Origin of the sequence: Paenibacillus sp. JJ-100, assembly GCF_948329825.1 — a bacterium.
GTDB lineage: Bacteria > Bacillota > Bacilli > Paenibacillales > Paenibacillaceae > Paenibacillus.
The window spans coordinates 1-57,671 of record NZ_CAOJCM010000011.1 but is presented as its reverse complement, the minus strand read 5'-3'; the positions used below and the strand labels follow the sequence as shown (position 1 = coordinate 57,671).

At 47.4% G+C, this 57,671-nt stretch carries 48 protein-coding genes, 1 riboswitch and 1 other annotated feature; of the genes, 34 read left to right on the top strand and 14 right to left on the bottom strand.

Annotation, left to right across the window (positions count from 1 at the left end; all coding sequences use genetic code 11):
• The first annotated feature begins 78 nt into the window (after window positions 1-78).
• Complete coding sequence (gene thiC, locus PQG66_RS23665) at window positions 79-1,899, top strand: phosphomethylpyrimidine synthase ThiC (protein WP_272040299.1); 1,821 nt, start codon at window positions 79-81, stop codon at window positions 1,897-1,899.
• Window positions 1,900-2,240: 341 nt separating this feature from the next.
• Here the strand turns inward: thiC and PQG66_RS23660 are convergent, their stop codons facing one another.
• The 5 genes from PQG66_RS23660 to PQG66_RS23640 all read right to left on the bottom strand — a co-directional run bounded on the left by PQG66_RS23660 (window position 2,241) and on the right by PQG66_RS23640 (window position 6,056).
• Window positions 2,241-2,684, bottom strand: a complete 444-nt coding sequence (locus tag PQG66_RS23660; RefSeq protein ID WP_272040298.1) for a hypothetical protein — start codon at window positions 2,682-2,684, stop codon at window positions 2,241-2,243.
• Between the two features lie 48 nt (window positions 2,685-2,732).
• Window positions 2,733-3,410: a hypothetical protein gene (locus PQG66_RS23655; RefSeq protein ID WP_272040297.1), complete on the bottom strand. Its 678-nt coding sequence runs from the start codon at window positions 3,408-3,410 to the stop codon at window positions 2,733-2,735.
• 137 nt (window positions 3,411-3,547) lie between these two features.
• Window positions 3,548-3,715, bottom strand: coding sequence for a hypothetical protein (locus PQG66_RS23650; RefSeq protein WP_272040296.1), 168 nt, complete (start codon window positions 3,713-3,715; stop codon window positions 3,548-3,550).
• Window positions 3,716-4,246: 531 nt separating this feature from the next.
• Entirely contained in the window at window positions 4,247-5,029 is a 783-nt protein-coding gene (locus tag PQG66_RS23645; RefSeq protein ID WP_272040295.1) for a zinc ribbon domain-containing protein, read from the bottom strand.
• A 76-nt stretch (window positions 5,030-5,105) separates the two neighbouring features.
• Window positions 5,106-6,056 (bottom strand): helix-turn-helix transcriptional regulator, encoded by a 951-nt coding sequence (locus PQG66_RS23640; RefSeq protein WP_272040294.1) that lies wholly within the window; start codon window positions 6,054-6,056, stop codon window positions 5,106-5,108.
• Between the two features lie 162 nt (window positions 6,057-6,218).
• On the opposite strand from PQG66_RS23640, the gene PQG66_RS23635 reads away from it, so the two are divergent.
• From PQG66_RS23635 to PQG66_RS23610, 6 genes are all read left to right on the top strand, one after another.
• Complete coding sequence (locus PQG66_RS23635; RefSeq protein ID WP_272040293.1) at window positions 6,219-6,917, top strand: response regulator transcription factor; 699 nt, start codon at window positions 6,219-6,221, stop codon at window positions 6,915-6,917.
• A complete protein-coding gene (locus PQG66_RS23630; RefSeq protein ID WP_272040292.1) occupies window positions 6,910-8,016 on the top strand; it encodes a HAMP domain-containing sensor histidine kinase in 1,107 nt (368 codons plus the stop codon). The genes PQG66_RS23635 and PQG66_RS23630 overlap by 8 nt, the downstream gene beginning before the upstream one ends.
• A gap of 79 nt (window positions 8,017-8,095) precedes the next feature.
• A complete protein-coding gene (locus PQG66_RS23625; RefSeq protein WP_272040290.1) occupies window positions 8,096-8,968 on the top strand; it encodes a M15 family metallopeptidase in 873 nt (290 codons plus the stop codon).
• A 65-nt stretch (window positions 8,969-9,033) separates the two neighbouring features.
• Window positions 9,034-9,675: a VanZ family protein gene (locus PQG66_RS23620; RefSeq protein ID WP_272040289.1), complete on the top strand. Its 642-nt coding sequence runs from the start codon at window positions 9,034-9,036 to the stop codon at window positions 9,673-9,675.
• A 50-nt stretch (window positions 9,676-9,725) separates the two neighbouring features.
• On the top strand, window positions 9,726-10,133 hold the full coding sequence (locus tag PQG66_RS23615) for a hypothetical protein (protein WP_272040288.1): 408 nt from the start codon (window positions 9,726-9,728) through the stop codon (window positions 10,131-10,133).
• Between the two features lie 89 nt (window positions 10,134-10,222).
• Window positions 10,223-10,537 carry a hypothetical protein gene (locus PQG66_RS23610; protein WP_272040287.1) on the top strand — a complete coding sequence of 105 codons (315 nt, stop codon included), beginning with the start codon at window positions 10,223-10,225 and terminating at the stop codon, window positions 10,535-10,537.
• A 202-nt stretch (window positions 10,538-10,739) separates the two neighbouring features.
• Here the strand turns inward: PQG66_RS23610 and acnA are convergent, their stop codons facing one another.
• Entirely contained in the window at window positions 10,740-13,454 is a 2,715-nt protein-coding gene (acnA, locus tag PQG66_RS23605) for an aconitate hydratase AcnA (RefSeq protein ID WP_272040286.1), read from the bottom strand.
• 367 nt (window positions 13,455-13,821) lie between these two features.
• On the opposite strand from acnA, the gene PQG66_RS23600 reads away from it, so the two are divergent.
• From PQG66_RS23600 to PQG66_RS23535, 14 genes are all read left to right on the top strand, one after another.
• Window positions 13,822-14,820, top strand: coding sequence for an amidase domain-containing protein (locus PQG66_RS23600; RefSeq protein ID WP_442955164.1), 999 nt, complete (start codon window positions 13,822-13,824; stop codon window positions 14,818-14,820).
• A gap of 142 nt (window positions 14,821-14,962) precedes the next feature.
• A complete protein-coding gene (locus PQG66_RS23595) occupies window positions 14,963-16,063 on the top strand; it encodes a D-alanine--D-alanine ligase (RefSeq protein WP_272040284.1) in 1,101 nt (366 codons plus the stop codon).
• Between the two features lie 63 nt (window positions 16,064-16,126).
• Window positions 16,127-16,450 (top strand): hypothetical protein, encoded by a 324-nt coding sequence (locus PQG66_RS23590; protein WP_110899160.1) that lies wholly within the window; start codon window positions 16,127-16,129, stop codon window positions 16,448-16,450.
• A 146-nt stretch (window positions 16,451-16,596) separates the two neighbouring features.
• The gene (gene uvsE, locus PQG66_RS23585) at window positions 16,597-17,598 is read left to right on the top strand and encodes a UV DNA damage repair endonuclease UvsE (protein WP_272040283.1); all 1,002 of its coding nucleotides are present in this window, start codon (window positions 16,597-16,599) and stop codon (window positions 17,596-17,598) included.
• Window positions 17,599-17,706: 108 nt separating this feature from the next.
• Window positions 17,707-18,570, top strand: coding sequence for an inositol monophosphatase family protein (locus PQG66_RS23580; RefSeq protein ID WP_272040282.1), 864 nt, complete (start codon window positions 17,707-17,709; stop codon window positions 18,568-18,570).
• Between the two features lie 33 nt (window positions 18,571-18,603).
• Complete coding sequence (locus PQG66_RS23575; protein WP_272040281.1) at window positions 18,604-18,921, top strand: hypothetical protein; 318 nt, start codon at window positions 18,604-18,606, stop codon at window positions 18,919-18,921.
• 271 nt (window positions 18,922-19,192) lie between these two features.
• A complete protein-coding gene (locus tag PQG66_RS23570; protein WP_272040280.1) occupies window positions 19,193-20,518 on the top strand; it encodes a stalk domain-containing protein in 1,326 nt (441 codons plus the stop codon).
• A gap of 243 nt (window positions 20,519-20,761) precedes the next feature.
• A complete protein-coding gene (locus PQG66_RS23565) occupies window positions 20,762-22,549 on the top strand; it encodes a cache domain-containing sensor histidine kinase (protein ID WP_272040279.1) in 1,788 nt (595 codons plus the stop codon).
• The gene (locus PQG66_RS23560; protein ID WP_272040278.1) at window positions 22,524-24,077 is read left to right on the top strand and encodes a response regulator transcription factor; all 1,554 of its coding nucleotides are present in this window, start codon (window positions 22,524-22,526) and stop codon (window positions 24,075-24,077) included. The genes PQG66_RS23565 and PQG66_RS23560 overlap by 26 nt, the downstream gene beginning before the upstream one ends.
• 247 nt (window positions 24,078-24,324) lie before the next feature.
• A complete protein-coding gene (locus PQG66_RS23555) occupies window positions 24,325-25,614 on the top strand; it encodes an ABC transporter substrate-binding protein (protein ID WP_272040277.1) in 1,290 nt (429 codons plus the stop codon).
• A gap of 140 nt (window positions 25,615-25,754) precedes the next feature.
• Complete coding sequence (locus PQG66_RS23550; RefSeq protein WP_272040276.1) at window positions 25,755-26,657, top strand: carbohydrate ABC transporter permease; 903 nt, start codon at window positions 25,755-25,757, stop codon at window positions 26,655-26,657.
• 2 nt (window positions 26,658-26,659) lie between these two features.
• Window positions 26,660-27,499 (top strand): carbohydrate ABC transporter permease, encoded by an 840-nt coding sequence (locus PQG66_RS23545; protein ID WP_272040336.1) that lies wholly within the window; start codon window positions 26,660-26,662, stop codon window positions 27,497-27,499.
• Between the two features lie 158 nt (window positions 27,500-27,657).
• Window positions 27,658-28,842: a rhamnogalacturonan acetylesterase gene (locus PQG66_RS23540; protein WP_272040335.1), complete on the top strand. Its 1,185-nt coding sequence runs from the start codon at window positions 27,658-27,660 to the stop codon at window positions 28,840-28,842.
• 314 nt (window positions 28,843-29,156) lie between these two features.
• Window positions 29,157-29,552, top strand: coding sequence for a sensory rhodopsin transducer (locus PQG66_RS23535; RefSeq protein ID WP_272040275.1), 396 nt, complete (start codon window positions 29,157-29,159; stop codon window positions 29,550-29,552).
• A 120-nt stretch (window positions 29,553-29,672) separates the two neighbouring features.
• Here the strand turns inward: PQG66_RS23535 and PQG66_RS23530 are convergent, their stop codons facing one another.
• From PQG66_RS23530 to PQG66_RS23510, 5 genes are all read right to left on the bottom strand, one after another.
• Window positions 29,673-30,827: a Ger(x)C family spore germination protein gene (locus tag PQG66_RS23530; protein ID WP_272040274.1), complete on the bottom strand. Its 1,155-nt coding sequence runs from the start codon at window positions 30,825-30,827 to the stop codon at window positions 29,673-29,675.
• On the bottom strand, window positions 30,827-32,296 hold the full coding sequence (locus PQG66_RS23525) for a spore germination protein (protein ID WP_272040273.1): 1,470 nt from the start codon (window positions 32,294-32,296) through the stop codon (window positions 30,827-30,829). Before PQG66_RS23525 ends, PQG66_RS23530 begins: the two co-directional genes overlap by 1 nt.
• Window positions 32,277-33,386, bottom strand: coding sequence for a GerAB/ArcD/ProY family transporter (locus tag PQG66_RS23520; RefSeq protein WP_272040272.1), 1,110 nt, complete (start codon window positions 33,384-33,386; stop codon window positions 32,277-32,279). The genes PQG66_RS23525 and PQG66_RS23520 overlap by 20 nt, the downstream gene beginning before the upstream one ends.
• A gap of 148 nt (window positions 33,387-33,534) precedes the next feature.
• Window positions 33,535-34,530 carry a tryptophan--tRNA ligase gene (trpS, locus tag PQG66_RS23515; protein WP_272040271.1) on the bottom strand — a complete coding sequence of 332 codons (996 nt, stop codon included), beginning with the start codon at window positions 34,528-34,530 and terminating at the stop codon, window positions 33,535-33,537.
• A 219-nt stretch (window positions 34,531-34,749) separates the two neighbouring features.
• Window positions 34,750-35,101: a binding site (T-box leader), on the bottom strand.
• A 27-nt stretch (window positions 35,102-35,128) separates the two neighbouring features.
• Window positions 35,129-36,064, bottom strand: a complete 936-nt coding sequence (locus PQG66_RS23510) for a DMT family transporter (protein WP_272040269.1) — start codon at window positions 36,062-36,064, stop codon at window positions 35,129-35,131.
• Between the two features lie 184 nt (window positions 36,065-36,248).
• Here PQG66_RS23510 and PQG66_RS23505 point away from each other — a divergent pair, with 184 nt between their 5' ends.
• Window positions 36,249-37,631 carry an aminotransferase-like domain-containing protein gene (locus PQG66_RS23505; RefSeq protein ID WP_272040268.1) on the top strand — a complete coding sequence of 461 codons (1,383 nt, stop codon included), beginning with the start codon at window positions 36,249-36,251 and terminating at the stop codon, window positions 37,629-37,631.
• A 153-nt stretch (window positions 37,632-37,784) separates the two neighbouring features.
• On the opposite strand, the gene PQG66_RS23500 is transcribed toward PQG66_RS23505, so the two are convergent.
• A complete protein-coding gene (locus PQG66_RS23500) occupies window positions 37,785-39,101 on the bottom strand; it encodes a glutamate-1-semialdehyde 2,1-aminomutase (RefSeq protein ID WP_272040267.1) in 1,317 nt (438 codons plus the stop codon).
• Between the two features lie 156 nt (window positions 39,102-39,257).
• Window positions 39,258-40,298: an LCP family protein gene (locus PQG66_RS23495; RefSeq protein ID WP_272040266.1), complete on the bottom strand. Its 1,041-nt coding sequence runs from the start codon at window positions 40,296-40,298 to the stop codon at window positions 39,258-39,260.
• A 216-nt stretch (window positions 40,299-40,514) separates the two neighbouring features.
• Here PQG66_RS23495 and PQG66_RS23490 point away from each other — a divergent pair, with 216 nt between their 5' ends.
• The 4 genes from PQG66_RS23490 (at window position 40,515) to bcp (ending at window position 43,691) form a co-directional block, all read left to right on the top strand.
• A complete protein-coding gene (locus PQG66_RS23490) occupies window positions 40,515-41,561 on the top strand; it encodes an ABC transporter ATP-binding protein (protein ID WP_272040265.1) in 1,047 nt (348 codons plus the stop codon).
• Window positions 41,562-42,356, top strand: coding sequence for an ABC transporter permease (locus PQG66_RS23485; RefSeq protein WP_272040264.1), 795 nt, complete (start codon window positions 41,562-41,564; stop codon window positions 42,354-42,356).
• A gap of 4 nt (window positions 42,357-42,360) precedes the next feature.
• Window positions 42,361-43,146, top strand: a complete 786-nt coding sequence (locus tag PQG66_RS23480) for an ABC transporter permease (protein ID WP_272040263.1) — start codon at window positions 42,361-42,363, stop codon at window positions 43,144-43,146.
• An 80-nt stretch (window positions 43,147-43,226) separates the two neighbouring features.
• Entirely contained in the window at window positions 43,227-43,691 is a 465-nt protein-coding gene (gene bcp, locus PQG66_RS23475; RefSeq protein WP_272040262.1) for a thioredoxin-dependent thiol peroxidase, read from the top strand.
• A 199-nt stretch (window positions 43,692-43,890) separates the two neighbouring features.
• Here bcp and PQG66_RS23470 read toward each other — a convergent pair whose 3' ends face one another.
• Window positions 43,891-44,547: a DedA family protein gene (locus tag PQG66_RS23470; RefSeq protein WP_272040261.1), complete on the bottom strand. Its 657-nt coding sequence runs from the start codon at window positions 44,545-44,547 to the stop codon at window positions 43,891-43,893.
• Window positions 44,548-44,800: 253 nt separating this feature from the next.
• Here PQG66_RS23470 and PQG66_RS23465 point away from each other — a divergent pair, with 253 nt between their 5' ends.
• The 8 genes from PQG66_RS23465 to PQG66_RS23430 all read left to right on the top strand — a co-directional run bounded on the left by PQG66_RS23465 (window position 44,801) and on the right by PQG66_RS23430 (window position 56,672).
• Complete coding sequence (locus PQG66_RS23465) at window positions 44,801-46,105, top strand: polysaccharide deacetylase (RefSeq protein ID WP_272040260.1); 1,305 nt, start codon at window positions 44,801-44,803, stop codon at window positions 46,103-46,105.
• 102 nt (window positions 46,106-46,207) lie between these two features.
• A complete protein-coding gene (locus PQG66_RS23460) occupies window positions 46,208-47,200 on the top strand; it encodes an AAA family ATPase (RefSeq protein ID WP_272040259.1) in 993 nt (330 codons plus the stop codon).
• On the top strand, window positions 47,197-48,582 hold the full coding sequence (locus PQG66_RS23455) for a DUF58 domain-containing protein (protein ID WP_272040258.1): 1,386 nt from the start codon (window positions 47,197-47,199) through the stop codon (window positions 48,580-48,582). Before PQG66_RS23460 ends, PQG66_RS23455 begins: the two co-directional genes overlap by 4 nt.
• Window positions 48,569-50,977 (top strand): DUF4129 domain-containing transglutaminase family protein, encoded by a 2,409-nt coding sequence (locus PQG66_RS23450; RefSeq protein WP_272040257.1) that lies wholly within the window; start codon window positions 48,569-48,571, stop codon window positions 50,975-50,977. The genes PQG66_RS23455 and PQG66_RS23450 overlap by 14 nt, the downstream gene beginning before the upstream one ends.
• A gap of 292 nt (window positions 50,978-51,269) precedes the next feature.
• Window positions 51,270-52,808 (top strand): glutamine-hydrolyzing GMP synthase, encoded by a 1,539-nt coding sequence (guaA, locus tag PQG66_RS23445; RefSeq protein WP_272040256.1) that lies wholly within the window; start codon window positions 51,270-51,272, stop codon window positions 52,806-52,808.
• A gap of 457 nt (window positions 52,809-53,265) precedes the next feature.
• Window positions 53,266-53,532 (top strand): CD3324 family protein, encoded by a 267-nt coding sequence (locus PQG66_RS23440; protein WP_272040255.1) that lies wholly within the window; start codon window positions 53,266-53,268, stop codon window positions 53,530-53,532.
• Window positions 53,533-53,689: 157 nt separating this feature from the next.
• Window positions 53,690-54,772, top strand: a complete 1,083-nt coding sequence (locus tag PQG66_RS23435) for a nucleotidyltransferase domain-containing protein (protein WP_272040254.1) — start codon at window positions 53,690-53,692, stop codon at window positions 54,770-54,772.
• A gap of 249 nt (window positions 54,773-55,021) precedes the next feature.
• A riboswitch (purine riboswitch) is annotated at window positions 55,022-55,121 on the top strand.
• Between the two features lie 174 nt (window positions 55,122-55,295).
• Window positions 55,296-56,672, top strand: coding sequence for an NCS2 family permease (locus PQG66_RS23430; RefSeq protein WP_272040253.1), 1,377 nt, complete (start codon window positions 55,296-55,298; stop codon window positions 56,670-56,672).
• The last annotated feature ends 999 nt before the right edge of the window (window positions 56,673-57,671 follow it).

The following is a 57,671-nucleotide window of genomic DNA, read 5'->3' as shown; positions in this document are numbered from 1 at the left end:
GTGGGTAGCGGATACGACGCTGACACGTTCATGGAAGACATGAGACAAACGAAGATCTAAGAGGAGGAGACAGGAGACATGAGTACAGGTAACCAAACGGGGAAGCAGATCGGAATAGAGGAAACGGGGCGCGATGGTCATCCGGTGGAAAAGAAAACCGGAGCGGCTGGAGGGGTGCAACCCTTCCCGGGCAGCCGCAAAGTCTACATTCAGGGCTCACGACCGGACATTGCTGTCCCGGAGCGTGAAATTGCCCTTCATGACACGAATACTCCCCAAGGGGTGGAGCATAATGAGCCGCTGCGTGTCTACGATACGAGCGGTCCGATGACAGATCCCGAATTCCAGATGGATATTCGGAAGGGGCTGCCTGCGCTCCGAAATCACTGGATCATGGAGCGCGGGGACGTAGAAGCATATGAAGGCCGCGCTGTTAAGCCGGAGGATAACGGTTTGAAGCCTGGCGGACGAAGAGCAGGGGCAGAGGAGTACCCGGGATTCCGCGGGCAACCACTGCGTGCTAAGGCCGGACGCTGCGTCACGCAGATGCATTATGCGCGGCAGGGCATCATTACGCCAGAGATGGAGTACGCCGCTATTCGTGAAGGCGTAGAGCCCGAATTTGTACGGCAGGAACTGGCAAGTGGCCGGGCGATTCTGCCTTCCAACATCAATCACCCGGAGAGTGAGCCGATGTTGATTGGTCGTCATTTTCACGTGAAGATTAATGCCAATATTGGCAATTCCGCTGTCACTTCCTCCATTGAGGAGGAGGTAGAGAAGATGACGTGGGCTGTGCGCTGGGGATCGGATACGGTGATGGATCTCTCCACAGGCAAAGACATTCATACCACCCGGGAATGGATCATACGCAACTCTCCAGTACCGATTGGCACGGTGCCGCTCTATCAGGCGCTGGAGAAGGTGAATGGAGAAGCTGAGGCGCTAACGTGGGAACTGTACCGTGATACGTTGATTGAGCAGGCGGAGCAGGGTGTGGACTATTTTACCATTCATGCGGGTGTACTATTGCGATATATTCCCATGACTGCGAAGCGGATGACGGGTATCGTATCCCGGGGCGGATCGATTATGGCGGCGTGGTGCCTGGCACATCATCAGGAGAACTTTTTGTACACTCATTTTGAAGAAATCTGTGAGATTATGAAAAGGTATGACGTGGCGTTCTCCCTCGGGGATGGACTGCGTCCAGGCAGCATCTACGATGCCAATGATGAGGCACAGATGGCGGAGCTGGCTACACTTGGCGAATTAACGCAGATTGCATGGAAACATGATGTACAGGTCATGATCGAAGGGCCGGGACATGTGCCGATGCATAAGATCAAAGAGAATGTGGATCTGCAGATGGAAATCTGCCAAGAAGCACCGTTTTATACTCTCGGGCCGCTGACCACGGACATTGCGCCGGGATACGATCATATTACGTCTGCCATTGGAGCGGCGATGATTGGCTGGTTTGGCACATCCATGCTCTGTTACGTTACACCGAAGGAGCATTTGGGGCTTCCAAATAAGGACGATGTGCGTGAAGGGGTTATCGCTTATAAAATAGCCGCTCATGCGGCTGATTTAGCCAAAGGTCACCCACGCGCGCAACGCAGAGATGATGCGCTGTCGAAGGCACGCTTCGAGTTCCGCTGGCGGGATCAGTTTAACTTGTCCCTGGATCCGGAACGGGCGCTGTCCTACCACGATGAGACGCTGCCCGCAGAAGGGGCAAAGGAGGCGCATTTCTGCTCCATGTGCGGGCCGAAGTTCTGCAGCATGCGCATCACGCAGGACATCCGTGCCTTTGCCGCAGATCGTGGCTTGAGCGACGATGAAGCGGTCGCTGCCGGTATGCAGGCAAAAGCCGAGGAGTATCGGGCGCGGTAATGCTAATCAATTTTGTTCCATATACGATTAAGATACCTGCAATTACAAACAATATGCCATCGGACAGTCTCAGATTACCTGCATGTAGAAGAGCGGAGCATCCCATGCCTAATAAAACAAGTTAAGCATATATAACAATTTCATGGTATTAATCACATCTTATTTTTATATGATGTGAAACAAAAAGAGAACGTAGGTACGTTCTCTTTTCTTATATCTATACTATTAAATAAATCAGCCTACGCCTGCTGTTCTGCATCTCTTTGCGTTTAAGATTGTTATTCCTCATAGGGGTACTTTAATGGGTACTCCAATGGATAATTCAATGGATACTCCTACATTTACTCATAATATCCTTCGGTGTAGATGGCTACCGTGGAGAAGCAGAGGTGTTTCATTTCATCCTGCTGATTTTCGGTCGACATCTCCAGAAACCAAGGCTCATTCATCTCCTCTCGGGTCATAGCTACGGGACGCCACAGGATCAAGCCAATCTGATCGAACTGATAACTGAAACCTAGCTCAGGGTCTTCGCGATCATATGGTGCAATTGCATCCAACTGTGGAATTAGAACGTCAGCCTCCGTGCCCAGCAGATCAAGCTCACCCAGCACACATTTACATTCATCACTTTCATAGAATTCAATAAAAATAGCTTTCCCTTGAGTGTCATACTCCACCTTCGGATCAAAGGCGAAAGCTTCTGTCTGTTCAACTTCCTTCTGTGTCATGCCTAACCGGATATCCCCGATCGATTGGCCTGGTTCTACAGCGAGATTTATCATGATAGTGTTCCCTCCGGAATAAAAGTGTACAAGCATATAGCAGGACTTCTATACTTTCTTCGTAATGCCGATCTCCCGCTCCAAACTCGCGCCTAATCGTGATAGGGGGGTATAGATGGTCGTGCCTGCATTAACGGATGCCTGCTCAGCGGCGGGAGCCATGGAGAGCTGAGCGGCGACAAGAGAGGTATCCTTGCGCTCTAGAGCAAGTTGCTGCAATGTCTCCTTTAATGCCGCAAGGTAGCCTTCCTGGTCACCTCGCATGATCATGTCAAATAGACCTGGCAGCAGTATAGATTCGAGCTCAGGTTTTTCCTGTCCTGCCATGTGTCGATCGAGATGCGCATGATATCGTGCCATCGTCGGTTCTACCGTAGCGGGGTTGGTAAAGGCGAGCAAATACCGCCCAGGATGCGTGAGCATCATGGCGAGCAGAGAATCATCAATACCCGTTACCGGAATCGGCAACGGGTGCATGTGTTGTTCCAGTACAGCTGCGAACAAGGTGCATGTCACAAGAATAGCGTCAGCGTGACAGCGACTCATCCATTGCAGTGTCTGATCGACTTTCTCCCGAACAAGGTCGTTGTTAAAATCCTCATCATGCTTAAGCCGATCAAGACCGGGATCAACGTAGTGGATCAATTCGATATTATAAGAAGTCAGTGCCTGCTCGATCAGGCTGATATTGGAGTGATGCGCGTGAAAACAGGCAATAGTGCTCATAGGCAGTCCCCTTTATCTAAAGCTGGGTAGAAGGCGTGAGCCAATCAAACATTGAGCGCGATATACTAAAAACGACCACGTTTGAATGTTCACCCTGTACCCCGTAGTATAGGGAGCTGCTACAGAGATGTAAAGCATTATCTCATGTTCATCGATACGTTCTTTTTCGCCATTTTCTGCTGTAAAATTTCATGAAAGGATGGTCCTTGAGTGTTCTCATTTTCCTTTTTCGGAGCGGCCGTCACCGTGTTGCGCGGGTATTGGTGGTGATACGGGAGCATATGCTGAATAGGCATGCGGATCATTCTGGTTCCTCCTTACATGCATGATAGACATGCATCTTAATATAATATGTATTTCATTCAGTTAAGCTGTGTCGGTTATATGAATAGAAAGTCGAGCTGAAATTCGTATATTCGCATATAGGTACATATGACTTGTTCCGTGAAATTTCTGTTATGGAGCCTTTAATTCATTTCGACTTTAGTGATTTTACCCAGTATTTTGGAGATGTAAACGGTTTTAGAGGAAATCAGGAGTAAAGGACCTGATATTAAAATGGACCTATGGGAGTATCGGAACAGTTGTTATGCGAATGGTCCTAATTTTAAGGAAGTCAATGGTACCTGACTCTAAGGCATATGACCAAGTGACTAGGTATGATTAATGCTAACTAACTTGGTACTATGGTCGGGGTAGGTAGTTCAGAATAAGTCGAAAAAGCTGCCAATGTCTTTTGGCAGCTACACATTTCCTTTATTCAACTCCCCGCTTCTAGAGGGCAATCCGTTGGTGTTATCTCCGTTCACAACATCACTTCTAGACGGTATATAACGTTATCTTTGCCCTTTTACCGCAATATACACATCTACCTGTGTATGCTGCGGATTCAGACTGCGTTCATCGTAGTACTCAAAATCTCCTGTAAATGTGCGGTCACTCTGCTGATTCCATGCCCACACGGCTCCCCACACTTCGCTGACGACCTCAACCATTGGGCCTGTTCTCGAAGTAAACACAGCATAGGTAGCAGGAGGGAGCTGAACCTCATCGAATCCTGCGGGCAACGTTTCATTCTCACCAACTTCATGTCCAATCAGGATGGTATATTCACCAGCGATGCCATCTACATAATCTGTGTAACAACCATAACGTGGAGCTTCAGGAGCCGGAAGAGATTCGGAGGCAAAATAACGGCCCCACAACGCGCCGATGCAGCCTTGGCCGCTCATCTCGATTGCGTTGGTCGTACGTGCTGACACTCCTGCAAGACGTTTTCCGGGCAGGGTTACATAGCGGACAGGCTCGCTGGGCGGAATACTTTTTTCTGGATTGGCCTTCGTGGTTGGTGACATTCCTGCCTGCTGCCAGCGTTTCAGATGAGGCAACTGATTGCGTAGCATCGAGCGTGCTGATTCCTCATCCATGCCTTCCTCCCTGAGAATGGTGGTGCACATCTCAACCATGCCTTCAAGTGACATGTGTGGCTGCTCAAACTTGCCATCCTTGTAACAATAAATGCAGTAATTGCGAGTGGTGCTGCCATCCATCTCTGTACCGAATTGATCTGTACTAGTGAGTGGCATCCCACAGCTTTGGCATACGGTAACGTTCATCATTCATTCCTCCTCGAGTATATACAACTTCAAACTCAATATAGTTGAAGTATACGGGGAGGAACTGGACAGCTGTCTGTCAGGTTTGAGTGGCGGTTTTATACTTTTGTACAATTTGCTCAGCCATCTGACATACTTTATCTCGGATATGGAAAGGTTCTAACACCTCTACGTCTGCGCCAAAGCCGAGAATGAAACCATATAGCCAGTTGTCTTCGGGGAAAGCAACCTGGCTAATATAATACCCGTTCCCGTCAGGTAGCACGTTTTCAATACCAAACCATTCTTCGGCAAGATGACGAGCACGCGCGTGGAATTTTAGTGTCATGCTGATCTGATTGTCGGGACGGCTCCAATCCTGCTGCCACGGTCTGTCCTGAAGATCGATAGATTTTCGTTCAAAATGCTGTGCAGCAAGCGTGACATCTTTCATACGTACCAGCTTGAACATCCGGAATTCGTTTCGTTCATGGCAAAAGGCATACAGATACCACACGTGCTTTTTCAGGACAAGTGTATGGGGATCAACCGTGCGATAGCTCTGTGCACCTTCAGCATTGCAATAGGCAAAACGAATACATTGAAGCTGATCGATTCCCTGATCAATAACGTTTAACTTTTGTTGAAGCGCTTCGGGGTGTGTCCACGTGGAATAGTCAACAATGAATCGATGTGTGCTGGCTTGAAAATCTTCATTTTTGGCTTCTGGCACGATACTGCTGAGCTTCTCTACCAATAACTCACGCGCAGTATTCGTATGAGTGGTTGAGATGCTGCGTAGTGCCGTAACGATGGAAGCGAGATCCTTGTCGGTTAACAAGTTGCGGTCCAGCCGGTAACCTTCTGCCAGCCCGATGCCACCGCTTGCGCCCTGATATGTCACCACCGGAATTCCAGCTTGGCCTAAGGTGTCGATGTCTCGATAGATTGTACGTATGGATACTTCAAAGATGTCGGCCAGGTCTTTGGCCTGTAACCGCCTGCGATTAATTAGCAGTACCACAATGGATAACAAACGCTCCAGTTTCATAGCTCCAGTTTCCTTTCATTTCATTTATGGGTCTATATAAATGGGATATTTCTTTTACACTTGAACGGAGAGGGCAGTTGCTTTCAATTGTTTATCTGGGTGTTATCTGTTAGATTCATAGATATTATATGCCCAGCATCCCATATAGGAGTGAAATAAGCAATGAAGCGAATTACGATTCTGATTGCGGACGATGAAATAGAGATCGCGGATTTGGTTGCTTTACATTTACAAAAAGAAGGCTATCATACCGTTAAGGCATCTGACGGACAGTCAGCACTGCAGGCTGTTCAGACACACGCCATCGATCTGGCGGTTCTGGACATTATGATGCCGGGTATGGACGGGTATGAGGTGACCCGTAAAATCCGAGAACAGCATCATTTTCCAATCATTTTCCTGAGTGCGAAAACATCGGACATGGATAAAATCACAGGGCTCGTGATGGGAGCCGATGACTATATGACCAAGCCATTTAATCCGATGGAGCTTGTGGCTCGCGTTAACTCTCAACTACGGCGTGCTTTGCAGTTCAGCCAGTCCACAGCTACAGCGCAACGCTCGGTTTTGGAAAAAGGCGGACTTGTTATTGTCCCCGACCAGCACAGCGTAACGCTCTACGGTAAACCGTTGGAGTTAACACCGAAGGAATTTGACATTTTAGTGCTACTTGCCAGCAATCCAAAACAGGTATTCAGCGCAGAAAGCATTTTTGAAAAGGTATGGGGCGAGGCATATTTTGAAAGCGGCAATACCGTCATGGTACATATTCGCACGCTGCGCAAGAAACTCGGAGAAGATGTGAATAAGAACAAATTCATCAAAACCATCTGGGGTGTGGGGTACACGTTCAATGACTAAACGGAGAAGTTTTCGCACAACAATGATTATGCTACTTGGTCTGAGTATGCTGGCTTCTGGCGTCGTCACGTTTATCGTGTATAAGCTGTTACAGATGTACTATGCAGGGGTGAGGCGGGAAGACCCGCTGGCAGAGTATCGTAATATCATGAGAAGTATTGGTGATTTGTATGTCTTTATGCTGCTCTTCATCCCGCTTGCGATTTTATTTTTCTACTTGTTTACCAGACGTTACGTTACGTATTTCAAAGAGATTTCCGCAGGCATTAATCACTTGGCTAACGGAGATTTCGATCATCAGGTACAGATTGTGGCCAAAGACGAATTGGGTACGATTGCGGAAAGTGTTAATATGGCGAGCCAGAAGCTGCGAGAAGCGGTGAAACGAGGGGATTTTGCCGAAAACAGCAAAGACCAGCTCATCGTAAACCTTGCGCATGATCTGCGGACACCGCTGACCTCTGTACTGGGATATCTGGATTTGCTGATGAAGGATGAGCAGTTGACAGAAGATCAGGCGCGGCATTTCTTAGCGATTGCGTTCACTAAGTCCCAGCGGCTTGAGAAGTTGATTGATGATCTGTTTGAGATTACACGAATGAACTATGGCATGTTACCTGTACGCAAAACAAAGCTGGACCTCAGCGAGCTGTTGAAGCAAATGAATGAGGAACTTTATCCTGTTTTTGAAAAAAATAATCTGGTGACCCGTTTATATATTGATAACGATCTTACCGTATCAGGAGATGGGGAGCTGTTTGCGCGTGTGTTCGAGAATCTGCTAATCAATGCTGCTCGGCATGGCAAGGATGGTATGTACGTAGACATCAAAGGATTTCACGATAGAGATCAGGTTGTCATTCAGGTGACGAACTATGGGGGATATATTCATCCCGATGATCTGCCGCACATCTTTGACATGTATTACACCGGAGATCGGGCACGGACCGTGCAAGAAGGCGGTACGGGTCTTGGACTGTTTATCGCACGTAATATCGTGGAGCAGCATGAAGGTATAATATCGGCTGAAAGTGATGTGGTACATACGATGTTTGTGGTTCGTCTGCCTGTTTTCAAGCAGCTTTCTCATGAAACTTAAGAAAAATTTAAACATTGCCCTGCGTTTTCTTTAAATTGTTTTGTCTATCCTTGAATCATGAGAGGGAGGAGGAACAATCATGAAAAAGTGGGGCTTTTTGATATGTATCATTTTGATTGGATATATCGTAACGCAATCAACGGCAGCTTTGCAGCAGAAAGAAGAGTTGCCGATTGTTATGTTGGACACCGATGATAAATACATGGGGTACCGAGAAGCTACGACACAAGAAATGGAACAGCAAATACATAAAGGCAGTCTGGTCTTAGTTAATTCCGAGCATCCGATACATCCGGAAGGCGTTCGCTCCGATATTGTATATGTAGCTGATGAGGAAGACCTGCTTCTAGGTTATGGACTACTGGATCACAAATTGATGTTATCCCGTGAGGTGGCAGAGAGATTCCAAGAGATGGTTGAAGCAGCGGGTGAAGAGGGAGTGCGCTATTTCCTGATGAGCAGCGGGTACAGAGATTTTGAGAAACAGGATGAGCTGTATCGGCAAAAGGGTTCAGACTACGCGTTGCCTGCGGGCTACAGTGAGCACAATCTGGGGTTGTCCCTGGATATAGGTTCAAGTCTAGCCCCAATGAGTGAGGCTCCTGAGGGAGCCTGGCTGGAGAAAAACGCATGGAAATACGGTTTTATTTTGCGATATCCCAAAGATAAAGTGAACGTGACAGGCATCCAGTATGAACCCTGGCATTTCAGATATGTGGGCATGCCGCATAGTGCGGTGATGCACAAGAATCAGATGGTTTTGGAAGAGTATCTGGAGATGTTAAGAGAAAAGAGAGACGTTAGCGTTGATCTGAACGGCATTACATATGATATCCATTATTATGACGTCTCGAAGAAGGATACGAAGATTTATCTGCCAGAGAATGATGCCTATGACATCTCGGGTGATAATATGCAAGGCGTTATTGTTACAGTTGAAAAATCAACTTGATCATGCGCATTATGCTACTGAAATATTGAATTCCTAGTACGGCCTGATGGAAGGGGAGAGACAGCATGAGACAGAACAAGCCGAACGAGCAGTATAGGCAACAGGGGCAAAAACATGATCAAAAAATCAAACTTTATGATGCATACCAACGTCATGAGAATGACAGTCAGCATGGCAATGAGATAAAACCCAAGCTGCTTCGCATCGTCTGGATTGCCCTATTCGTGATTTATCTTTATTTGCTGACCAAACTGATTTTATTTAAAGGAGGACCCGTGGATGCAGGACTGGTATGGGACAGACTCATGGCGCTCCTGCGTCAGCCGGATCTGATCCATACACGAACTGTAAATCTGACGCCATTTCAGGAGATCAAACGAGACTGGCACAGTCTCTCCGTGCATCACCGGCCAGGAACAGCAACTCACTTGGTGGGCAATATCCTTGCATTTGTACCGTTTGGTGTATGGATGACGGGTTTCGTACGCCATTTTTTTTTCACCGGGATACATGTACTGTTTCTATCCTTTCTACTTAGTCTGGGTTATGAAGTGACGCAGCTTCTGACGGGTATGGGTATCTTTGATGTGGATGATCTCATGCTGAATACACTTGGCGGAATGGTCGGTTATTTGGTGTACACGGTGTTGTTGGTTATGAACAAGCTGTTTACAGGAGGGAAATCCAGAGTGACTGCAAATAACTAGGCAATTGTGCCAATACTTATATGTTCACTATAATCGGAGGAGGGCTCGAATTGATCTTATTAGCTAGAGAACTTGCCGGAAGAATGAGAGCGCTGCTCGCTATCGAAAGTGAGATCGCAGACGCAACACATAGACAAGAAGAGGAACAGGCCATACGAGAGTTGGAAGAGAAAAGATCCAAACAGATTCGCAGCTTCACGCGCGATGAATTACTGGTCATCCAAACGGTAATGAATGTTGGCCGATGTGAAAGAGGTTATCGTTATTATGCCAACTCAGAGCGTTCAGATTATTATGAGATCATTCACCTGCCCGTAGAGCTGGATGAGCATGAACTGATGCAGAAATATTCTTATTATCTAGTACATAGAACGGAAAGGGAGCTTGCAGATGGCATTGAGTATTATACGGCTGTTTCTGAACAACTGAAGGAAGGCATGGCTATTTTGAAACTCTAATCTCTTATTCAATCTCGGAAATGCTCGCAGATTCTTTTAAAGAATGAGTTTGCAACTAATGCACGATCAGGCTTTAGGAGGTAAATCGGATGATTATGAAAATTTCGTATTACACACCAGACGGTTTCTATTATTATGTCCCTGACGAGTATGCAGGGGAGATCGAAGCGTGGAGAATCGAATTTTCTGATTTTCTGCAAAACATTGAAGGAAAACATCCATTCACTCAATATATGGAATCGATTAATTTCGATGATGAACTGGAATATGGGGTGTTTATTCGCAGTTACGGCGGGGATGACTTTATGGATTGGATCAATGTGGAAAAATTAAAATACAGAGGAATCTATCGAATACCTGAACCGCCGGATGATTCAGAAGTGGGAATTAAGATTGATTTTTGATGCATATACTTACGACGTCGATTCACATAAGCAGAGGCCGAATTCCAAGAAGAAACTCATATCACTTCCCAACAACCAACCCAATCCCAAAACACATAAACGTTAACCTCTAACAAACAGATAAAAGCCCCGCTTCATTGTGCACACTGCACATGAAGCGGGGCTTTGCTCATTTATTTTATCTCATGAAAGATAAAGTGTATTAAGCTTTTTTCATCATTTGGCGCAGAACCGTTTGCAGGATACCACCGTTGTGGTAGTAATCCACGTCCACCATGCTGTCCAGACGTGCAATTACAGGGAAGTCGAACTTCGTGCCGTCTTCGCGAGTAACCGTAACCGTCAGTTCTTGACCTGGTTTCACGTCATTGCTCAGGCCTGTGATGTCATATGTCTCACGTCCGTTCAGGCCTAGGCTGGACCAGCCGTGACCTTCCTGGAATTGCAATGGCATAACGCCCATGCCCACCAAGTTACTACGGTGAATACGCTCGAAGCTTTCTGCGATAACAGCTTTGACGCCGAGCAAGAATGTTCCTTTGGCTGCCCAGTCACGGGAGCTTCCTGTACCGTATTCTTTACCTGCGATAACGATCAGGTTCTGTCCTTCAGCCTGATACTTCATGGAAGCATCGTAGATGGACATTTCTTCGTCTGTTGGCAAGTACTTCGTAATACCGCCCTCCGTGCCTGGAGCTACCTGGTTACGAATACGGATGTTCGCGAACGTACCACGCATCATCACTTCATGGTTACCACGGCGTGAACCGTAGGAGTTGAAGTCTTTGCGCTCTACGCCATGCTCTTTCAGGTACAATCCAGCCGGACTGGACGGAGCAATGTTACCTGCTGGAGAGATGTGGTCCGTTGTTACGGAGTCACCCAGCAATGCCATTACACGTGCAGCTCGGATATCGGAGATATCATTCAGCTTGTCACCAAGCTCCTGGAAGAATGGCGGATTCTGGATGTAAGTGGAGTTCGGATCCCACTCGTACAGCTCGCCTTCCGGTACAGCGATCTGGTTCCAACGCTCATTAGCTGTAAAGACATTCTCGTATTTGCTACGGAACATCTCAGCATTCAAGGAGCTTGCGATTGCATCCTTGATCTCTTCGGAGCTAGGCCAGATGTCTTTCAGGAATACAGGGTTGTTATTTTGATCGTGTCCGATTGGATCGGTTTCGAAGTCAATATCCACAGTACCTGCCAGTGCGTAAGCAACAACCAGCGGTGGAGAAGCCAAGTAGTTCGCTTTCACTTGTGCGTGTACACGGCCTTCGAAGTTACGGTTACCGGACAATACAGCTGCTACCGTCATATCGTTGGCAGCAATTGCTTCGCTCACTTCATCTGGCAGTGGACCGGAGTTACCGATACAAGTCGCACAGCCGTAACCGGCAACGTTGAATCCGAGTTGGTCCAGATACGGGATCAGCCCTGCTTTTTCCAGATACTCTGTAACGACGAGGGAACCTGGAGTCAAGCTGCTTTTCACATATCCTGGTTTCGTCAGGCCGAATTCAACTGCTTTTTTCGCCAGCAAACCAGCTCCGACCATAACGCTCGGGTTGGATGTATTCGTACAACTTGTGATCGCCGCGATCACAACAGCGCCTGCTTTCAGCTCACTTTTCGAACCGTCAGGGTGCGTTACAGGTACTTTTTGTTCGATCTTCTCATCGCTCAGTCCATATCCGCCTTTGTCGACAGGAGTACGGATGATGCTGTTGAAGCTTTCTTTCATTTGTGTCAGCTCGATACGGTCTTGTGGACGTTTAGGTCCTGCAAGGCTTGGTACAACGGAGCCGAGATCAAGCTCAATAACATCCGTGAATTCAGGATCAACAGTGTCTGCTGTGCGGAACATGCCTTGAGCTTTGTAATAAGCTTCAACCAAGTTCACTTGCTCATCGGAACGTCCGGTGCTGCGCAGGTAGTTCAACGTTTCGCTGTCTACCGGGAAGAAACCGATCGTTGCGCCGTATTCCGGTGCCATGTTGGCAACTGTTGCACGGTCAGCGAGGCCGATGTTGGCAAGGCCAGGTCCGTAGAACTCAACGAATTTGCCGACAACGCCTTTTTTACGAAGCATTTGCGTAACGGTAAGCGCGAGGTCTGTTGCTGTTGCGCCTTCGCTCAGGCTGCCTGTCAGTTTGAAACCGATAACGTCCGGTGTAACAAAATAAAGCGGTTGACCCAGCATTCCTGCTTCAGCCTCGATACCACCTACACCCCAGCCGACAACGCCAAGACCGTTGATCATCGTGGTGTGGGAGTCTGTACCTACGAGGGAATCCGGGAATACAACCGTTTCGCCATCAACCGTTTTGGTTGCAGCCACGGAAGCAAGGTACTCCAGGTTAACTTGGTGAACGATCCCTGTGGATGGTGGAACAGCACGGAAGTTATTGAACGCTGTTTGTGCCCAGCGCAAGAAGCGGTAACGCTCTTCGTTACGCTCGAATTCAACCTTGATGTTGTAATCCAGTGCATCATTGGTTCCGAAAGCATCGACCATTACGGAGTGGTCAATAACGAGGTCAACGGGCACGAGCGGGTTGATCTGTTTCGGATCTCCGCCTGCTTTTTTCACGGTGTCACGCATGGCTGCAAGGTCAACAACAACCGGTACACCCGTGAAATCCTGCAATACGATCCGTGCAGGGATGAACGGAATTTCCTTATTATTATCACGGCCTTCTGCCCAGCCGGTCAGTTGTTTTACGTGTTCTTCCGTGATGGCACGTCCGTCGAACTGACGAATGGCTGCTTCGAGCAGCACTTTAATGGAGAAGGGAAGCTTGGAAAGGTCGCCGTGGCCGCCTTCCTGAAGAGCATCGAGACTGTAGTAGCGGTAGGACTTGCCTCCAACCTCAAGCGTACGAGCGGCGGAGAAATGGTTCTTGGCTGACATACATGTACCTCCTTAAAATGTGTCGGTGAGATGAAGGGAACGTTCATTTCTAATGTAGAACAGGCCTTCATCGTTCCTTATTCATGTTCATTGGTTTCATCAGGTGAAACATAATTTCATAATCATAACTTTAGTACTAAGTATACCGTTTTCACCTCCGTACGTAAAGGGCTTTTTGCCTGTGCAAACAAGCATTATGAAGGATGAAGGCGTTTTCCTGCGACTGGTGTGAACAAGCATGATTTTGATATTTCCGGACAGTTTAATTTCATTGGTTCATCCGGGCGGTGTACATACTGCGGATATTTCTTCATATAAATAGTAGGAGGTGATCCAGACTGAACTCATGTCAAAGGGGGACACAAGCTTGGAACGCGAATGGAAGAGTGCTTTGTATACGTACGTCAACCAGTATAATCGCTGTGAGATCGATTACCGTCCACAGACCAGTGAACGAATCGTGTCCGATCCCGAATTTGTGGTGGAGCGGGGAGAGCGTATGGCAAGACTGGATGAATGGTATCGCAGGCGGCGCGCCGTGCCTCTTCGCAGCGAGACCAGCGCCAAGCTTGTGCGCACACTCATTGATGCACCAGAAGAAGCCGTGGTAGAAGTGCAGCTCTACAGCAAGCTATTCTATGAGAAGAGCGGTATCACACACCGCGAGGATCGAATAGAACGGGAAAGATTAACCTTTTTACGGGAAAATGGACGATGGAGCATCGTGCGTGTGGAACGAGAAGTGCCCGAACGTCGCCCGGCCGGGGAAGGACGTCCGTATCAGCAAGCGGATTTTGTTCAGGTGATGAACCGGCCGCTCTTGAACCGGGAAGTATTGGGACAGGGCAGAAGTGCCAGAAGACAAACCTACCGTCGGGATCTGGCTGTTGCTTACGCTGATCGGTGGTGGAATACGGGTAATCCGGCATTTGAAGAATTTGACGTGGACTGCACGAATTACGTGTCCCAATGTCTCTTTGCAGGGGGAGCACCCATCCACTATACTGGAAGAAGAGAAGCAGGCTGGTGGTATAAAGGATATGTGAACGGCTCGGAAATGTGGAGTTATAGCTGGGCTGTGTCGAATAGTTTGGCAAGGTATCTGTCCGGCAGCAGTTGGGGACTGACAGCTACCGAGGTCGATCGCCCCGAGCAGCTTATGCTTGGCGACGTTATTTTCTATGACTGGGATGGCGATGGCAGGTTCCAGCACAGCACGGTGGTTACCGCTTTTGATGCCGGGGGCATGCCGCTTGTGAACGCACATACTGTGAGCAGCCGCCACCGTTTTTGGGACTACCGGGATTCGTATGCCTGGACGGAGCGGACAGTGTATCTATTTTTTCATATTGCTGATGAGTTTTAGTTGAAGTGAAGATTTCCGGGATGCGGTGACGCAGACAGCCCGTTCCGTGTAAAATAAGAACAGAGACCGGAAGCAGCAAGGCTAAGAGCCTGAACAGGCTGCGCAGACAGCATCAGGTTACAGATATAATCGGAGGTTACACATGAGTATGGATAAAATAAAAGTAGGCGTCGTATACGGCGGAAAATCGGGCGAGCACGAAGTGTCGCTGCAAACGGCGTTTGCTGTAACAAATGCTTTTAATTATGAGAAGTATGAACTGGTTCCTTTTTATATCTCCAAACAGGGGACATGGAAAAAAGGAGCGGTGATGCATGCACCATTTGCAAGGATCGAAGATTTGAAACTGGAAGGATCAGCGGGCGGCACACAGGACGCGCTCAACGCACTATTTGCACGTTTGTACGGTGGGGCGGAAGCACTCGACATTATGTTCCCGTTGCTCCACGGTACGTTTGGTGAAGACGGCACGATTCAGGGCATGTTTGAGATGGCGGATATGCCGTATGTTGGTGCAGGTGTGCTGGCTTCGGCAGGTGGCATGGACAAAGTAGTCATGAAAAAGCTGTTCGCCCAAGCGGGGATTGACCAGTGTGCCTTCACATATTTTAATGCGACACAATGGAAACAGGCTGAACACGAAATGATTGTGCAGGTCGAAGACGAGCTGGGTTACCCATGTTTCATCAAACCGGCGAACCTGGGGTCCAGTGTGGGCATTTCCAAAGCGCGTAACCGCGATGAATTGAAAACGGCAATTGAGTCGGCACTCCAGTATGACACCAAAGTTGTAATTGAAGAATTTGTGGAAGCACGTGAGGTTGAGGTCAGCGTTCTCGGGAATGATGAACCGATGGCATCCGTTCCAGGTGAGATTGTATCCTCCGGTGAATATTACGATTATGCAGCCAAGTACATCGACGGTCAGTCCCAGATGTTGATTCCTGCACCACTGGACCCTGAGGCAGCAGATCGCATTCGTGAAGCGGCTCTGCAGGCGTTCCGTGCTATTGAGGGTAACGGCATCTCGCGCGCAGATTTCTTCATCCGCAAATCAGATGGAGCACTGCTGATCAACGAAGTGAATACGATGCCAGGGTTTACCCCGTACAGCATGTACCCTCTTTTGTGGCGTGAGACAGGTGTATCGTATGCTGAATTGCTGGACCGCATGATCGAACTGGGGCTGGAACGGTATAACCGCAAGCAGGCGCTGAATTACGAGAACGGCGTTCAGGCGTAGTCGCCTGAAACGACCCGAATATCCAAGCAAAAGTCCAATATCAGCAAATCAGGAGGAATGTGCATGGGATTTCAGACAGAGTTTAATTCCGTATGTAAATTCAAAAGCGAGCAGGAACTCTTCGAACTTCTGGAATATGGCCGCGGTAAAATGGTCAAACAAGGCTTTCGGGTGTTCCCAACCGGGCAAAAGGTGATTGCATACACCCCGGACAATGTAGCCGTGGCGATTGTAAAAATCGTCGCTTCCATTGCCGAGATCAATTTTCAGAACCAGGAAGTGACGGAAGTGGAGATGCAGCTCATTCGCAAGTTGACGGAGGAAGAATCTCGGATTCAGACGGCGCTTGCTGATGAGATGTTCTTTGGGGAGCAAGCTCAGGAATAGAGTGTACCCATAGCAACGGATTTGGCAAACTTACGATTATGCTCCCTTGTTTAGGGTAAAACTTGGTTATATACCGGTGTCGGCTGATCTTCGCGGCTGTCTACAGCCGTGCAGTATGTCCACCCTGAACAGAGAGGAAGAAAGCGATGCTTGTACGTTTCGGTTACGTGGCGATGTCGGTGCTGGTGGAGAATGCTTCACCTTCCAAGACGATGACAATGGCCAGTTTTAATAAAATTGGAGACAGGGAAGCGGCGATTCGCAAGCTGGAACGCATTGCAGCCGAGAACCTGCATAATACCTTACGTTTGCTTCGGCATAACAAAGGAAGTCATATTCATGTATATCGCTTTTCTTCCAAATTAATTCCACTTGCAACCCATGAAGACTTGAGTGATTGGGACCCATTTCCGGCGCTGAAGTCGGAATTTCAAGCGATTGGCGACTTTGTGAAGGACAATCAGATGCGCGTATCCTTTCATCCGGATCATTTTACCGTCCTGAGTACACCGCGCGAAGAGGTACTGCGCAACTCGATGAAGGATCTTCGGCACCATGTGCGTATGCTGGATGCCATGGGATTGAATGCTACAGCCAAGAACAATATTCATATTGGCGGTGCTTACGGGGACAAGCCTTCGGCAGCGCGGCGCTTTGAAGAAAACTTTTTGAAGCTGGACCCTGATATCCAGAAGCGACTGACACTTGAAAATGATGATAAAACCTTCACTTCACCTGAAACATTGGCAGTATGTCAGAACCTCGGGTTGCCGATGGTACTGGATATCCATCACCAGTGGGTGAATAATGAAGGTGAGAAGCCATGGGAGCTGTGGCCAGATATTTCAAAGACCTGGCAGTCACCGCTTGCACAGGCCGATGCATCACCAGACCAGCCGTTACCGCCTAAGATTCATGTATCTAGCCCTAAAAGTGAGAAAGACCCTCGTGGTCATGCTGATGGAGTTGAAGTGGAACCATTGCTCGATTTCCTGCGTCATATTGCAGCAGATACTCCGGCGCTTGATGTGATGATTGAAGCAAAACGCAAGGATGAGGCGCTGGTGCACTTGATGCAGAAACTGGCATTCTATCAGAATGAGGGTGTCGAGTGGGTGGACGAATCCACGGTGCGCATCCATCCGTAGAGCCAAAAGAGGCTTGGGCAGCAAGAAACTTTACGAATGCTCGGACGTATACTTCTAACAAGTATTTTAACTTTTTTGTAGATTGATATAGAAAGTAGAGTGAACGCTTTGAGTGAAAAGGAAAAGGTACCTTATGTCGTGACAAGCAAAAGCTATACTGCCGTTGCCATTAATGCGGCGTCCAAGGCTGGCGAGTGGATTAAGAGCCGTCTTGGTACAGTAAGTGAACTGGGAACCAAATATTCTCCTCAAGATCTGGTGACGGAAGTGGATAAAGGGGCGGAGCAGATGATCCGTCGTTTGATTCTAACCCATTTTCCAGACCACGCTATTCTGGGTGAAGAAGGAGTCGAGCCGGGGCCAGAAGCTTCCGCGAGAGCGCTGAAAGAAGCGGCGGAGGAAGAGTACCTCTGGATTGTTGATCCGGTGGATGGCACGACGAATTTCGTTCACGGGTTCCCATTCTATTCCGTATCGATTGCGCTGGCTCATAAGGGCGAAGTCATTGTTGGGGTTATCTATGACCCTTCCCGAGACGAATTATTTGTTGCGGAAAAAGGGAAAGGGGCCTACGTTCACGGAAATCGGATGACGGTATCGGGTGAAGAAACACTTGGGCAGAGCCTCGTGGCGGTAGGCTTCCCGGCAGATACAACGTTTGCGCTGCCCCTGAATATGGCTGCTGTTCAGGCTCTTGCTCCGCAGGTACGTAATCTGCGTGCCGGTGGTTCCGCTGCGATACATCTAGCTTATGTAGCAGCAGGACGTTTGAGTGCTTATACGGAAGTGGGCCTCAAGCCTTGGGATATCGCTGCAGGTGCGCTATTGGTTGCGGAATCTGGCGGGAAGGTAACGGATACGATTGGAACGCCGTATACGCTAGCGGTGAATCATATCGTTGCCAGCAATGGCAAGATTCATGGTGCATTGACAGATGTGTTGAAGGAAGCCAAAGCTACTGGACTGGAGTAAGCAAATACGATTTCATTGAAGGAGCGAATAACGATGGATGAATCCAAAGAACTGGAACGACGGCTTAGCGATATGCTGACGGAAGGAGACATGGAAGCGTCCGGCGATGCTGAGGAACGCGAACGTCAGCTCATTCCTCCTAAATACGAAGTACGCATTCAGACAGAACGAGATCCGATTGTGGAGGAAACATTAAAGTATCGAATGATGGCTCGTGAGCTGGATGATCGATATGATCGGTATCTGGATCGCACTGCCGGGCAAGGAACCAAGGTAGATGACGAGTCAATGCCAGATCAGCGTTCAATACAAGATCGAGTGAAGGACCACAACACAGACGAGCAATCTTAAACGGATGGGTTACATCGGACTCACATCATTCACCTCGTTCACCTCAGTCACAGCAAGTACATCATGAATAGAGATGAATCGTATAAATAACAGACTCTTCCACAGACTTCTCGATGAAGGGAGGTCTGTTATTTTGCGTTCATTTTTAGGAAAGAGGACAAGGCCATAATGAAGGTGATAGAATAGAGACACACAAAATATGGCATCGGGAATGATGATGTACGATATAATCGTGTAAATGCTAGATTCAATTAAAGGAGTGTTCACAAGAATGAAGCGTAAACGAATATGGGGAAACACTACCGCAGGTCTGACAGCCAGTATGCTGGCCGGGATGCTGCTGTTCGCATCATCAGCGTTGCCGGCACATGCTGCGGATGCCCAAACGAGTACATTACCTGTGGCTTCAAATGAAGCATCCCTCACATTAGCTAATAAAGATGCAGCCGCGGTAAACAAAGCGTTCCGGATAGTGACACTGGGTGACTCTATTACCGTAGGATATGAGCCGAAAATGACTACCTTGCCTTACGGTTACGTGGAGCGGTTACAGGAACAGGGTCTACTCCATGGACGTACACAGGTGGACAACTTCGGCATCGCAGGATTACAAACGAGCGGTCTGAAGAATTTCACGGATGCGATCAAAGAAGGCAAGACACTTACTTCCGAAGAAATTCAGCCGAATCTGCCTGATCCACGCGCAGGACAGATCGGAGCAAACACGGCTGCGATCCGTGAAAGCATCGCACAGGCTAACCTGGTTACCATAACCATTGGGGGCAATGACGTGTCGGAGCTTCTTGGTACAGCGGATAAGATGAGTGAGCAAGAACTGCAAGAGAAAGTGAAAGAACTGCTGGCAACATATACAACCAATACAACAGCCATTATTAATGATATTCTCGCAATTAATCCTTCTGTACGGATTGTGATTGCGGACCAGTATCAGCCGATGCCTGAAGTTGCAGGCAAAGAACTGTATGCCAAGCTGATGCAGGCTTCTCAGGGCTTTACACAAACGATTGACGGTGTTGCGGACCAGTTCACTGCTCAAGGGGCAGATGTGAAAGTAGCTCACGTAGCCAAGGAGTTTGTTGGCGGTGAAGGTACGATGACACATATGATCAAGAACCGTGATTTTCACCCCAACCAATACGGATATGCGACCATCGCTGAAGTATTTGCCAAAACGATCTGGGGCGATTATACGAAACTGACTGCGCCAGATGAGGGGCAACCGATGAACATCATCGTAAGTGGTAAGATGCTGAACACACCATATAAACCAGTGATTCGTAACGGTAAAAATTTCGTCGCGATTCAGGATATCGTGAATGCTGTGGGTGCCAAAACGGTATGGGACAACAAAACGTCAACCGCAACCATTACCTACGGTGACCGCACAGTCGCTGTGAAGATCGGAGCGGATACCCTAAAAGTAAACGGCGCATCCGTTGCGGTGGATACCCCGGCCTTCCTCAACCAAGTAGGCAAGGAAGCCAAGACATATGTACCGGTGGCTATGGTAGCCGAAGGTCTGGGCTTTGACGTGCAGTATATCGCGAAGCTCAAAACGGTATTTGTTAATCCGTAACGCATTCAGACTTCATTTATCATGAAGTGGCGAAGCAGGACATGATCCCGCTTCGCCACTTTTTTGTTGGAAATATATAAATATACCTATTCCGATGACCCAATATGTTGCATAAATATGACTTGTCATTCGACTATGGATGTGTAAATATGAAAATAACTTACAAGTATCTGAACTGATGCAACATAATCAGTATCATCTTCCCTAACCAGCAACCCTTCGCCAAGCAAAGGAGCGCTCCGATTGAACAAACTTAAAAACGCTTTCACCACACTGCCCATTCATCACAAAACGATCTTACTGATTGGCTTCTTGATGTTGATCAGTTTTGCTTTCTACGTATCTGTTATGCAGTACGTGCTCAATATTTATGACCGCCAGATCTATGAGAAGTCATCACAAGTGCTGAATATGTCTTCGGTCGGCATTGAGAACAAACTACGTGAGTTATCCAATCTGTCTTTCAAAGTGATGTCAGACGAGCCGCTGCAACAATATCTGCTGCAACTGGAGAAGGCGAACTCAGGATACGAGCGGAATAGTCTTCGGAAAAAGATTACGAATCGTCTTGTCGCCTACGCCGGTTCCGAGAAATACGTGTACTCCATGATCTTTATCGACAACGATAACAATGTGATGGCGGCGGGTAACCGGGAAGGGATCTCAGCGACGAAGCAAAATGAACTGATTGCCCTCGGCGAGCAATTTGCTGGCTCCAACGTATGGCAGGCAAGCGGGGATCAGCAGGCGAGGCTACTGTCGGTCAGACAGGTGAAGTCTTTCACAGGCGGGGCATTTACGCTGGAAAAGCTGGGAACTCTGATCATCCGTGTGCGGCTTGATCGTATCGTACAGGATCAGATGCAGGAACCAGCCGAAGACTCCCAGCTGCTAATCATTGATGGAACCGAAGTTATTTATCCAACGGAGTCCAACGTCAGCAAGTCGGAAATTGCAGCAGAACTGAAGCGAACGGAACCTTACTGGATTGCCAGCCTAGATCAGGGCAAATATTTTGTTGCGAGAGCCTATTCGTCATACACGAACTGGAATTATTTATATACCACGCCTTTTGATCAGATGTTCAAACAGATTCAATTTGTCAAACAGCTGGTGATGGTTATTTTTATTATGATCTTTCTGGTCGCCCTTGTGATCGGAGCCAAGTTCTCTCGCAGTATCACCCATCCGATTGCTCAATTAATCAAGAAGATGCGTAATATTGAAAAAGGAGATCTGGATAAACTGGAGGAAGCAGCCCTTGGCAACATTCCCGTATCTCCGCAAAATGAAGTCGGATTACTCCATCGAACCTTCAAGATGATGTTACAGCGAATTCGTGAGCTGATTGATGAGAATTATGCGAAGCAGCTCGTCATTCGAGAGACTGAATTGAAAGCGCTTCAGGCGCAGATCAATCCTCATTTTTTGTATAACACCCTGGAATCCATTAACTGGCTCGCCAAAGTCCAGAAGCAGCATCAAATATCCGAAATGGTGGAGGCTCTTGGATTCTTGCTGCGCAGTTCGGTCAATATGTCCGAGAAGTGGATTACACTGGAGCGAGAGATGGATATTGTGCGCAGCTATGTGACGATTCAGCGTACCCGGTTTGAGGAAAGACTTGATTTTGATATGCATATTGCCCCGGAGGTAGGAACAGCCAGAATTCCGAAGTTAACGTTACAGCCGCTGGTGGAGAATGCCATCCATTATGCGCTGGAACCAAGTGTCGAGCCGTGCCAGATTCGAATCCGTGCCAGAGCAGAGGGGGATTACGTTCGGATTGAGGTCGAAGATAACGGACCGGGCATGACATCTGAATTCATGGAACGTTTGCAGGAAGGGCAGATTCAGACCAGAGGACAGGGCATAGGACTTACGAACATTCAGGAACGTCTCCGCCTGACCTTCGGGGACGAAGGCATTATGAGCATAAGCAGCAAGCCTGGATCAGGAACTGTAGTATCGATCAGCATACCTTGGATCAGAGAGGACGATGACGATGTACAAAGTGATGCTCGTAGATGATGAACGTGTAATACTGGATGGAATTTCTCAAGTTGTTGACTGGGCAGCCGCAGGGACAGAACTTGTGGATACGGCGAGAAATGGCGTGGAAGCGCTGGGGAAAATAGAAAGTGCCCAACCGGATATTATCATTACCGATATTTCCATGCCGGGCTTGGATGGACTGGGTCTGATTGAGAAGGCATCGGAGGCTTATCCGGCTGTACGTTTTATTATGTTATCCGGCTACAAGGAGTTTGAGTATGCTCGCAAGGCGATGCAATATGGGGTGAAGCATTATCTGCTCAAACCCTGCAATGAGCATCAGATTCATGATGCCTTGATCGAGTTGTTACAGGAGCGTCAGGATGCGCAGGTGAAAGAACATGTTGCAGGAGAGATCAAGCAGCGTTTGCAACGGGTTCTTCCCCATGTGAAGGAGCAGTTCCTATTGGAGTTTATGACCAATCGTACATATGGTCCGGTGGATCTGGCGTATTATCAGGATCTGTTCAATCTGGATCTGCAACAGAACTGCGTCCGGTTACTACTGCTTCGGATTGTGGAAGAGCATGATTACAGTCATTTATTTGCGATTAAAAATATAGCTGCTGACCTTCTTCCTGATATGCTGTTAAGCACGACAATTGAAGGTAAACTCTTGATTGTACTAGCAGATCCAGCCGATGTGAATGTACTTCAAGAGCAGATTGAAGCGGTTCGTCAGGCGTTTACCCGTCTGTACAGATTGGAGCTAACAGCCGCGCTGAGCGAGGCGGATCATATGACCCAGTCTCGGCAACTGTTCGGCGAGGTGTCGCAATATTTGAATCATCGCTTTTTCATCGGAGAGGGCAAGCTCATTACGAAGAAAGATGTAGTGCTGGCAGGCGAATGTGATGGTGTGCATGTGGAACGGGATGCCGATCAGCTGTGTCAGCTGATCAAATCAGGGAATACGGAGGAGGTTGCTGCTGAGGTACATCGCTTGTTCGAGCAGTTGGCCATCCAGAAGCTAGATATCGAGGTGACACGTGCTTACGTGGTGCAGTTATACTCGGCCATGATTCAGGTCTGTCCACCGGAGGAGGCAACTGATTTCACACAGCGGATGGCGGAGCTGTCTCATATGGATACGTTGTCTGATCTGAAGACGTTTGTAGCCGATAGTGCTGCCCGGTTAACCACAGGTTATTATAAAAATTACATCAGTCGCCAATCATCAGTGGTGGAGAAAATGATGGACATTGTGGATTGCCACTACGGTGAAGCTGATCTTTCATTAAGCGGAGTGGCCCATCAGATGTTATATATGAATCCCGATTATCTTGGCAAAATATTCAAAAGAGTAACTGGCGAAAATTTCTCGAATTACGTCAATCGGTTGCGCATTGAACGAGCATGTGAACATATCCGCAGAGGTGGGGATGTGAAGGTATTTGAGCTCGCAGAACTGTTCGGGTTTGGCGGGAACTCCCAATATTTCAGTCAGGTGTTCAAAAAATGGACCGGTATGACACCTACTGAATTCCGCAGATTCGGCATCTAACAGAGTAAATTGTGAATGATTCACCCATATCATGCTCCATTTCAAAAGGAGGACAACCGGCGCATGGGGCGTCAGGGATGTCCTCCTCTGTTTTTTGAACCAAGAAGACGGTTTTGTGTATTCAACTTGGATCGTACTTTTGCGAAAATGACAATATCAAGTTTGTGAAAGCGTTATCAGAATATCGTTAACAAGATAAAGATAACCCGCTCACAATACCATATCAGCATAAAAAGGGGAGATTGGCATGGTGAAAAAGGCAATATTCCTGATGATGGCTGCGTTACTGGTTTTTACAGCAGCGTGCAGCTCAGGCGGAGGCAGCGAGCAAGAGAGCGGTAGCAAGGATGGCTCCGTGAATTTGCGTATTGCCTGGTGGGGCTCGGATACACGACATGAATATACTCAGAAGGTCATCGACCTGTATAAAACGAAAAACCCGAACGTCAAAATTGATGTGGAATACGCTTCCTTTGATGACTACTGGAAAAAGCTTGCACCGCAAGCCGCAGCCAATCAGCTGCCAGACATCATTCAGATGGATATTTCCTACATCAGCCAGTATGCCCAGAACGGACAGCTTGAAGATCTCGCACCGTACCTTGGTAATCAGATCAAAGTGGACGATGTGGCAGAGAATGTCATCAGCACGGGTGTAATCAACGGCAAACAGTACGGTGTACCTGCCGGTGTGAATGTTCTTGGTTTTCAATACGATCCAGCATTGCTCAAGAAAGCAGGCCTCGATGCTATGCCGGAAAATCTGACATGGGAATCCTATGAAGCACTCGGTAAACAAGCTGCAGAGAAGGGACTTTATCTGGATGGCGGCGTAGCACCGGATATCTTCTTCCATTACTTCCTGCGTACCAAAGGCAAATCACTCTACAACCCAGAAGGAACCGGGCTTGGTTATGATGACGATGCTTTGTTTGTAGAGTTCTTCGGATTAATGCATCGCATGATTGAGCAGAAGGCAGCGCCTTCACCAGATGTGGCTAATCAAACGAAAGGTATTATTGAAGAGTCCGATCTGGTCAAGGAAAAAGGTATCGGTGTATGGCAATGGTCGAACCAGTTCGTTGCTCTACAGCAGGTGGCTAACCGTCCACTGGCTATTGCTCCAATGCCAGGCCCGGATATGGAAAAAGGTCTTTATATGCAGCCAAGCATGTACTGGGGTGTAACGTCCAATTCCAAGGTGAAGGAAGAAGCCGCTAAGTTCATTGACTTCTGGGTGAATGATGTGGAAGCCAACAAACTGATCAAAGGGGAACGCGGTGTGCCGATTTCCGGAAAAATAAAAGAGGCCATTGCACCTGAACTGAGTGACGCTACGAAACAGGTGTTTGAATTTGTGGCTTCAATGGAGCCGAAGGCCTCCCCAATGAGCCCTCCACCTCCGGTTGGGTCACCTGAAGTGATCTCTTCCCTGGCGGATGTGGTGGAAGAGTTGAACTTTGGCAAGATTACGGCCGAACAGGCAGCACAGACGTTCCGCAAAAACGCGGAAGCCGTACTTGCAAACAATAAATAACAATGGAATGATGGCTTGCTCGTCCCGCTTGCAGGGATGATCGGGAACGGGGCTGCTCGCAGAAGGCGAGGGCCTTTCCCCGTCCCATCTGCAACACGAAGATAAGCAGCAGGCAGATCCATGAAGGAGGTACGTTCCACTTGAGGCAGTATTCTTCATTGCGCAGAAACTTGACGGGATATGCGTTTATCAGTCCATTTATTATTGGGTTTCTCGGATTTACGCTCATCCCTATGTTTGTTTCCTTATATATGTCGTTTACAAGTTATAACCTGTTCACCTCTCCTAAGTGGATTGGGCTCGACAACTATAGCAAGATGTTTTTTGATGATCCGAAATACTGGAATTCGGTCAAAGTTACGTTTTTATATGTATTCATCGGAGTGCCGTTAAGACTGATATTTGCGCTCTTTGTTGCGATGATTCTGAACACAGGTTCTCGCGTGGTGGGAACGTATCGTACGTTATACTATCTGCCTTCCATCATCGGCGGAAGCGTGGCGGTATCCATTATGTGGCGTAACCTGTTCAGCAATGAAGGGGTAATCAACAGTGCAATGACCGCCATTGGCATTGGGCCAATCAGTTGGTTTGGTGATCCGGATGCCGCGCTTGTGATGCTGATCTCCCTGTCGGTATGGCAGTTCGGTTCATCCATGCTGATCTTCCTGGCAGGACTCAAAAATATATCCCCCGAGATGTATGAGGCCGCAGGTGTGGATGGTGCGAATCCGGTTCGTAAGTTTTTCAGCATTACGCTGCCACTCCTCAGTCCAATCGTGCTGTTCAATCTGATCATGCAGACGATTGGTGCGTTTATGACCTTTGTACCTGCCTACATCATCTCCAAAGGTGAGGGGGGTCCGATGGACGGTACCATGCTGTACTCCCTGTATCTGTTCCGTCAGGCGTTTATGTTTAACAACATGGGTTATGCTTCTGCGATGGCATGGGTGATGTTGATTATGATTGGTGTGCTTACAGCGGTTGTGTTCCTCACATCCAAGCTCTGGGTGTTCTATGAATCTGAAGGAGGGAAGTAATGATGGTGTGGAAAAATATCAAATGGCCCATTTATCATCTATTCGTCGCCGCACTTGCCCTTCTGATGCTCTACCCGGTACTGTGGATGCTATTCAGCTCGTTCAAGGAAAGCCGGACGATTTTCGTAACCGCAGAGAGTTTGTTTCCGACCGAATGGATCTGGTCCAACTATGTGGATGGCTGGAAAGGAACAGCCGGACGGCCATTCATGCATTACATTACCAATTCACTTATCATTGTGGTGATCTCTACCATTGGTGCAGTGTTATCATCGTCCCTAATCGCATTTGGATTTGCCAGACTCAATTTCAAAGGACGTACCTTCTGGTTCTCTCTGATGATGCTTACGCTGATGCTGCCGCATGACGTGGTATTGGTTCCGCAGTACATCATCTTTACCAAGCTGGGCTGGCTTAACACAATCTTGCCGATTGTTGTACCTACCTTCTTCGGAATGCCGTTTTTTATCTTCCTGATGGTACAGTTTATTCGCACCATTCCGAAAGAGCTTGACGAAGCAGCCACGATTGACGGATGTAACAAATTCAGACTCTATATCCAGATTATCATGCCACTGATCAAATCTTCGCTCGCGACAGCGGCAATCTTCTCCTTTTACTGGAGATGGGAAGATTTGCTTGGACCGGTGCTGTATCTGAACTCGCCTGACAAGTACACCGTCTCTATGGCACTCAAAATGTTCCTGGATAGTGAATCTGCTTCCAACTGGGGCGCGATGTTTGCGATGTCGATTGTCAGTCTGATCCCGGTTGTAGCTGTATTCTTCATCTTCCAGAAGCAGATTGTTCAAGGGATGAGTACGAGTGGTTTGAAAGGATAACGAAGCATCGAACGATATTGAACAAAACACATGGAGGATATTAATCAGTGGACTCAGCGGACGTGAATAATCCAGAACAAAGAATAACCTCGTGGAAATTTAGTTTTGGTCCATACGTAGATGCCTCAGTAGACAAAGCGATCAAGTCGGAACGAAGTATGGATGGGGTAGAGAATAAAGTAAGCAGGCAAGGCAGCGATGTGATTGCGGTGAATGCAGACGGGTACACAGCTGTTTCGTCCACAATGATATATGACGAGCGTAGAGGATATGGATTCGAAACAGGTTCACTGGTTTATGAAAAGCAGCGACATGAAGAGCGTGATGATGAGTCGCATTTTTCAAAAGGATTCCCTGCTCCGCAAGAACAGGCATCGTTGTCTGCCCGCTTACGTTCAGGCTTTTGCATCCCGCTCAAGGCGGCGTTTGTTGTGGATGTACCCGATGGAACGTATCAGGTGCTTCTGATTGCTGGAGACCCGCTTGCGGATACGGTTACCCGTGTGAAAGCGGGAGAAGGTCGCCTTATGTTACCCACGATCCGTACGGTTGCTGGACAATGTGCAGAGATGCGGTTTGCGGTAGTTGTTCGGGGCGGTCAGCTTCGCTTGACTTTCTCGGGGCCTGCACCTCGCATCAATGCTCTGGAGATTACGCTGGCGAATCAAACGATGACCATTTTCCTCGCCGGAGATTCAACGGTAACCGATCAACCGGAGAGCGGATATCCATATTGCGGCTGGGGGCAGTTACTGCCTGCGCAGTTCAAACATGATGTGGCCGTGGATAATCACGCGCAGTCGGGAAGAAGCTCTCGCAGCTTTATTCATGAAGGTCGTTTGGATGCCATTATGCAGCGTATCAAGCCGGATGACTTTCTATTGATCCAGTTTGGACATAACGATGAGAAGCCTGACCCTGAACGGGGAACAGAGCCCTTCACCACCTATAAGCAGTATTTGAAAAAGTATATCGATGCCGCACGCGCGGCTAAAGCTCGCCCGGTACTAATCACACCTGTACATCGACGATATTTTGCGGAAGATGGCACTTTAACCGATACACACGGCGATTATATTACCGCCGTCCGTGAACTAGCAGCTGAGGAAGAGGTTGTACTAATCGATCTGGCTGAACGTAGCCGGGTACTGTTTGAGGCGGCGGGCGTGGAAGGCACCAAAGACGATTTTATGTGGGTGCTGCCCGGCGAGTATATGAACTTCCCCACAGGGGTGGAAGATAATACGCATTTTCAGGAACGCGGTGCACGCCGATTAGCGCAGCAGGTGGCCGAAGCCATCCGCGAGCTGCGTTTGCAGCCGTTACAGATGTATTTGCGGTAAAATGCGAGCCACACAAACGCTTTTAAATAATACGCGAGTTGAGCGAAGCGACGAACGAACAAAGTGGCCCAGCGAAGCGAAGGCCATGCCTTTTAAAACCAAAGGGGCGAGCAAGGCAGCGAGGGGGGCGGAATCGGAAAAAGGGAGCGAAGCGTCCGCGTTTGGCACGGGATTTCCCCACTAGAGGGGGAATAGAAGAAATCCCGGACCAATAGTGGCCCGAAAGCCGATCCGCACCCTGAGCGTCTGCCAGCGAGCCATCGAGGGGGTTTAACCCTCATCACCTTCGTAATGAGATAAAGGAGGAGTGTCCGATGCCAGACCACTCAAGCATGCAAAAATCTACAGCCCATGGACATACCTACTGGGTTATTCCGGATGGTTATATCCCTCCGGATAGCTCAGGTGCGCTCGAGAGTCACGAGAGCATTTGTGTTTTGAACACAGGCAGTGAAGATGCAACACTTGAAATTACGATCTACTTTGAAGATCGAGATCCTCTTGAAGAGATTTCGGCCGAAGTCCCCGCTCGAAGAACGAAGCACATCCGCACCGCATCTTTACGTTCTGGAGAGGAAGCCATTCCTCCTGGCGTGCCATATGCAATTACAGTATCGAGTAATGTACCTGTCATTGTTCAGTACAGTCGTCTGGACACAACCCAGCCCGAACTGGCATTAATGAGTGTGATGGGATATCCGTTGACATAAGCTATATTTAACGCGTAGGTGGTGTCATTAGTTTTGCAAACTAACAAGTAACGGTTACGAGCGAAAAGACCTGTATTTCGCATCAGATTCGATGCAGAGCACAGGTCTTTTTATGTTGCCTTAGTCATTGTATTTATAGGTGCTGGCATTCAAAATCTTTACGTTTACTTCTACTTTGCCAAGCTGAAAACGTGTAATTGGGTCGGCTCGCTTAGAAGCCTCTTCTTTCCACCAATCAGGATGATGACGGTAGAGATGCTCCACAAGACCGAATGAGTCGATGCCGCGTGCTTTAGTTTTGGCAAAAGTGTTACGAATTTGAGCTTCCATCTGCTTGCTGGCTTCCTGCTCTTTAATACGGGGAGAATCATTGGAGTCATTTTCCTCGGCAATCGTACCTTTTACCGAAGTAAATAGATCAAAGGTGATCCCGTTAGCCGTTTTTTTTGCTTTTATACGTGTTTTAGGTTTGTGAAGAGTCAATGTTAGGTCAGGCTTACTGCCATGCTTCCCGTAGACATACAGCGGATATTGGTACACATGGTCATAGCTCACATAACGAGTGCCGTCCGCTTCAGCTCCCGTTACCTTCCCCTGACTTTTGCCATTGCTCACGACGTAAAATCCATCCATTCGAATCAGCGGTGGGGTCTCTTTACCGTTGTGCCACGTCTGATTCTTAGTGGAGACGGAAGGTAACAGCACAACGGATGCCGGTTCTCTCATACTATCAAGCAGTTGATGCAAACGAATAGGCTCATACCCGGAATGCTGCCTGTACAGTCTCATCGGTTCGAACAATTGAGTTGTTTGAGCCGACTGGTTCAGAATCGCGGAGGGAGAGAGCAATGTGGACATATCTTGTTCTGTTGCATAGATCCATGGTGTATATCTTAGCTGGCCAGAATGCAGTAACGTATTAAAAATATCTTCAAGACGTCCTTCTAGTGCATTTTTGGACAACACAATTGCTTTCACATGAGTCCACAGTGTTTGCTGCTGCGACGTCTCATATAGATCATTAATCGCCATACTCAACGTGGATCCGGTACCTCGTCCAATCCAGATTTTACTACCCTCTCTTGAAGTTGGCCCTTCTTGTTTTGCAATGCTGGAGAAATCGATTAATTGGGCGTACGCTGTATATTGATTATCCTTATAATCGATGCCGATGGCAGTAATAAAGTTAATGCTCTGCACTTCCTTGGAATCCCAGCATCCCGTCAGCAATATGACACAAAGCACAAGCATACTACTTACATAAGCCCACCTCATTAAGGTTTTTCCTTATGCCGGGTGGAGTCTTGCGTACGCAATACAGCTGGGCGTTTGGTACGGGTCATGGAAGGCGGCATCGATACAGCCTTTGGGAAGTCTCCCGGAATGTATGGTGATACTGGGGAGAGATAGGATACACCGTAACACTCCAGAGATACGAGATGAACCAATAATGCAAACAGGGCAATCATAAACCCGAATAACCCCAACACGGAGGCAGCAATTAACATGCCAATGCGGACTTGAGAGGTGGCTCCTCCAAGGACCGTGTTCACCAGAATGTAGCTTGAGATGACAGAGATCGCTACAGTGACAATAATAGTGGGAGATGTAATGCCGGCACGAATAGCAGCATCCCCGATAATTAAGCCGCCGACTACGCTGACAGTCTGTCCCAATGCACGTGGTAGCCTTCGGCCAGCTTCGTTGAACAATTCAAACATAAAAATCATTAGAAATGCTTCGAGCGTTACGGGCATGGGTAATCCCATCCGAGTTCCTGCAATCGTCGCGAGTAGCGGCAGCGGAATCTGTTCCAGATTAAAGCTGGTCAGACCGATGTAGAATGCCGGAAAAAAACAAGCAATGAGCAGCCCGGTAATCCGTAATATCCGTTCAAAAGTGACGATGAAAAAAGGAGTATTTTCGTCCTCCGGTGACTTTAACTGATTAAACAATGTTGTGGGTGCAATGATGGCCACAGGTGACCCATCTGTGATCACAGCAAAACGTCCGTTGATTAAGGAGTCTGCGACATAGTCGGGACGTTCGGAATTATCCGTGAGTGGAAAGATGCTCCGGACACCGCCCATGACTGCCCGTTCCATGATGGAAGTTCCCATAATGCCGTCCACGTTAATCTGATTCAGATTGCTGCGTGCGGTCTCTAGAATTTCGGGGTTAATAATATCTTTGACATAGAGCAGGCCGATGGTTGTCTGTGTCCGATCCCCTTTTACGATTTTCTCATAACACATGGTCGACGTTTTTAATCGTTTGCGAACCAAGGCGATGTTTGTGGACAGCTCTTCGGTGAAACCGTCGCGTGGTCCTTTCACGGATGTCTCGATAGCCGATTCTTCAGGTGTACGTCCCGGAATATCAGCAATATCCAGACTGCAGGCCTCTACTCCATTTTCAAATACAAGCAGTAACTGCCCGCTAAACAGGAGTATGTTTATATTTTGGAGATCCGAGATGTCATCAATGGGCCTCAGGGTTAACCCGAGTTCCTTGGGAAAAGACTCTTCCTTGATCAATGTATGTTGTTCTAGCCTTGGGATGATGAACTGATTAATTTGTTTTTGGTCCACCAGGCCTTCACAGTAGAGCAGTATGACAGACCGAACGTCCTCATCCTGGGCAGAAAACGTTTGGATGACCACATCTGCACAGGGTTCAAAGTTTTTTTTCAGGGAGGCAAGAAGGGTTTCGTAGGATGTAGTATCAATCGGTTGTTTCTCCATGGTGATGATTCCTCCTCTGACGGCGTGAATGGATGAAGGCAACTAGAGTTGCCAGAACCGCAAATCCGCTCAGATACACAAGATTGAATGGAAAGATGTATTGAACCAGAATCGTCGTGAACGTGATATCGTCCAGAGGATACAGCATGGATAGAATAAAGAACACAGTCAAAGACGCACATGTGATCATCCTTCTGGAGACCCTCTTAATATTCCAAATCTCTACCACAATATACATGGCTAGACTGATTCGGGTAAACGAACCTGCAAGCCACTGGTAGATGGAGAAAAAGTCTGTTTGCGCGATATATTTGCCGAGCGTAGCGATTCGCCATTCCTCAAAGGCAGGGTATCTCATTTTGGCTGCTTCGTAAGGATCGAACTCTACAATAGCTCCAATCAGCGGGCCTGCTGTTAAACCAACCATGATGAATGCAAGCATCAGATACTGCCATAACTTTATAGGTTTCACGAGATGAGGCTGAATGTACCAGAGAAAAAGCAGTTCAAACATGCCTGCGAGACTGTATACCATGCCATGAAAGACAGGTGACCACCCATGTTCCAACACAGGTAGTAGTCGGCTGTAATCTTTGTACTGCGAGTTGACGATGGCCACGTAGAAGCCAAGTATCACAACGAGGGGCAGAATCAGTCCAGCGGTAAAGGCCAGAGAGCGCATACCCTTATAGGCAGCGTAACCACATAAGGCCATCAATGCGATGGTTGTGGCAATAACCGGTGTCTCGGTCAGATAGTTGGTTTTGGCCCAAGTGGTCGTGTCACGTAACGTGAAGTAGATTGCACATAGAAAAAAGAGACTGTTCCCAGCCCGTAGCAGCAAGCCTACAGGTTTGCCCAGATAGGACGTCAGCCAATCATGCAGATTCTGATGTTGCAAAAAGCGGGACACAAAGGCAAGCATACATACAAAGAGGAGCAGCGGTCCGCTCGATACAAGTACGGCGATCCACGAATCCCTTTTGGCTGCACTCAGAAGAGCAGGGATAATTAATACATGACTGATAAGGCCTACAGATAACATGATCAACATCATGGCTTGCAAGAACGAAGGTTGTGAACGCTTCATGCTGAGGAACTCCTTTACAGGTTAGAGTATCCTCAGCAGTGTTAACGTGTTTAGGAAGGTTCATACAAGTGGGAGTGACGGGAGCTATATTTACAATCTCTTCTTATACCAAATTCTCGCAACGTGATATGATCTCATTCGTGAATCATCAGAGGTCGAAATACCGAATGCCCATCGACTCGCGGACCTCAAGCATCGTTTCTTTTGCGGTGTTTCTGGCTTGACGTGTGCCCTCGATTAGCATCTCCTTAACTTCATTCTCACGCTGTTCATAATAGTTACGCCGTTCCCGAAAAGGCGCAAGCAGCTCGTTGATGGCCCCACCAGCAAGCTGTTTGCAATCGGTACAGCCAATCTTCCCCTGACTGCATGAAGCGTGAATGTCGTCTGCATAGATTGGTCGAAACAACTGGTGATAAGCATACACAGGGCAAATATCGGGGTGACCCGGGTCGGAGCGATGGATGCGTGAGGGATCGGTTTTCGCCTTGGTCAGCTTTGCTTTTACATCGTCCGGAGTGGCATTTAACGAGATGGCGTTGCCCATACTTTTGCTCATCTTCCCTATGCCGTCTAAACCTCCCAAACGTTCTCCTGTTAATATCCGAGGTTCCGGAAAAACAGGAGCGTACAGCTCATTGAACCGCCGAACCAGCTTGCGGGCCGTCTCCACATGAGGAATTTGGTCTTCACCTGCGGGAACAAGAGTGGCTTTACAGAAAGCTATGTCAGCAGCTTGACTCACTGGATACCCTAAAAAGCCATAATAGAGGTCTGTGTAACCCCGATCTCGTGCTTCGGTTTTGATTGTTGGATTGTGCCGTAACGTGTTCACCGTGACAAACATAGAAAAGATAACAGTCAGCTCTGCAATCTCGGGAATCATAGACTGGATGAAGAGGGTCGTCTTGTTTGGATCTATACCTACGGCGAGATAGTCCAGTGTCACTTGATGCACACTGTTTGCAATCAGTTCAGGCTGATCATAATGAGTTGTCAGTGCCTGGACATCTGCGAGCAAAATATACGTTTTGTACGTTTCTTGTAATTCCACCCGGCTGCGCAGGCTGCCAACGTAATGGCCGAGATGAAGCTGTCCAGTTGTTCGATCTCCGGTCAAAATCAGTTCTTGGTTTGTATTCATGGTTCATTCTCCTTTGAATATGGATTTTATTGATGTCGTTGTTCCTGATCTTCAGCTGTTGCCACCAGCCATCTTCCACGACCATCACCTCCTTTCAGCCTGCAAGATTGCGTATATTATGTATTAGAATAAAGTTGAATGAAGCGGACACTCTGTTACCAGAATCGTATGAAAATAAAATAGCCTCGTCCTCCGTTCCAATTTCCTGTGGAAATAGAACAGAAGGACGAGGCCATGCTCGCGGTGCCACCTTCATTAGCCGCTGGTGTGCGGCTCACTTATCGGGATACGGATGGCATATGTGAACCCACATATGCTGACATGTAGTAAACACACTCAGACTGACCTGAGTGAGAATATACACGATCTAGATCGATATCCTGTCCATGGATAACGGCAGAACCTGCCGCCTTGCCTACTGAGATTCTTTTCTCTGCATCAACCCGGTTAAGAATCTGTTCAACTCGGAACTCCGAAGCCCATTTCCATATGTCAGACACACTGGCTTTCACCATCCGCCAGCTCTCTGGAGTATCTTAACATACGTACTTCTCTTCATCATCGTTGATAACATCCGTTTACAATTTTATACATTGTATCATGCTTTAGGATGACTGACCAGCCCGTGTTTGCGACCGCTGATGTTGGTGCCGAGTACTCCAATAATGATCAGCAGAGCACCAATATAGTGATAGCCATATACGGGCTCGTTCAGAATCAAGGCGCCCCCTGCAATAGAGATGAGGGTGGAGAAGTTAGTGAAGACACTCATGCGGGAAGCTTCCAGATGTGTCAGTGCATAACTGGATAGCAGGGTAGACACCATGGTTGATAAGATGGCCAGATAAGCAAGGGCACCGAGGTAAGACATATCTCCGAGCGGTTGAATGTATTCAACCAAAGATCCGGTGGCTGCGTGACGTATGAATGACGCAGCGTTAAACACCACACAGCCTACCATCAGGGTGACCCAAGTCAGTTCGAGTGGTTTATATTTGCGGGTAAGGGGCCTTGCCAGTACACCATAACCTGCGAAACTGAGCGCTGAGAGCAGTAGCAATACAATTCCTTTCATATTACTCATCGATATGCCACTGCCTTTCATCGCAAAGATAAAGACTACGCCAGCTACCGAAAGGAGCAGGGACATTTTTTGCATCAGAGTTGTGTGCTCCTTCAAGAAGATCGAAGCCAGGATGAGAGTGAACACAGGCACCATCGCTTGAATAATCCCACCTTCTGAAGAGTTGGAGGTCACGAGTCCAAAGGCTTGAAAGGCGAAAAAAAGTACGGGTGAGAGCAGCCCCAGCGGAATGATTCGCCACAGATCAGCCAGACTCAGATGGATCTTGATCCAGCCGAATAGAACGGGAATGCTAACCACAATAAGGGATAGAGCGAAGCGATGGGCAAGCACATCTATAGGATGAGCGATAGTGACGGTCATTTTAACAAAAAGAAAAGATAATCCGATGATGGCTGCATAAAGGACAGCTGCAATATAAGCATAGGTGCGATTGCGGTTGGTATTCATACATTTTCCCTCCATTAGTGCAATATAGGCTTGGAATCTCAGGCTTACTACGTAGGTCAAGTAATAGACATCACCTGTAAGAGAATGGAGCATGTAAGCCTAATTTAATATACTTCTGCGTGCCCTATGCTACAATAGAAAAAATGAAGAATTGTACCGGTACAGTTAGTTGAAGGGAGTAGGAATGTTGAGAAAATATGAGCTGATCGCCCATGCTTTGCAAGAATGGATGCAGGAGCAGATGATGCGACAGAACAGTCGCCACTGGGATGAAAAGGGGATCAGATTGCCGGCAGTTCGTACCGTCGCCGAAAAGTATAAATGCAGTGTGAGTACAGCTATTCGTGCCTACGAATGGTTGGAGCAGAGACATCTGGTGTATGCGATTCCTCAATCAGGCTATTATGCTGTTCAAAATGGTACGGGGGCACAGGATATGGACTGGCAGGAACCACTTGATTTTGCCTCAGCGGCTCCCGACCCGAGAGTATTTCCATATGCAGACTTTCGACACTGTATGGATCTAGCCATGAAGGAGAAGCAAGGTGAGCTTTTCCTATACGGCACTCAGCAAGGGCTGCCCTCACTAATTGAACTTCTACAGAAGCAGTTTGCAGATTACCAGGTGTTTGCACGGTCAGAACAGTTTTTTGTCACTACTGGTGTACAGCAAGCACTTGCAGCACTTGCCTTGATGCCTTTCCCGAGTGGAAAAGCCAAAGTCATGGTGGAATTGCCAACGTACCACAATATGCCACCCCTTTTGGAGAGTCTTAACGTACCCTATACAGGAGTGAAGAGAACGCTAGGGGAAGGACTGGACTGGGAGTCTCTTGAACGGCAGTTTGCGAGTGGGGATATCAAATTTTTCTATGTCATGCCGCGTTTTCACAATCCAATCGGGATATCGATGACAGCAGCGGAGAAAAAGAGACTTCTTCGGCTTGCTCAGAAGTATGATGTGTATCTGGTCGAAGATGATTATTTGGCAGATTTAGAGGACAATGCGCGCCAAGATCCTCTGTGGGCGTACGATTCGCACAATCGGGTCATCTATCTGAAAAGTTATTCCAAAATTCTGTTCCCCGGACTTCGTGTAGGCGTGACCGTTCTGCCCGCGAAGTTAGTACCCGGCTTCGGGACGATCAAAAGAATGCTGGATATCGATACGTCAGTACTATCTCAAGCTGCACTAGAGGTATACATCCATAGTGGGATGTTTGCTCATCATCGGAAAATCATCCGTAACCGCTATGCTTCGCGCATGGAGGTTGTACGCGAGCAATTGGCGGCATATCCAGAATTTGCTCCATTCCGCGATGCACCGCGAACAGGTGGTGAGCATACGGTGCTTCCGCTGGAAGCAAGAATACCGATGGCCACACTCGTATCCCGCCTCCAGAAACGGGGGATTCTGGTGGATACCACCGAGCGATATTATCCTCGGACAGGGGAAGGGGCTACACGAGAGTTGGAGAAGATGTTACGCCTGAACATCTCTAACGTTCCCAAGCAGCGAGTTATAGAGGGAATGATGAAAATCCGGGAGGAAATTCTCCGATTGTAGCTAGCCAGAGTGCAAATAGGATTCGTTTAGCTTATGAAGTAACTTATCTTCAATGCTCAGACTGCCATTGCTCCCTTATTCAGCACAGCACAAAAATCCCAGCCCTAAGGGCTGGGATTTCGATATTCTGGCGCTATTCCATGATTCGTCTGCTTACTCTTGTGCCATTGCTTTGAAGGAAGCTTCTGCAGCTTCTAGCGTGGCGGCAATATCTTCATCCGTATGAGCTGTGGTGAGGAACCAAGCTTCGTACTTCGATGGAGCCAGATTGATCCCCCGGTTTAGCATGTGACGGAAGAAGGAAGCGAAGCGTTCGCTATCCGTATCTTGTGCGTGATCATAGTTTGTCACGGGATGGTTGCAGAAATGCGTGGAGAACGCACCGCGAATTCGGTTGATCGTCAGATCAATACCGTATCTGTCTGCGGAAGCCTGCAATCCAGTAGTCAGATCGATGGCGAGACGTTCCATTTCCTCATATACGCCAGCCGCTTGCAGCACTTCAAGGCAGGCGATACCTGCCGAGATGGATGCCGGATTGCCTGCCATCGTTCCGGCCTGATAAGCCGGGCCGAGCGGGGCAACCTGCTCCATGACGTGTTTACGGCCGCCATAGGCGCCAATCGGCAAGCCGCCGCCAATGATTTTGCCAAGTGCAGTGAGATCTGGTTCGATCTCCGCATGATTATTCAATCCATCATATGTCTGTGTAGAACCGTAATGGAAGCGGAACGCCGTAATTACTTCATCATAAATAACGAGTGAACCGTTCGCGCGTGTCATGGCACAGAGGCCTTCCAGGAACCCGGGCTTCGGCATAACCATGCCAAAGTTACCAACAATCGGCTCTACCATAACTGCGGCTACATCATCCCCCCAGCGTTCGAGTGCTTCCTTCAGACCGTCAAGATCGTTATAAGGTACAGTAATGACTTCATGGGCGATACTGGTCGGGATGCCAGCACTGTCAGGAATGCCAAGTGTAGACGGACCTGAACCGGCAGCGACTAACACGAGATCGGAGTGGCCGTGATAACATCCGGCGAATTTAATGATTTTATTCCGTTTCGTGTACGCACGAGCGACACGAATCGTTGTCATAACGGCCTCCGTACCGGAGTTCACAAAACGAACCTTGTCCATGGACGGGATCGCTTCTTTAAGCATTTTGGCCAGCTTGATTTCAAGCTCTGTCGGTGTACCATACAGGACACCATTCGCAGCAGCTTCAGCAATGGCTTTCGTGATATGAGGGTGGGCGTGTCCCGTTACAATCGGGCCATATGCCGCAAGATAATCGATATATTTGTTATCGTCCACATCCCAGAAGTGAGCGCCTTGAGCTTTTTTCATAAAAACGGGTGCCCCGCCGCCAACCGCTTTGAATGAGCGGGAAGGGCTGTTAACTCCGCCCACAATATGCTCCAGTGCTTCTGTATATAACAACTCAGAGTTTTTACGTGTATTCATGAGATAACTTCCTTTCGTAATTCCAATAGTTTAAACCAGCCAAACAATAGTCTGATATGATTATTTTCGCATACTTTTACGTACAGGCATAGCGAAAGGGCAGCATGTTGGCTGCCCTTTGAAGAAATGAACTAGTTTGGTATATCGCTTGGTTATTTATTGTGCCGGCTGCTGTGTGTTCTTCTCGTCACCGCTAGCCGTTTTGTCTTCTTTGGTTTTCTCGTCTTCTGTTTTGGCTGGTGGGTGGATAATATCCTGAACATGCTGTTTCAGTTTTTCTTCACTAGTTACCGTCAAGACCTGAGCACCACCAGGGGTGCGATCCTCTTTCAACAGGTTCATTGGCGGAACTTGTTCACTGCCATTCATGCTGCTCTGGTAACCAAGCCCACCCAGTTTCCACATGTCCGAAAGAGTCAGGTTAGTGTCTACAAACGGGCTAACCTCTTCCAGTATAGAAGGCAGCTTGGCAATCGTGGTTGTAGACTGCATTTTTGCAGTCACCGCCTTGAGAAGTTCACGCTGACGTTCCGAACGTGCGAAGTCAGACATCGCATCATGGCGGAAACGGACATACATCAAAGCTGCCTTCCCATCCAGATGCTGGTAGCCCTTTTTCAGGTTGATATCGTACTCGTTATTGTCTGCTTTACTTGTATAGTGCATATCTTTCTCTACATCGAAGTCTACACCGCCAACGGCATCCACAAGTTTGATGAATCCTTGAAAATCAGTATACACATAATATTGAACAGGGATACCAAGCAGGTCACTTGTTGCTTCCATCGCTACATTCGGACCGTGGGTAATGGCGGTATTAATCCGGTCTTTGCCATAACCGTCGATATTCACGTAAGTATCACGCAGAATAGAGAAAAGATTAATTTTTTTGGTGAGCGGGTCGAGAGATACAACCATCATGCTGTCGGAACGGGGCACTTCACCCTTTTTCATACCGCGTGCATCAACGCCCATAACCAATATATTGACGGTCTCCGTACCTTCCCATTTCGGAGGGGCAGGGGTATTCACTTTCTCGACATTTTTAATATTGGCAAAGGGAGAGTCCTCGCCTTTTTTCTGCAATCCATCCAACTGATTAAGAATAGAACCAAAATAATAGGCCGCTGCTCCTCCAATAATTAACACGAAGGCGGCAAGAGAGATCCATAGGGTCCTCTTCGTCTTTCTGGTCATGCTAGCGCTCCTTTGTATTTAATATTAAAAAATAAACGAATGCAGTGCATAAAAGTTGCGTGTGAGTCGAAGCTTTCCGTTCGCTTCCTCTCCAAACTTCGAGGCAGAGGAGGCCGCTCCAGACTTTTTTTAAAGCTTGCTGAATTTTGACTGTTACTATTATAATTTCTTTTTGGGCTACAAGCAATTTCAACAAAATCCAAGTGAGGTATAAACATGCTGGCGATTGATGTCAAAGATTTGCGAAAGTCGTTTAATGTCCAGAAAAGCCGTGGTGGGCTAAAGGGCGCGTTTCAAGATCTGTTTGCACGTCAGTACCAGGAAGTATTGGCTGTGAATGATATTTCATTTCAGATACCGCAGGGAGAAATATGCGGTTATATTGGAGAAAATGGTGCCGGTAAATCAACAACAATCAAAATGTTGACCGGCATTTTGGTGCCTACATCCGGGCATGTATCTGTAGGTGGATATGTTCCGTATCAGGAACGTGAGAAGTTTGTCAAAAATATTGGCGTGGTGTTTGGACAACGCAGCCAGCTATGGTGGGATATCGGTGTTATCGAGTCATTCCACTTGCTACGCAAAGTGTATCGTGTCGGCGAAGAGGACTTCCGCAGACGGCTGGACGAGTTGGTCGAGCGCCTTCAATTACAAGACTTGTTAAGTCGTCCGGTGCGTAAGCTCAGTCTCGGTCAGCGGATGCGCTGTGAACTTGTGGCAGCTCTGCTCCACAACCCCAGCATCGTATTTTTGGATGAGCCGACAATTGGTCTGGATATCGTGGTGAAGTCGGAGATTCGCGAATTTTTGAAAGACATGAACCAGGAGCATGGCACAACCATTCTACTAACTACCCATGACTTACAGGATATTGAAGCTCTGTGCTCCCGAGTCATTATGCTGGATGCGGGCAGCATTATCTACGATGGCGGTCTGGATCATCTTAAGTCCCAGTGGGGAACGGAGCGGGAGATTCGCTTCAAGTTCGGCACAGGCCATACCTTGGCACAGATGAATGAATGGACAGCTGCAATGCCTATACGTTGGACCGTGGAGAATGAGCTATCGGCTTCCGTGTGGGTTCCACTGGAATTGAATGTATCGGACGTACTGGGACGTGTTGTAGGACAAGCGGATATTACAGATATTCAGATTATTGAGACCAATACGGATGAGATCGTGCGCAGCATCTATCAGTCTGGTTCCGCCGAGCGTCCCGCGATTGTATCAGCAGGTAATGAAGCGGCAGGTGCATCCTAAATGAATAGTGCATTTATCGATTTCATGCGCATTCGCTTTCTAACGATGCTTGCGTATCGAGTCAATTATTACTCTGGTATTTTGATATATACGCTGAATATTGGCGTGTATTACTTTACGTGGCAAGCTATTTATGGGGGAAGCGGTGAGATTGGTGGGTTTACCGCAGCTCAGATGACAACGTACGTTGCTGTCTCATGGATGGCACGTGCCTTTTATTTTAACAATCTGGATCGGGAGATCGCTGCGGACATTCGGGATGGTTCCATTGCGATTCAATTCGTAAGACCGATTAACTATGTGCTGGTCAAAATGATGCAGGGACTAGGTGAAGGGATCTTCCGCTTCTTGCTGCTTATGATTCCGGGCATGCTTATCGCGATTCTTCTATTCCCAGTGGAACTTCCAACAGCACCATCCGCGTGGATCGGTTTTCTGGTCATGTTGTTCTTCAGTTTCGTAATTAATTCCCAGATTAATGTCATTACGGGGCTGGCCGCTTTTTTTGTGGAAAATAACGAAGGTATGATGCGCATGAAACGTGTGGTCGTCGACTTGTTCTCAGGCTTGATCATTCCCATCAGTCTGTACCCGGACTGGTTGTCTACGATTATGAAGGTGTTGCCATTTCAGGCGATTACATATCTGCCAGGCTCGGTCTTCACAGGTAGAGTAGAAGGCACGGGCATCTGGAATGTACTCGGCATTCAAGTGCTCTGGTTTGCATTGCTGTTATTGCCAATGGTGCTGATATGGCGGCAGGCGCGCAAGCGTCTGTTTGTGCAAGGGGGGTAAGCAGATGTACTATATCGGTCTAGTCTGGGAATATTTGAAAAACTATATGAAGACACGTCTTACCTACCGTGCCGATTTCTGGGTCGAGATCATCTCGGATCTGTTATTTCAGGCAACCAATCTGATCTTTATCTTTGTAGTGTTCCGGCATACGGATAATCTCGGTGGCTGGAGTGAGGCAGAAGTATTGTTTGTATATGGGTTCTTTATGGTGCCTTATGGTATGTTTAGTTGCTTTATTAATCTGTGGGGATTCAGTGAGCGATACATTGTCAAAGGAGAGATGGACCGTATTCTGACACGCCCTGCACATAACCTGTTTCAGATTTTACTTGAAAATGTAGATCCGCCCGCTCTTGTAGGTTCGTTTATTGGGTTGATCATCATGATCTTCAGCGGTGCAGAGATGGGGTTGACTTTGGAATGGTGGCACATCCCGGCATTGATCATTCTGGCAATCAGTTCGGTTCTGATCTATGCAGGTATCTACACAACACTGACGTCCTTATCTTTTTACTCCGATGCACCGACAGGGATTTTGCCGTTGATGTATAACATTCAAGGATATGGACGTTACCCGGTAACGATCTACAATAGAGCCATTCAGGTATTACTGACTTGGATCATACCGTTTGCTTTTGTAGGTATCTATCCGGCAGCCTTGTTCCTCGATCGAGTCGAGATGCACCGCATGGCTTTACTTACTCCGGTCATGGGACTTGGTTTTGCTACTATTGGACTTACGATGTGGAATTTTGGTGTGAAACGGTATCGGGGAGCCGGTTCATGACGAGCCTAAACGAAGAATGTGAACTTTAAGATTTAAGATTCCAAGGATTTCATAATGTGAATTTCAGGGAGGACATCAAGATGACTTTAACAGAAGGTATGCAAGTGGCGGATTTTGAACTGCCATCCAGCTCCGGAGAGTCCGTGAAGCTGTCTGATTTTCGTGGCAAACGTGTGCTGATCTACTTCTATCCGAAGGACATGACCACGGCATGTACACAACAAGCTTGTGATTTCCGAGATCGCCATGAGGCGTTTCAGGGGTTGAATACGGTCATTCTGGGCATTAGCACCGATCCCATGAAACAACATGACAAATTCATTGCTAAATATGGATTGCCTTTCATGCTGTTATCCGATGAGGAACATGTTGTTGCCGAACAGTTTGGCGTATGGCAGCTGAAGAAGATGTACGGTAAGGAGTATATGGGCATCGTGCGTTCCACGTTCCTGCTGGATGAAGAGGGCAAGTTAATCAAGCAATGGACCAAGGTACGTGTGAAGGGGCATATTGAAGAGGCGCTGGAGACGGTTAAGGCTCTTTAAAATCACAACATTCCAATGATAAAAATAAGACGATCAGGCTGTATCCATGGGTGAAAAAGACCCGGATGCAGCCTGTTTATTTTGTTTTCGCTGTTAATCCAAATCGCTGAGCGGTAACTGGTACAACCCCGGTTACAAGCAAATGCCAAAAAAGCCGTGCAGGTACACGACTCTAGGAAATAGATTGAACAGTTCTTTATTAATCTGCATTTTGCTTTTGTCTCTGGCGAGCTGGGGAGGTATTACGACGCGAGCGGTGAAACAAGGATTTTCGATAACGATATACGATAACACAGATCAGGAGCAAGGCAATTGCTGCTAGAATGTACGCTGTATATTGATGAGCAAGTGAGAATACGGCACTCCAGCCGGGACCAAATAATTTGCCGATGCCTAGAAACAATACAACCCAGAAGAGCGCACCGGAGTATGCGTACAGGACAAATTTACGAAACGGAATCGCAGCAATGCCTGAGAAATACCCCGTGAAATGACGTACGCCGGGAATGAAATATCCGATGAAAATCAGGCCGTAACCATATTTGGAGAACCACTTCTGCGTTTTGTCCAGCTTGTCCGGTTTGAGAAAAAACCATTTTCCGTACTTCATGATAAAAGGTAATCCGGCTTTGGCTCCAATAAAATATGTAATCGTCATGCCAATGGTTGTTCCTAAAAAGGCCAAAATAACAAGCCTTCCGAAGTCCAGCTGTCCTCTGTAGGACAAGAACCCCGCATAAGCCATCGTTGTTTCTCCGGGAAAGGGTAGTGCAATAAACTCCAGCAGTAGGCCAAAAAACAATACACTATATCCATAAGACCCGAATAGTTGCTGGACCTTCTCAAGTAATTCCAATAGGTTCACACTCCTGAAGATATCACATGAATCAGGCGGTATAGACAGTTGACATGCCTGTTCAAGTTCTTTATTTGTCTAATGCTACTCAATTGCTGATGAAGAATCAATGACTCCATGTAGAGGATGATCACACTTCGTGCTAAATAATAGATTGAATGACGTCTATTTTGCGATCTGTCTCCATATAATTCTAACAAATCTGCTGAAGTCTATCAGCAAATTCAATAGAGTGCTGGAGGTTGATTCTCGAATGGCGCAGAGATCACAAGAATGGATGAAATTAAAAGGAATGCTTACTGGACAGCAAACTTTAGATCATTCCTGTGGGAGAGGGCATAAGTGGCAACGTCTGATGATATGGTGTTCATTCGCTGTATTGCTGCTGACGGGTGTGCTTGGAGTGCATACACCTTCTGTCGCAGCAGCGGAAAAAAGGGATAGCTCAGACAAAGTTGTCTATTTGAGCTTTGACGATGGACCGGGCAAGCATACGTCAGAAATTTTGGATATTTTACGCGATGCGAACGTTTCTGCTACTTTTTTTGTACTCGGAGAACATGCGGAACGCATGCCTGAGATGATCAAGCGCATCCATCGCGAGAGCCATGCTATTGGCAATCATACATATAACCATGAATATAGCGAGATTTACCGAAATTTTCAAACGTTCTGGCAACAGATAAAACAAACGGAAGATATCGTTAACGACATTGTTGGTATTCGTCCTGCGCTTGTTAGAGCTCCTGGAGGAACATATGGACATTTTGACCACACTTATTTTGAGTTATTGAAAAAGGCAGGCTACACAGTCATGGACTGGAACGTCGATAGTGGTGATTCGAAGCGAAGAAATGTGCCAGCTAGCGAGATTACAGCTCATGCTACAGATATTCCCGCGGGCACGTCTTCTGCGGTGGTTCTGATGCATGATGGTGGCGCACATGCGGAGACGGTGAAGGCACTCCCTAATATTATTCGATACTATAAGCAACAAGGGTACCGTTTTGAAGTGATGCAGGCTTCGGATCAACCCGTGCAATTCCAAGTCAAACCTGCAGTTAAATATAAAAATCGCCAGACACCGAGTGCTGGTTGGATTGCCCGAAATATAGACACCAACGCAGCACAATGGGTTGCAGCCAAACCATTTAAGATTGAACTGGGATACATGACTGTTGAACTGAGTTCGGACGAATATCGAATCAAAGACAAGGAGATACTCGTTCCACTACGTGATTATATCAACAAGCTGGGAGGCCGCATAAGTTGGGATCAATCCACAGGTACTGCGACCACCTGGTGGAGAGACAAGATTGTGCAGATCGACCCGGACCAGGGGATATTGACGTCCAAACGTTTACATGATCGGAATGGCCAATCCGTTCAGGCTGTAATGGAGAGACGTGCAGGAACGATCTGGGTATCGGCGGGTGACTTGATGGAGCAGTTTGGAGCGAAAAAACACAAGATACAGTCTAGGGATAGTGAGTGGGTCATGACGATTAATCCGCCATGGACATCTATGGATGACAGGCATTACTATAGCAAGATTTGAAAGAAACTACGAATGAACTGACTAATCTCTCTACTTCCGGGCAACAATGAATCATAGATTACGATAACAGGATTCAATGGCAAGGAAGGAGAGTTTAGTCTAATGACCAAGAACTGGATAGAGCAGGACCATGCCACCGAGCTGCTGAATAGGCTCAGCAATCGAATCGCCGATGTAATCATCGGCAAGAAGCAGGAAATTCAATATATACTTGCGGCGATGCTGAGCGAAGGACATGTTCTATTGGAGGATGTCCCGGGTACAGGGAAAACAATGCTTATTCGCACGATAGCTTCCTCATTAAACTGTTCGATGGGACGTATTCAGTGTACCCCGGATGTGATGCCAACGGATGTAACAGGTGCATCTGTTTATCATGCCCCTACAGGAGAGTTCAGTTTCCGATCAGGGCCGCTCATGAACAATATCGTGCTTACCGATGAAATTAACCGTGCCTCTCCTAGGACACAGTCTTCTCTTCTAGAGGCCATGGAGGAGCGCAGTGTGACTGTTGATGGCAAGACTTATGCGTTACCCAGACCTTTTCTACTTCTAGCAACTCAGAATCCGCTCCAGTTCGAAGGTACCTATCGTCTGCCGGAGGCTCAGCTGGACAGGTTCATGATTCGGATTACGTTAGGGTATCCCGAGCCTGAGCAAGAAGTAGAGTTGCTGTCCCGTGAACGGAGCAAAGACATACTGGAGAGCTTGCGACCGATGATGTTAGCTGAGGAAATTGTGGCGATACAGCGTGAAGTAAGAAAGGTGCATGTGGACACCGTGATCAAGGAATATCTGGTGGCAGTTTCAGTGGCAACACGAAGTCATGATGCGGTTCGTCTTGGCATTAGTCCCCGAGGAACACTGGCTTGGATGACTGCGGTGCAAGCATACGCCTATTTACAAGGACGCAGCTACGTTGTGCCGGATGACGTTCAATCCATGGCTATCCCCGTCCTCTGTCATCGAATTCAGCTGAAATCCATGAACAGAGCGGATGCGAGTTCAGTGCAGGAGCAGGTGATTCATGAAGTGTTATCATCGGTGCCTGTACCCGTGCAGATGAGTGGTCAGGGAAGAGGACGTCGCGCATGAACAGGAGCCGAGGGAGCCTGATTCCAATGCTAATTTCTGTTCTTCTGGGCGGTTTCTATCTCTGGCATGGAGGAAAAGCGGCATTATTTCTGTTAGCGGTATCCGTACTCATTGTGATATATGGACAAATTCTTCACATATTTGGCCCTCGTCACGTCCATATTCACAGGAATATAAGACAAGGCCAGATTGCTGCTGGGGAGAGCATGCGTGTTCAGGTCGAACTACAGCTAAGGAGTCCACTTCCGCTAATGTGGCTGATGGTTTGCGACAGCACCCCTGGAGGTGTACATCGTAAATTGCTTTTTCCAGGCTTGAAGAGACGTTGGTCTTATCAATATGAGATAACGGGTCTCCCACGTGGAGTTCATGCCTGGGAGGAAGGGCGAGTATACTGGGGTGATATTTTCGGATGGAATAGGGCATACGCACCGATCCAAGGAGAAGAGCCGGTTGTGGTGGTACCCGCTTCTGGAAATGACGGGACGCTCTTCTGGTCTGGAGGCTGGTCTCGTCTTGAGGAAGGCATGGGAGCACAGTCTCAGGTACAAGGTGGATCTGGAACGGAAGTCAGGGAATATCAGCAGGGAGATTCGTTTAACCGGATTCATTGGAAAAGTACAGCCCGAACTGGAAAGTTGCATACACGAATTACTGAAATGTCGCCGAGTCACTTGCTGACGATCATGGTATACGAAGAGAGTTCGGGATATGAGAGCTTTGTTGATGAAAATCAGACACATGAGTCATTCGAACGAGCGGTACAGGGTGCGGCCAGTTGGGCTTATGAGGCGGCTAATATAGAGACTCCTTTTAGGCTATGGCTTAGCGGAGAAGCACTGGTAAGTCAAGCAGAGACGTCCACTGAAGGCGTGTCATGGAGTGAAACAAAGACGAGCGGAAACGATAGTATGCATGATGGCCGAGGAATAAGTGATGGCCTAGACGAAGAGTTGCCTTATGCGTTAAAAAAACTGGCCTATGCCCAGTTGCGTAAGGACCGACGGGTAAGTCCTGGAGTTCGATTGGATGTTAGCAAGCTTGAACTGCTTCCCCACGGATCAAGTATCGTTATATTCACAGGACATCTGGATGAACGATTGGTTGTATGGCTTGAATATGCGGCTGTACTTGGATTTCAGACGACTGTATATCTAACAGAAACCTCTGAAGAGACGGAGGAGCGTACCCCTATTGGGAAGGGATTGTCTTCTTTTTCACGAGAAGAAGTCACATCGAATTCATCCATAAAGACAGGGGCTTCCGAAGAGTGGGCTACACGCCTAATATCCCAGGGGATAAGGGTGGTAAACCAGGAGGATATTGAGGGGAACGATGTTTTGCTTAGCGGGAAGGCGGGGATTGTTGATGTGGGGGCATAAACGGAGGCTGCAGTCGGAATCTGCTCCTTTTCCTGAACAGGAGATCAAAGGTGACCGTTCCAAAGTGATGCCGCTATGTTCAACCTCTTGGAATGTGAGAGTTCCTAAGCTGTATGTTTTGCTTATAACAACAGGGCTTCTCGTATTATGTATGGAATGGATATATCCTGTAACTTCTTCCGGCCAAGCGGGCAGTGAGCGATTCGTTGCCGTTATGGCGGGATATTCGGTTGTTCTCTTGTCCATTGGGATGCTGCGAATAGGCTGGATTGCCAGTATCCTGATTCGCATCCCTGTTATCTATATCGCGTTATGTGTGATGTACGGTGGGAGTCATCCCATGGAGTGGGGCATATCCTACCCGGGACTACTCGATGCTGATCTTGGGGAATGGATCGACAAAGGACACTTTCGTGTGATGAGCAAAGAAACGAGAGGTATGTTCATGCTGTGCGGGTGGAGCATGCTGATTGCTTCGGTGCAGTATCTGGTGTTGCTTCGCCGAAGTATTTCATTATTCGCTACGGGAACGATAGTTTATCTTATTCTGCTGGAAAGTTTAGTGGGATATGATTCTTATGGCTCGGTGGTACGTTCTGTATGCTGGCTTCTATGCATTCAGGGTATGCTTCATCTTCTTCGGTTGACGGAAGAAACAGGTACAGGCCAAGCGAAGACGACGGCTAGCACACCTGGGGAGACATTGCATCAAGTGAAGACCGGTTTATATGGCATGCGAAGTAAAGTGTATTGTTCATGGGTAGCGGTTTCTATAGGGACCGTAGCCTGTGTGGTGTTGATATCAACCATTCCTGCCCGTATGAGTTTTGTGTCTCCTGCTGGACAAATCTCACTAATGGACACCGTTGAGCGATTAGCTAAATGGTCAGGTTATACTCCGTCAGACAGCGTACCAGCTTCCCTTGGTGTGACGGGATACAGCACAGTTGATGCCCCAATGGGTGCACCTTTGGTGCAAGGGAATGATCCGGTATTCACAGCGAACACGCCTGTATCTACGTATTGGCGGGGGGAAACACGTTCTTACTATAACGGAAGTACCTGGAGTGATGTGGAGCAGCACTTCCGTTATGTGAGTTCTTCGAGCCTGCTTCGTTCCGATGGATGGGAAGATCATCCGTACTGGCAGCGGGTTCGGCAGATCATCACAATGGAGCGGGAATGGCGTGGACCTAATCCGTTGTTTACGGGTGGTCTGCCGGTAAGTTTGTCCTTTCAGGATGGGAATATGGTCAATGAGCAGAACGAGAAGCGATTGCTGGCCAATGAAGATAACGGTACATTGTGGCTTGCAGGTGGCAGTAAGGGAGGTACTCAGCATTATACAGTGGATGTCATGGTGCCAGATGTGACACCTGAAGAACTGAGGCAGTTGGTTAAGACGGGTAAGCCAGCAGATCCGGCTGTTGTGCGCAGAAAGGATTTGCAGCTCCCGGATCAACTACCCCAGCGTGTAAGGGACCTCTCTGCCGAGATCATCGGTCCCACCACAACGCGTTATGATGCTGTACAGGCTGTGCGCAGTTATCTGAAAGCCAACGCCCGTTACTCCCTAGATACCCGGATGCCACCACGTGGTACGGACTTTGTGGATGATTTTCTATTTGTGACTCGGGAAGGATATTGCAACCATTTCTCTACCGCCATGGTTGTGCTGCTGCGTGCCGAGGGCATACCGGCCCGCTGGGTGAAAGGTTACGCCCCGGGACAGGCAGATCCGCAGGTCCCCGGGCGTGTAGTTGTCACCCAGAGTGATGCACACTCCTGGGTGGAAGTCTATTTTCCCGGCGCGGGCTGGATGCCCTTTGAGGCTACGCCGGGGTTCGATTCTGCGCAGGCTGCGGATGCCAGCGCTGCGGGTTCCGCCGGGCTGCAGCCCGGCGATGGGACCCCGCTGCCAGACGCAGGCAGCGGGCTGGACCGTGCAAGCGCGTGGCTTGTTGCACGCGCGAGGGCACTTGTCGCGGCACCGTGGCTGACCGCGACGGCACTTGCGGCAGCGGCGCTGCTGTGCGCCGCTGTATGGGCTTGCGCGCTGCGGCTTCGCCCCGCGCTGCGGCTTGGGCTGCTGCTGGCATGGCCTCGCAGCAGCTTTCCAGACCAGGAGCGGCTGCTGCGGGCTGCCGCTCCGGTCTGGCACGCGCTTGCGCGGCAGTACGGCCCGCGGCCGCCGGGCATGACGCTGCGAGAATATGCAGCGTCACCCGCCTTGGCCGCAGGCACGGACAGCGCGGACATCGCGCGTTTTGCAGCCGACTGGGAGCGGCTGCTGTACGGGCCAGACCGTCCGCTGCGTGCGGACAGTCTTGAATTCCTGCGCCGGGCACTCCGCTTGACCCGGCGTACCCGTAGAAGCTTGCGCTTAAAAGCTTAGCGCAAGCTCATGCAACATCAAGTCTCGTATGCCGAAGGGTCAACGAGACTTTTTTCTTTATTTCAGTACGGATGAAATCGATTCTTTTATCTAACTATAAGAGGACATGAGAGTCCGAGCATATGTATTGGACAAAGGTGCAACTCGGAGAACCGGGTAAGGGAATGACAGTGGTTGTCGTTTTATGTCGCATCTACTTGTGACTCGCTCGAAAAATGGAGTTTCGTCTTTCCTTGACGGTAGGAATTGTCGTTGCGTATAATTAGTTTCATTAATTGAGGGAGGCACGGTAATGAATAAGCAGAATGAAATTGTGGTTGTCCTTGACTTTGGAGGCCAATACAACCAGTTAATCGCCAGAAGAATTCGGGATCTTGGCGTATATAGTGAGCTTTTGCCTTACAACACACCAGCTGAGAAAATTGCTGAGCTAGCACCAAAAGGAATTGTATTCTCCGGTGGCCCATCCAGCGTATATGCGGAGAACGCACCACACGTTGATCCAGGCGTCTATGATCTTGGCTTGCCAATCTTCGGTATTTGTTACGGAATGCAACTGATGGCACAGCAACTCGAGGGTAAAGTAGAGCGCTCCGAGAAGCGTGAATACGGTAAAGCAGATCTGACGTTTGCACCGGGTGCTGCACTTGCGAAAGGCATCGAAGGCGAGCATACCGTATGGATGAGCCACGGTGACCACGTCGTTACATTGCCTCCGGGCTTCAAACTGGATGCAGGCACGGAAAGTGCGCCAATCGCTGCGATGAGTAACGATGAGCGTAAATTGTATGCAGTTCAGTTCCACCCGGAAGTGCGTCACTCCGTTCGCGGAAATGAGATGATTCGCAATTTCTTGTTCGATATCTGCGGTTGCGAAGGCAACTGGACGATGGAAACGTTCATTGACGATACCATCAAAGATATCCGTAATAAAGTAGGCGACGGCAAAGTGCTGTGTGCACTGAGTGGTGGCGTTGATTCTTCCGTTGTAGCAGCATTGCTGCACAAAGCTATTGGTGATCAATTGACATGTATGTTTATCGACCACGGTCTGTTGCGTAAGGGTGAAGCAGAGAGCGTAATGGAGACGTTTGTTGGCAAGTTCGATATGAAAGTGGTTAAAATTGACGCCAAAGAACGTTTCATGTCCAAGCTGGCTGGCGTGGATGATCCGGAGCAAAAACGTAAAATTATCGGAAACGAGTTTATTTACGTCTTTGATGAAGAGTCCAAGCAGTTCGATGACTTCGAATTCCTGGCGCAAGGTACACTGTACACAGACATCGTAGAGAGTGGTACAGCTACAGCGCAGACGATCAAATCCCACCACAACGTGGGCGGTCTGCCAGAAGATATGAAATTCAAACTGATCGAACCGCTGAACACATTGTTCAAGGATGAAGTACGTAAAGTGGGTACCGAATGCGGTCTGCCGGATGAAATCGTACACCGTCAACCTTTCCCAGGCCCGGGTCTTGCGATTCGTGTACTTGGTGAAGTAACAGAAGAGAAGCTGCAGATCGTTCGGGATTCCGACTACATCCTGCGTGAAGAAATTGCCAAAGCCGGTCTTGACCGCGAAATCTGGCAATACTTCACCGCCCTGCCTAACATGAAGAGTGTAGGCGTTATGGGTGACGCACGTACGTATTCCTACACTGTAGGTATTCGTGCCGTAACATCCATCGACGGTATGACAGCAGACTGGGCACGTATCCCTTGGGACATCTTGGAGAAAATCTCCGTACGGATTGTCAACGAAGTGGACAACGTGAACCGTATCGTTTACGACGTCACTTCCAAACCACCTGCAACAATTGAATGGGAATAGGTCGTTAATCATTCACATTGTTAATCGCTCTAGAGCCTTGATAAGATAGGGTTTGTGGCACTAACTGCGTTGGCAGTTAGGCACACCTGCAACAATACCATGTTAAAATGACTCCCTTTTATTTGCGTTGTTTCGCAAATGAAGGGAGTTTTTCTTATGACCGATTTTAGGATGGAAAGTGATTTACAAATTTAAGCTATGCTGCCCCAAATAACAAGGTTAAACAACAAGAAGCTCTGATATAATGGAATATATTTGCTATTTGGTTTTCTATGGAGGTGAGACTATGAAAACAATTGGGGTAGGTTTCTTACATGCATGGCTCTATGCAAAGCCGGTGAAGGATATGGCAATGCTTTGCATAGAGCTCAGAAACAATCACATTGCCAACGACGAATCGTAATATTCTATTAACTGGCTTTGCACCTTATTGATTTATTAAATAAGGAGTGAGCCCATGAAATATTCAAAAGCCGAGACCATTTTTCCTGAAGAATTGCTACGTATCATTCAAGAATACGTTCAAGGTGAATTAGTTTATATCCCGAAACCCAAAGAGGCGCATCTCAAATGGGGCGAGAAAACACACAGTAAGAGCAAGGTTTCTGCTCGAAACGCTGAGATTAAATCCTTGTTCCGCAATGGAGTCAGCTTAGATGAATTGGCGGAACGATATTTCTTGTCTTGCGAAAGCATAAAGAAAATTGTCTATAAAAAGAACTAATGAAAATCCGCTCAATCGTCGTTTCGACGGTTCAGCGGATTTTGTGCAAAGATGAGTTAAATCAACTTATACATAGTAACCGCAGTTTTAAATCGATAGACTCAAGTTAAAGCTGTTGTAATGAAGGACCGCCGGGTCATATAAAGGGGTGTAACGAATGAACGAAATCATAAAGAAGAAGTTACTGGACAAAAATGAACGGCTCATTAACATGGTGATCGAACGTGTAAAAAGAGATTTCCTTGACGATATCGCAATTATCGGGCTTACAGGTTCATTTAATACCGGGGACTTTCACGAGAAGAGCGATCTTGATCTAATTATCATTAACAATACAGAAAAGGGCTGGGGAATATCCGATTGCTTCATCCTCGACGACGTTGGTTATGATATCTATTGCACACCATGGAATTCAAGAATACAAGAGCAGTCCACTTTGGAGAGTCCCCACGTATCGAGTCTAACTGAGCTTAAGATACTCTACTATGCAAAGCCTGAGGATTTGGAAAAACTCAATGACTTCCGGCAAAAAGCTCTAGATGCACTTGCGAAACCGATAGGAGAAGAATGCCTTAACCGAGCGATTAAATGGATCGATCTGGCTAAGCGAGCATACAGTGATACGATGCTGGGTGAGGATGTTGGTTCAGTGCGACAGGCATCTGCCGACGTTCTCTACAATCTAGTCAATGCTTTAGTCAGTATGAATAATACGTACATCAAACGAGGAATCAAGCAATGTTTGCAAGAGATACGCTCGTTTCGCTATGTACCGGATGATCTCGAATCCTTATACATGTCGATCATCGAAGCTCCTAGCATTGAAGAGATCCGAATAGCATCTTTTAAATTGTTGAAAAGTGTTGTGAGGTTACATAGCGCAATGTGTGATAACTTCATTGTTAAGCCTGTTCCGACCTTTGAAAATCTGAAGGGAACATATGAAGAATTGTGGTGTAACTATCGCAATAAAATGTTGTACAGTGTTATAAATAACGATGCTTCCTTTGCCTTTCTTTCGGCCTTTGGGGCACAAGAGTACCTTGATTATATGGCTGAGGAGAAGGGGACCAAGAAATTTAATCTTATGCAGTACTTTGATACAAGTGATTTACAAGTTATGAATGAGAATTTTCTTAAGATAATGGATGAATACCTAGATGAGTATGATAAGGTCGGCAGAGAAGTCAAACGTTTTACAACCTTCGAGCAATTATATGCCCATTATATGGATCAGTAGTCCTTCATCTTGGAATGGAACATTCTTAGGAGACTAAGCTACATTACCACTTGTCCGTTGAAAAATGATGAAGATATCAACATATTGTCGTTATGTTTTGCTATTACCACGCCTGTAACTGGGATGTTAATCGCTGAACTGGTTTGATTTGTTAAATAATACGAACGTTACTCAGAGGGTGTGACATGAACATTCGTTTTTATCATTGACAAAATAGAGACCTCCTCCTAAAATGAGTGATGGAAAACAAACAAATAGCGCATACTAATTCGTATAATCCTGGGAATTGGCCTGGGAGTCTCTACGAGATCACCCTAATGATCTGTCTACGAAGAGGAGCAGCTAAGCACATTAATTCTGTATGACTGGGTTGGATATCGACCGGGAATAGTAGAATTTTTTGTTCTTGGTTAATGGCGTGTGCCTGCTTCCGGTCAAGCTGAACTCTGGGGAAAATACTTCTCAGGGTCTTTTGTCGTTTTTCAATATAGCTTTCACATCTCTAAGGAGGAGTTAGTCAATTATGGATCGTTTCTTTAAACTCAAAGAAAACGGAACAAACGTTAGAACAGAAGTTGTTGCGGGTCTAACCACCTTCATGACAATGGCGTATATTTTATTTGTAAACACATTATTCCTGGGCTCTAATGGAGCAGGCATGTCCGACAATGCCGTGTTTTTTGCAACAGCTGTTGGCGCTGGATTAATGACGATAATCATGGGATTATTCGTGAACATTCCGATTGCCCTTGCACCGGGTATGGGATTGAACGCATACTTTATGACGGTAGTTCTAAGTTCCAATGGTGCAGTTAGCTGGCAGGCGGCACTCGGGGCTGTATTCCTTTCGGGTATCGTATTCATCATCCTTACTGTGACACGAATTCGGCAGATGCTGCTCGTTGCTGTTCCACATTCTATTAAACTGGCAATTACGGTCGGTATTGGTCTTTTCATTACTATTATTGGATTTAAACTGGCCAACCTGGTAGCGGTGTCTGTAAATGTGGCACCCGATGCAGATCTGAGCCAGCCGATTCCGGGCAGCAGCTTTAATCTGTCCCTGGGGAACTTTATCACACATCATGATGCTCTGCTGGCCTTGATTGGTCTGATGCTGATCGCAATTCTGATGGTTATGCGTGTTAAAGGTGCACTCTTGATTGGAATCGTGGCAACAACTCTAATTGGTATTCCTATGGGAGTAACCAATCTAAGTGGGTTGTCCGGTGCAAGTTGGCTGCCTAACTTCAGTGATCTTGCTGTTGGACAGTTGGACTTGAAGGGGGCTATCAGCCTTGGATTGTTTGAAATTATCTTCATTTTCACATTCGTTGAGTTGTTTGATACATTCGGTACGATGGTTGGTACGGCGACACGTATGGGCATCATGAAGGATAAAGCCAAAGGTGAGAAAACGATCGGTAAAGCGATGCTCGTCGATGCAGTCGGTGTTAGCGCAGGTGCGGCACTGGGTACAAGTACAATCACGGCTTATGTGGAAAGTGCTTCTGGTGTAGAAGCTGGGGGACGTACAGGTCTGACTTCGGTAACAACGGGACTGCTGTTCATCCTTGCTTTGTTTATTGCACCGCTCGCTTTGGTTGTTCCGTCAGCGGCAACGGCTCCAGCGTTAATCATTGTAGGTGTGCTTATGATGAGTCAGGTCCGAAGCATTGAGTGGGACGACTTCTTGCAAGCATTCCCTGCTTTCCTTACTATTGTGTTGATGCCATTTACAGGTGGGATCGCGAACGGGATCTCAGCAGGTATCGTGTCTTACGTTATTCTGGCTGTATTCAGTAATCTGGTTACAGAGCGCAAAGTGAAAGTGCATTGGCTAATGTGGGTACTGGCCATTGTTGTTGTCTGCCGTTACGTATTTATGGGTGGAGAGTAGGCGACAAACGCAGTCACGTTTTTATAAAATGCTAAATGAAGCATCAATAGAAATCCAATAACCATTAGAAAGCGAGAATCTCGATATTGAATCGAGGTTTCTCGCTTTTTTTCGGAATTAGATAGGTAAAACAGAGAAAGACGAGTATCTTGGAATGCTATATATATTGTATATAATTTCAAAATAAAAGATGATTTCCTTCTATAATATAAGAAGAGCGTTAATGAGTTATGATCTGATGGTTTTTGATCCGACTAATCCTCCAAAGAAAAAGAAGCCTTCATGAGATGATATGCTGAACAGATAAAGTGGGCAGAGGATCATGTTTTTGAGGAAATGTAGGAGGCGGGTCTAGATCTTCGATTGGCTGATTACTCGTTTGGCCCTGATGCATAGCCTCTCAATTCAGAAGCAATTAAGTCTGTTCTGTTTGTGAAGACTATGTGGTGATCCCAGAGATGCCAATCATGTAAGGCTGTATCGGATTAAATATGAGATTGCTTTACAGTCAGATATGGATGCGATGATTGAAGAGATGATTATTATATATGACTTCCATACACATTTGAAAATGTTGGGATGCTCGGAAATAAGGAGAGAGATAAGTTGCTGGCAGTGTGAAATAGTACACTAATGCTTAGGCATCTAATAATGAGGATGCATTAGAATTGTAATGGTGAAAAGAAAACAGAAAAAAGTTCTTGCATTCTAAATTTAGAAATGGTATATTCTAATTCCGGCCAAGAAAACACAGTTTACATCGTGTGGCAAGCTAAGTAAAGACATACAAGGTTCGAAAGAAACTTGAAAAAAAGAGCTTGCAAAGTTGGTTCGGATATAGTACGATATAAAAGTTGCTGAAACGAACCAGTTTCGGTAACGGAAAAGTTTGATCTTTGAAAACTGAACAACGAGTGAGTAATGATCTTGCTTGCAAGATCAACAATGAGATTTTTAATCTCGTCAGATTCAAAATGAGCTAATCGCTCTTTTCAATAC

What these genes read in the sequence shown, in the direction of transcription:
- PQG66_RS23510 (WP_272040269.1), bottom strand. Translation starts at nt 36,064, where the DNA reads ATGAATACCAACCGCAATCGCACCTATGCTTATATTGCAGCTGTCCTT.
- PQG66_RS23645 (WP_272040295.1), bottom strand. Translation starts at nt 5,029, where the DNA reads ATGATGAACGTTACCGTATGCCAAAGCTGTGGGATGCCACTCACTAGT.
- PQG66_RS23575 (WP_272040281.1), top strand. Translation starts at nt 18,604, where the DNA reads ATGGATGAATCCAAAGAACTGGAACGACGGCTTAGCGATATGCTGACG.
- PQG66_RS23630 (WP_272040292.1), top strand. Translation starts at nt 6,910, where the DNA reads ATGACTAAACGGAGAAGTTTTCGCACAACAATGATTATGCTACTTGGT.
- PQG66_RS23540 (WP_272040335.1), top strand. Translation starts at nt 27,658, where the DNA reads ATGGATGGGGTAGAGAATAAAGTAAGCAGGCAAGGCAGCGATGTGATT.
- PQG66_RS23495 (WP_272040266.1), bottom strand. Translation starts at nt 40,298, where the DNA reads ATGACCAGAAAGACGAAGAGGACCCTATGGATCTCTCTTGCCGCCTTC.
- uvsE (WP_272040283.1), top strand. Translation starts at nt 16,597, where the DNA reads ATGCTTGTACGTTTCGGTTACGTGGCGATGTCGGTGCTGGTGGAGAAT.
- PQG66_RS23590 (WP_110899160.1), top strand. Translation starts at nt 16,127, where the DNA reads ATGGGATTTCAGACAGAGTTTAATTCCGTATGTAAATTCAAAAGCGAG.
- PQG66_RS23480 (WP_272040263.1), top strand. Translation starts at nt 42,361, where the DNA reads ATGTACTATATCGGTCTAGTCTGGGAATATTTGAAAAACTATATGAAG.
- PQG66_RS23465 (WP_272040260.1), top strand. Translation starts at nt 44,801, where the DNA reads ATGGCGCAGAGATCACAAGAATGGATGAAATTAAAAGGAATGCTTACT.
- PQG66_RS23595 (WP_272040284.1), top strand. Translation starts at nt 14,963, where the DNA reads ATGAGTATGGATAAAATAAAAGTAGGCGTCGTATACGGCGGAAAATCG.
- PQG66_RS23435 (WP_272040254.1), top strand. Translation starts at nt 53,690, where the DNA reads ATGAACGAAATCATAAAGAAGAAGTTACTGGACAAAAATGAACGGCTC.
- PQG66_RS23460 (WP_272040259.1), top strand. Translation starts at nt 46,208, where the DNA reads ATGACCAAGAACTGGATAGAGCAGGACCATGCCACCGAGCTGCTGAAT.
- PQG66_RS23640 (WP_272040294.1), bottom strand. Translation starts at nt 6,056, where the DNA reads ATGAAACTGGAGCGTTTGTTATCCATTGTGGTACTGCTAATTAATCGC.
- PQG66_RS23635 (WP_272040293.1), top strand. Translation starts at nt 6,219, where the DNA reads ATGAAGCGAATTACGATTCTGATTGCGGACGATGAAATAGAGATCGCG.
- PQG66_RS23440 (WP_272040255.1), top strand. Translation starts at nt 53,266, where the DNA reads ATGAAATATTCAAAAGCCGAGACCATTTTTCCTGAAGAATTGCTACGT.
- PQG66_RS23505 (WP_272040268.1), top strand. Translation starts at nt 36,249, where the DNA reads ATGTTGAGAAAATATGAGCTGATCGCCCATGCTTTGCAAGAATGGATG.
- PQG66_RS23525 (WP_272040273.1), bottom strand. Translation starts at nt 32,296, where the DNA reads ATGGAGAAACAACCGATTGATACTACATCCTACGAAACCCTTCTTGCC.
- thiC (WP_272040299.1), top strand. Translation starts at nt 79, where the DNA reads ATGAGTACAGGTAACCAAACGGGGAAGCAGATCGGAATAGAGGAAACG.
- PQG66_RS23535 (WP_272040275.1), top strand. Translation starts at nt 29,157, where the DNA reads ATGCCAGACCACTCAAGCATGCAAAAATCTACAGCCCATGGACATACC.
- PQG66_RS23560 (WP_272040278.1), top strand. Translation starts at nt 22,524, where the DNA reads ATGTACAAAGTGATGCTCGTAGATGATGAACGTGTAATACTGGATGGA.
- PQG66_RS23490 (WP_272040265.1), top strand. Translation starts at nt 40,515, where the DNA reads ATGCTGGCGATTGATGTCAAAGATTTGCGAAAGTCGTTTAATGTCCAG.
- acnA (WP_272040286.1), bottom strand. Translation starts at nt 13,454, where the DNA reads ATGTCAGCCAAGAACCATTTCTCCGCCGCTCGTACGCTTGAGGTTGGA.
- PQG66_RS23430 (WP_272040253.1), top strand. Translation starts at nt 55,296, where the DNA reads ATGGATCGTTTCTTTAAACTCAAAGAAAACGGAACAAACGTTAGAACA.
- PQG66_RS23500 (WP_272040267.1), bottom strand. Translation starts at nt 39,101, where the DNA reads ATGAATACACGTAAAAACTCTGAGTTGTTATATACAGAAGCACTGGAG.
- PQG66_RS23620 (WP_272040289.1), top strand. Translation starts at nt 9,034, where the DNA reads ATGAGACAGAACAAGCCGAACGAGCAGTATAGGCAACAGGGGCAAAAA.
- PQG66_RS23530 (WP_272040274.1), bottom strand. Translation starts at nt 30,827, where the DNA reads ATGAGGTGGGCTTATGTAAGTAGTATGCTTGTGCTTTGTGTCATATTG.
- PQG66_RS23520 (WP_272040272.1), bottom strand. Translation starts at nt 33,386, where the DNA reads ATGAAGCGTTCACAACCTTCGTTCTTGCAAGCCATGATGTTGATCATG.
- PQG66_RS23545 (WP_272040336.1), top strand. Translation starts at nt 26,660, where the DNA reads ATGGTGTGGAAAAATATCAAATGGCCCATTTATCATCTATTCGTCGCC.
- PQG66_RS23485 (WP_272040264.1), top strand. Translation starts at nt 41,562, where the DNA reads ATGAATAGTGCATTTATCGATTTCATGCGCATTCGCTTTCTAACGATG.
- guaA (WP_272040256.1), top strand. Translation starts at nt 51,270, where the DNA reads ATGAATAAGCAGAATGAAATTGTGGTTGTCCTTGACTTTGGAGGCCAA.
- PQG66_RS23570 (WP_272040280.1), top strand. Translation starts at nt 19,193, where the DNA reads ATGAAGCGTAAACGAATATGGGGAAACACTACCGCAGGTCTGACAGCC.
- PQG66_RS23625 (WP_272040290.1), top strand. Translation starts at nt 8,096, where the DNA reads ATGAAAAAGTGGGGCTTTTTGATATGTATCATTTTGATTGGATATATC.
- PQG66_RS23455 (WP_272040258.1), top strand. Translation starts at nt 47,197, where the DNA reads ATGAACAGGAGCCGAGGGAGCCTGATTCCAATGCTAATTTCTGTTCTT.
- trpS (WP_272040271.1), bottom strand. Translation starts at nt 34,530, where the DNA reads ATGAATACAAACCAAGAACTGATTTTGACCGGAGATCGAACAACTGGA.
- PQG66_RS23610 (WP_272040287.1), top strand. Translation starts at nt 10,223, where the DNA reads ATGATTATGAAAATTTCGTATTACACACCAGACGGTTTCTATTATTAT.
- bcp (WP_272040262.1), top strand. Translation starts at nt 43,227, where the DNA reads ATGACTTTAACAGAAGGTATGCAAGTGGCGGATTTTGAACTGCCATCC.
- PQG66_RS23555 (WP_272040277.1), top strand. Translation starts at nt 24,325, where the DNA reads ATGGTGAAAAAGGCAATATTCCTGATGATGGCTGCGTTACTGGTTTTT.
- PQG66_RS23655 (WP_272040297.1), bottom strand. Translation starts at nt 3,410, where the DNA reads ATGAGCACTATTGCCTGTTTTCACGCGCATCACTCCAATATCAGCCTG.
- PQG66_RS23450 (WP_272040257.1), top strand. Translation starts at nt 48,569, where the DNA reads ATGTGGGGGCATAAACGGAGGCTGCAGTCGGAATCTGCTCCTTTTCCT.
- PQG66_RS23650 (WP_272040296.1), bottom strand. Translation starts at nt 3,715, where the DNA reads ATGATCCGCATGCCTATTCAGCATATGCTCCCGTATCACCACCAATAC.
- PQG66_RS23660 (WP_272040298.1), bottom strand. Translation starts at nt 2,684, where the DNA reads ATGATAAATCTCGCTGTAGAACCAGGCCAATCGATCGGGGATATCCGG.